General features: G+C 67.7%; 56 protein-coding genes (1 of these 56 only partly in view). 26 read left to right on the forward strand and 30 right to left on the reverse strand.

The features are described from left to right. Window positions 1-136: 136 nt before the first annotated feature. From DK368_RS16880 to DK368_RS16895, 4 genes are read left to right on the forward strand one after another with little or no spacing between them, the layout of a single operon-like run. Entirely contained in the window at window positions 137-391 is a 255-nt protein-coding gene (locus DK368_RS16880; RefSeq protein WP_155524609.1) for a hypothetical protein, read from the forward strand. 44 nt (window positions 392-435) lie between these two features. Continuing rightward, entirely contained in the window at window positions 436-759 is a 324-nt protein-coding gene (locus DK368_RS16885) for a hypothetical protein (RefSeq protein WP_114395150.1), read from the forward strand. Window positions 760-764: 5 nt separating this feature from the next. Further along, on the forward strand, window positions 765-1,004 hold the full coding sequence (locus DK368_RS16890) for a hypothetical protein (RefSeq protein WP_114395151.1): 240 nt from the start codon (window positions 765-767) through the stop codon (window positions 1,002-1,004). Continuing rightward, the gene (locus tag DK368_RS16895; protein ID WP_114395152.1) at window positions 1,001-1,759 is read left to right on the forward strand and encodes a glycerophosphodiester phosphodiesterase family protein; all 759 of its coding nucleotides are present in this window, start codon (window positions 1,001-1,003) and stop codon (window positions 1,757-1,759) included. The genes DK368_RS16890 and DK368_RS16895 overlap by 4 nt, the downstream gene beginning before the upstream one ends. Window positions 1,760-1,786: 27 nt before the next feature. Here the strand turns inward: DK368_RS16895 and DK368_RS16900 are convergent, their stop codons facing one another. Continuing rightward, the gene (locus DK368_RS16900; RefSeq protein WP_114395153.1) at window positions 1,787-2,056 is read right to left on the reverse strand and encodes a hypothetical protein; all 270 of its coding nucleotides are present in this window, start codon (window positions 2,054-2,056) and stop codon (window positions 1,787-1,789) included. Window positions 2,057-2,207: 151 nt separating this feature from the next. Between DK368_RS16900 and DK368_RS16905 the strand changes: the two genes are divergently transcribed. Continuing rightward, complete coding sequence (locus tag DK368_RS16905) at window positions 2,208-3,425, forward strand: argininosuccinate synthase (protein WP_114395154.1); 1,218 nt, start codon at window positions 2,208-2,210, stop codon at window positions 3,423-3,425. A 230-nt stretch (window positions 3,426-3,655) separates the two neighbouring features. Here DK368_RS16905 and DK368_RS16910 read toward each other — a convergent pair whose 3' ends face one another. Then, entirely contained in the window at window positions 3,656-4,357 is a 702-nt protein-coding gene (locus DK368_RS16910; RefSeq protein WP_114395155.1) for an NnrU family protein, read from the reverse strand. 192 nt (window positions 4,358-4,549) lie between these two features. Here DK368_RS16910 and DK368_RS16915 point away from each other — a divergent pair, with 192 nt between their 5' ends. Beyond that, window positions 4,550-5,896, forward strand: coding sequence for an esterase-like activity of phytase family protein (locus tag DK368_RS16915; RefSeq protein WP_114395156.1), 1,347 nt, complete (start codon window positions 4,550-4,552; stop codon window positions 5,894-5,896). Window positions 5,897-5,944: 48 nt separating this feature from the next. On the opposite strand, the gene DK368_RS16920 is transcribed toward DK368_RS16915, so the two are convergent. From DK368_RS16920 to DK368_RS16965, 10 genes are all read right to left on the reverse strand, one after another. Beyond that, window positions 5,945-6,580, reverse strand: coding sequence for a MarC family protein (locus tag DK368_RS16920; protein ID WP_114395157.1), 636 nt, complete (start codon window positions 6,578-6,580; stop codon window positions 5,945-5,947). 1 nt (window position 6,581) lies between these two features. Beyond that, window positions 6,582-8,186, reverse strand: a complete 1,605-nt coding sequence (locus tag DK368_RS16925; protein ID WP_114395158.1) for a lysine--tRNA ligase — start codon at window positions 8,184-8,186, stop codon at window positions 6,582-6,584. Window positions 8,187-8,383: 197 nt separating this feature from the next. Continuing rightward, on the reverse strand, window positions 8,384-8,713 hold the full coding sequence (locus DK368_RS16930; protein ID WP_114395159.1) for a hypothetical protein: 330 nt from the start codon (window positions 8,711-8,713) through the stop codon (window positions 8,384-8,386). A 135-nt stretch (window positions 8,714-8,848) separates the two neighbouring features. Further along, a complete protein-coding gene (locus DK368_RS16935; RefSeq protein ID WP_162306075.1) occupies window positions 8,849-9,481 on the reverse strand; it encodes a Smr/MutS family protein in 633 nt (210 codons plus the stop codon). Continuing rightward, the gene (locus DK368_RS16940) at window positions 9,474-10,196 is read right to left on the reverse strand and encodes a LutC/YkgG family protein (RefSeq protein ID WP_240002544.1); all 723 of its coding nucleotides are present in this window, start codon (window positions 10,194-10,196) and stop codon (window positions 9,474-9,476) included. Before DK368_RS16940 ends, DK368_RS16935 begins: the two co-directional genes overlap by 8 nt. Next, complete coding sequence (locus DK368_RS16945; RefSeq protein ID WP_114395161.1) at window positions 10,183-11,607, reverse strand: LutB/LldF family L-lactate oxidation iron-sulfur protein; 1,425 nt, start codon at window positions 11,605-11,607, stop codon at window positions 10,183-10,185. Before DK368_RS16945 ends, DK368_RS16940 begins: the two co-directional genes overlap by 14 nt. Further along, window positions 11,604-12,374: a (Fe-S)-binding protein gene (locus DK368_RS16950; protein ID WP_114395162.1), complete on the reverse strand. Its 771-nt coding sequence runs from the start codon at window positions 12,372-12,374 to the stop codon at window positions 11,604-11,606. The genes DK368_RS16945 and DK368_RS16950 overlap by 4 nt, the downstream gene beginning before the upstream one ends. A 123-nt stretch (window positions 12,375-12,497) precedes the next feature. Then, window positions 12,498-14,894, reverse strand: a complete 2,397-nt coding sequence (locus DK368_RS16955) for a PAS domain-containing sensor histidine kinase (RefSeq protein WP_114395163.1) — start codon at window positions 14,892-14,894, stop codon at window positions 12,498-12,500. 222 nt (window positions 14,895-15,116) lie between these two features. Further along, complete coding sequence (ahcY, locus tag DK368_RS16960) at window positions 15,117-16,412, reverse strand: adenosylhomocysteinase (protein ID WP_114395257.1); 1,296 nt, start codon at window positions 16,410-16,412, stop codon at window positions 15,117-15,119. Between the two features lie 546 nt (window positions 16,413-16,958). Beyond that, window positions 16,959-17,543, reverse strand: coding sequence for an HD domain-containing protein (locus tag DK368_RS16965; protein WP_114395164.1), 585 nt, complete (start codon window positions 17,541-17,543; stop codon window positions 16,959-16,961). A 355-nt stretch (window positions 17,544-17,898) separates the two neighbouring features. On the opposite strand from DK368_RS16965, the gene DK368_RS16970 reads away from it, so the two are divergent. The 6 genes from DK368_RS16970 to DK368_RS16995 all read left to right on the forward strand — a co-directional run bounded on the left by DK368_RS16970 (window position 17,899) and on the right by DK368_RS16995 (window position 24,810). Continuing rightward, the gene (locus tag DK368_RS16970) at window positions 17,899-20,733 is read left to right on the forward strand and encodes a TonB-dependent receptor (RefSeq protein ID WP_114395165.1); all 2,835 of its coding nucleotides are present in this window, start codon (window positions 17,899-17,901) and stop codon (window positions 20,731-20,733) included. 158 nt (window positions 20,734-20,891) lie between these two features. Beyond that, window positions 20,892-22,241 carry a phytase gene (locus tag DK368_RS16975; RefSeq protein WP_162306076.1) on the forward strand — a complete coding sequence of 450 codons (1,350 nt, stop codon included), beginning with the start codon at window positions 20,892-20,894 and terminating at the stop codon, window positions 22,239-22,241. A 100-nt stretch (window positions 22,242-22,341) separates the two neighbouring features. After that, window positions 22,342-23,598, forward strand: a complete 1,257-nt coding sequence (locus DK368_RS16980) for an Hsp70 family protein (RefSeq protein ID WP_114395167.1) — start codon at window positions 22,342-22,344, stop codon at window positions 23,596-23,598. Between the two features lie 64 nt (window positions 23,599-23,662). Further along, window positions 23,663-24,025, forward strand: a complete 363-nt coding sequence (locus tag DK368_RS16985) for a helix-turn-helix domain-containing protein (RefSeq protein ID WP_114395168.1) — start codon at window positions 23,663-23,665, stop codon at window positions 24,023-24,025. Between the two features lie 108 nt (window positions 24,026-24,133). Next, on the forward strand, window positions 24,134-24,574 hold the full coding sequence (locus tag DK368_RS16990) for a Fur family transcriptional regulator (protein ID WP_114395169.1): 441 nt from the start codon (window positions 24,134-24,136) through the stop codon (window positions 24,572-24,574). An 11-nt stretch (window positions 24,575-24,585) separates the two neighbouring features. Next, window positions 24,586-24,810, forward strand: a complete 225-nt coding sequence (locus tag DK368_RS16995; protein ID WP_114395170.1) for a hypothetical protein — start codon at window positions 24,586-24,588, stop codon at window positions 24,808-24,810. A gap of 277 nt (window positions 24,811-25,087) precedes the next feature. Here DK368_RS16995 and DK368_RS17000 read toward each other — a convergent pair whose 3' ends face one another. Beyond that, the gene (locus tag DK368_RS17000; protein WP_155524610.1) at window positions 25,088-25,345 is read right to left on the reverse strand and encodes a hypothetical protein; all 258 of its coding nucleotides are present in this window, start codon (window positions 25,343-25,345) and stop codon (window positions 25,088-25,090) included. Window positions 25,346-25,833: 488 nt separating this feature from the next. On the opposite strand from DK368_RS17000, the gene dnaK reads away from it, so the two are divergent. The 4 genes from dnaK (at window position 25,834) to DK368_RS17020 (ending at window position 30,455) form a co-directional block, all read left to right on the forward strand. Then, a complete protein-coding gene (gene dnaK / locus DK368_RS17005) occupies window positions 25,834-27,753 on the forward strand; it encodes a molecular chaperone DnaK (RefSeq protein WP_114395172.1) in 1,920 nt (639 codons plus the stop codon). Window positions 27,754-27,950: 197 nt separating this feature from the next. Beyond that, window positions 27,951-29,087 (forward strand): molecular chaperone DnaJ, encoded by a 1,137-nt coding sequence (gene dnaJ / locus DK368_RS17010; RefSeq protein ID WP_114395173.1) that lies wholly within the window; start codon window positions 27,951-27,953, stop codon window positions 29,085-29,087. 175 nt (window positions 29,088-29,262) lie between these two features. Continuing rightward, complete coding sequence (locus DK368_RS17015; RefSeq protein ID WP_114395174.1) at window positions 29,263-30,276, forward strand: NAD(P)/FAD-dependent oxidoreductase; 1,014 nt, start codon at window positions 29,263-29,265, stop codon at window positions 30,274-30,276. After that, window positions 30,273-30,455, forward strand: coding sequence for a DUF1289 domain-containing protein (locus tag DK368_RS17020; RefSeq protein ID WP_114395175.1), 183 nt, complete (start codon window positions 30,273-30,275; stop codon window positions 30,453-30,455). The genes DK368_RS17015 and DK368_RS17020 overlap by 4 nt, the downstream gene beginning before the upstream one ends. A 28-nt stretch (window positions 30,456-30,483) precedes the next feature. On the opposite strand, the gene DK368_RS17025 is transcribed toward DK368_RS17020, so the two are convergent. The 3 genes from DK368_RS17025 to DK368_RS17035 form a co-directional block, all read right to left on the reverse strand. Further along, window positions 30,484-31,125 (reverse strand): NUDIX hydrolase, encoded by a 642-nt coding sequence (locus DK368_RS17025; RefSeq protein ID WP_114395176.1) that lies wholly within the window; start codon window positions 31,123-31,125, stop codon window positions 30,484-30,486. A gap of 28 nt (window positions 31,126-31,153) precedes the next feature. Continuing rightward, a complete protein-coding gene (locus DK368_RS17030) occupies window positions 31,154-31,597 on the reverse strand; it encodes a MarR family winged helix-turn-helix transcriptional regulator (RefSeq protein ID WP_114395177.1) in 444 nt (147 codons plus the stop codon). A 93-nt stretch (window positions 31,598-31,690) separates the two neighbouring features. Continuing rightward, on the reverse strand, window positions 31,691-32,440 hold the full coding sequence (locus tag DK368_RS17035; protein ID WP_114395178.1) for an SDR family NAD(P)-dependent oxidoreductase: 750 nt from the start codon (window positions 32,438-32,440) through the stop codon (window positions 31,691-31,693). Here DK368_RS17035 and maiA point away from each other — a divergent pair. Continuing rightward, window positions 32,439-33,128: a maleylacetoacetate isomerase gene (gene maiA / locus DK368_RS17040; RefSeq protein WP_420818907.1), complete on the forward strand. Its 690-nt coding sequence runs from the start codon at window positions 32,439-32,441 to the stop codon at window positions 33,126-33,128. The genes DK368_RS17035 and maiA overlap by 2 nt on opposite strands. An 8-nt stretch (window positions 33,129-33,136) precedes the next feature. Here the strand turns inward: maiA and DK368_RS17045 are convergent, their stop codons facing one another. From DK368_RS17045 to DK368_RS17080, 8 genes are all read right to left on the reverse strand, one after another. Beyond that, window positions 33,137-33,502 carry a histidine triad nucleotide-binding protein gene (locus DK368_RS17045; protein WP_114395180.1) on the reverse strand — a complete coding sequence of 122 codons (366 nt, stop codon included), beginning with the start codon at window positions 33,500-33,502 and terminating at the stop codon, window positions 33,137-33,139. 60 nt (window positions 33,503-33,562) lie between these two features. Beyond that, window positions 33,563-33,919, reverse strand: a complete 357-nt coding sequence (locus DK368_RS17050; protein ID WP_114395181.1) for a phosphoribosyl-ATP diphosphatase — start codon at window positions 33,917-33,919, stop codon at window positions 33,563-33,565. A 4-nt stretch (window positions 33,920-33,923) separates the two neighbouring features. Continuing rightward, a complete protein-coding gene (gene hisF, locus DK368_RS17055) occupies window positions 33,924-34,697 on the reverse strand; it encodes an imidazole glycerol phosphate synthase subunit HisF (RefSeq protein WP_114395182.1) in 774 nt (257 codons plus the stop codon). Beyond that, window positions 34,697-35,428, reverse strand: coding sequence for a 1-(5-phosphoribosyl)-5-[(5-phosphoribosylamino)methylideneamino]imidazole-4-carboxamide isomerase (gene hisA, locus DK368_RS17060; RefSeq protein ID WP_114395183.1), 732 nt, complete (start codon window positions 35,426-35,428; stop codon window positions 34,697-34,699). Before hisA ends, hisF begins: the two co-directional genes overlap by 1 nt. Then, window positions 35,425-36,012 carry a GNAT family N-acetyltransferase gene (locus tag DK368_RS17065; RefSeq protein ID WP_114395184.1) on the reverse strand — a complete coding sequence of 196 codons (588 nt, stop codon included), beginning with the start codon at window positions 36,010-36,012 and terminating at the stop codon, window positions 35,425-35,427. The genes hisA and DK368_RS17065 overlap by 4 nt, the downstream gene beginning before the upstream one ends. A gap of 33 nt (window positions 36,013-36,045) precedes the next feature. After that, window positions 36,046-36,696 carry an imidazole glycerol phosphate synthase subunit HisH gene (gene hisH / locus DK368_RS17070; RefSeq protein ID WP_114395185.1) on the reverse strand — a complete coding sequence of 217 codons (651 nt, stop codon included), beginning with the start codon at window positions 36,694-36,696 and terminating at the stop codon, window positions 36,046-36,048. 152 nt (window positions 36,697-36,848) lie between these two features. Next, window positions 36,849-37,472, reverse strand: a complete 624-nt coding sequence (hisB, locus tag DK368_RS17075; protein WP_114395258.1) for an imidazoleglycerol-phosphate dehydratase HisB — start codon at window positions 37,470-37,472, stop codon at window positions 36,849-36,851. A 113-nt stretch (window positions 37,473-37,585) separates the two neighbouring features. After that, window positions 37,586-38,101, reverse strand: a complete 516-nt coding sequence (locus DK368_RS17080; protein WP_114395186.1) for a hypothetical protein — start codon at window positions 38,099-38,101, stop codon at window positions 37,586-37,588. 132 nt (window positions 38,102-38,233) lie between these two features. Here DK368_RS17080 and DK368_RS17085 point away from each other — a divergent pair, with 132 nt between their 5' ends. The 4 genes from DK368_RS17085 (at window position 38,234) to hslU (ending at window position 42,886) form a co-directional block, all read left to right on the forward strand. After that, window positions 38,234-39,793 carry a S1C family serine protease gene (locus tag DK368_RS17085; RefSeq protein ID WP_114395187.1) on the forward strand — a complete coding sequence of 520 codons (1,560 nt, stop codon included), beginning with the start codon at window positions 38,234-38,236 and terminating at the stop codon, window positions 39,791-39,793. Window positions 39,794-39,864: 71 nt separating this feature from the next. Next, the gene (locus DK368_RS17090) at window positions 39,865-40,884 is read left to right on the forward strand and encodes a hypothetical protein (protein WP_114395188.1); all 1,020 of its coding nucleotides are present in this window, start codon (window positions 39,865-39,867) and stop codon (window positions 40,882-40,884) included. Between the two features lie 123 nt (window positions 40,885-41,007). Continuing rightward, the gene (gene hslV / locus DK368_RS17095) at window positions 41,008-41,568 is read left to right on the forward strand and encodes an ATP-dependent protease subunit HslV (protein ID WP_114395189.1); all 561 of its coding nucleotides are present in this window, start codon (window positions 41,008-41,010) and stop codon (window positions 41,566-41,568) included. A 4-nt stretch (window positions 41,569-41,572) separates the two neighbouring features. Next, window positions 41,573-42,886, forward strand: a complete 1,314-nt coding sequence (gene hslU, locus DK368_RS17100) for an ATP-dependent protease ATPase subunit HslU (protein ID WP_114395190.1) — start codon at window positions 41,573-41,575, stop codon at window positions 42,884-42,886. 46 nt (window positions 42,887-42,932) lie between these two features. Here hslU and DK368_RS17105 read toward each other — a convergent pair whose 3' ends face one another. Beyond that, the gene (locus DK368_RS17105) at window positions 42,933-43,604 is read right to left on the reverse strand and encodes a sulfite oxidase-like oxidoreductase (RefSeq protein ID WP_114395191.1); all 672 of its coding nucleotides are present in this window, start codon (window positions 43,602-43,604) and stop codon (window positions 42,933-42,935) included. A gap of 207 nt (window positions 43,605-43,811) precedes the next feature. Here DK368_RS17105 and DK368_RS17110 point away from each other — a divergent pair, with 207 nt between their 5' ends. After that, the gene (locus DK368_RS17110; protein WP_114395192.1) at window positions 43,812-46,166 is read left to right on the forward strand and encodes a mechanosensitive ion channel domain-containing protein; all 2,355 of its coding nucleotides are present in this window, start codon (window positions 43,812-43,814) and stop codon (window positions 46,164-46,166) included. Window positions 46,167-46,173: 7 nt separating this feature from the next. Here DK368_RS17110 and DK368_RS17115 read toward each other — a convergent pair whose 3' ends face one another. After that, entirely contained in the window at window positions 46,174-48,228 is a 2,055-nt protein-coding gene (locus DK368_RS17115) for an ATP-binding protein (protein ID WP_162306077.1), read from the reverse strand. A 132-nt stretch (window positions 48,229-48,360) separates the two neighbouring features. Further along, complete coding sequence (locus tag DK368_RS17120) at window positions 48,361-48,978, reverse strand: regulatory protein RecX (protein ID WP_114395194.1); 618 nt, start codon at window positions 48,976-48,978, stop codon at window positions 48,361-48,363. A 100-nt stretch (window positions 48,979-49,078) separates the two neighbouring features. Between DK368_RS17120 and DK368_RS17125 the strand changes: the two genes are divergently transcribed. Together DK368_RS17125 and DK368_RS17130 are read left to right on the forward strand one after the other, a co-directional pair. Beyond that, on the forward strand, window positions 49,079-49,882 hold the full coding sequence (locus DK368_RS17125; RefSeq protein WP_114395195.1) for an ABC transporter permease: 804 nt from the start codon (window positions 49,079-49,081) through the stop codon (window positions 49,880-49,882). A gap of 4 nt (window positions 49,883-49,886) precedes the next feature. Continuing rightward, complete coding sequence (locus DK368_RS17130; RefSeq protein ID WP_114395196.1) at window positions 49,887-50,723, forward strand: ABC transporter permease; 837 nt, start codon at window positions 49,887-49,889, stop codon at window positions 50,721-50,723. 22 nt (window positions 50,724-50,745) lie between these two features. Here the strand turns inward: DK368_RS17130 and DK368_RS17135 are convergent, their stop codons facing one another. Beyond that, a complete protein-coding gene (locus tag DK368_RS17135; protein ID WP_114395197.1) occupies window positions 50,746-51,228 on the reverse strand; it encodes a hypothetical protein in 483 nt (160 codons plus the stop codon). 202 nt (window positions 51,229-51,430) lie between these two features. Between DK368_RS17135 and DK368_RS17140 the strand changes: the two genes are divergently transcribed. Together DK368_RS17140 and DK368_RS21470 are read left to right on the forward strand one after the other, a co-directional pair. Beyond that, entirely contained in the window at window positions 51,431-52,612 is a 1,182-nt protein-coding gene (locus DK368_RS17140) for a hypothetical protein (RefSeq protein ID WP_155524611.1), read from the forward strand. Continuing rightward, the gene (locus DK368_RS21470) at window positions 52,599-52,805 is read left to right on the forward strand and encodes a hypothetical protein (protein WP_155524612.1); all 207 of its coding nucleotides are present in this window, start codon (window positions 52,599-52,601) and stop codon (window positions 52,803-52,805) included. The genes DK368_RS17140 and DK368_RS21470 overlap by 14 nt, the downstream gene beginning before the upstream one ends. A 9-nt stretch (window positions 52,806-52,814) precedes the next feature. On the opposite strand, the gene DK368_RS17145 is transcribed toward DK368_RS21470, so the two are convergent. Together DK368_RS17145 and tgt are read right to left on the reverse strand one after the other, a co-directional pair. Continuing rightward, a complete protein-coding gene (locus DK368_RS17145; RefSeq protein ID WP_114395199.1) occupies window positions 52,815-53,693 on the reverse strand; it encodes a diguanylate cyclase in 879 nt (292 codons plus the stop codon). A gap of 130 nt (window positions 53,694-53,823) precedes the next feature. After that, a protein-coding gene (gene tgt / locus DK368_RS17150; RefSeq protein ID WP_114395200.1) for a tRNA guanosine(34) transglycosylase Tgt crosses the window boundary here: on the reverse strand, window positions 53,824-54,843 show its 3' portion. Its footprint extends 207 nt past the window's final position; the window shows 1,020 of its 1,227 coding nt (coding positions 208-1,227); its start codon lies beyond the right edge, outside the window; it ends in the stop codon at window positions 53,824-53,826.

The following is a 54,843-nucleotide window of genomic DNA, read 5'->3' on the forward strand; positions in this document are numbered from 1 at the left end:
TCTCTCCGGCCTCAACCCGCGCCAACGCAGCCAACTTCTCCTCTAAACTACGTCGCTTGCCCATCAGCCCTCTCCTCTCAAGAGAACTGTAGCTTTTCCAGATGTCCCAGTTTAGGGGGGCAGTCCACACGGGGCAATGAGCGACAAAGCAATGGCTGGCCGCGACCCGGCCAGCACCGCCCTGGCGGCGTTGGTGGATCTGGAGCTGGCGGCGGCGGCCCTGGTCCATACGCTGCGGGAGAACCTGCCGCAGGGCCTGCCACCGGCGGAGCGGGACCAGGCCCTGACCCTGGCCGGCGACCTGCGCGCGCTGCTGGAGCGGCTGTCAGCCGAGGCCGAGCGGCAGGTGAAACAGGTGCAGGCCGACCAGGGTCTCGCCCCGGATGATTGACGCCCGCGCCGGCATCGGCGGTTGACGGCGCCTGCGGACATGCTATGTCCCCGCCCACGCGGTCGGTGGCGCAGGAGGCGGTGGAGATGGAGGGTTTGGCGGGCTGGCAGTTGGCCCTGCTGGAGCATGGTCTGTTGACCCTGCTGGCCCTGTGGCCGGCGCAGCACCTGCTGCGGCGGGCCGGGTTGCCGCGGGGATGGGCGCTCACGCTGATCCTGCCGGTGCTGGGCTGGGCGGTGTTCGCCACCGTTCTGGCGTTCCGGCCCTGGCCGACCCTGCCGCCGAAACCGGAAAAGCTGCACCCGCGCGAGCGCCTGCGCCGTGAACGCGAAGCGGCCGCCCGCGCCGCCGCCAGCCAGGGGGAGTAAGGACCATGCCGCGCTATAGCGATCTGCTGGAGCTGCTGGGCTTCCTGCCGGGCTGGCTGGGCACGCTGGTGGCCGTGCTGGCCATTACCTGGACGGCCTGCATGGCGGGGCTGGTCCTGGGCAAGACCGGGCGCAATCCGCTCTGGGCCCTCCTGGTGTTCCTGTTCTTCCCCCTGCTGACGCTGGGGCTGTGGCTGCTGGCCCTGGGGCGCTGGCCGCGGCAGGATCAGGTTTCCCGGCCGTGAGCGGCCGGCATCCCTATCTGGATGTGGTCGGACCGATCGCCTTGGCCCATCGGGGCGGCGGGCTGGAGGCCCCGGAGAACACGCTGGCCAGCTTCGCGCATGCGGTATCGCTGGGCTACCGCTATATCGAAACCGATCTCCAGGCCACCCGGGACGGGGTGTTGCTGGTTTTCCATGACGACACGCTGCCGCGGCTGACCGGCTGGCCGGGACGGCCCGGCGACTATGACTGGGCCGAGCTGCGGGCCGCCCGCATCCAGGGCGAGCCGATCCCCCGCTTCGAGGCGGTACTGGCAAGTTGGCCGGATCTCCGCTTCAACCTGGACCCCAAGACCGATGCGGCGGCGGAGGCCCTGGCGGACGCGCTGCCGCGTCTGGCGCTGTTCGACCGGATCTGCATCGGCTCTTTTTCCGACGCGCGGTTGCGGCGGCTGCGCCGCCGGTTCGGTGACCGGCTCTGCACCTCGGCCGGCCCGGGCGAGGTTCTGCGCAACCGCCTGACCGGTCTGGGACTGCCGCTGGCCGGCGGCATCGCCGCCCGCTGCTTCCAAGTGCCGCACCGCCACCGCGGCATTCCCGTGGTGGTGCCGTCCTTCCTGCGGGCGGCCCATGACCGCGGCCGCCCGGTCCATGTCTGGACCGTGGATGACGAGGCGGAGATGGCGGAATTGCTGGATCTTGGCGTGGATGGGCTGATCACCGACCGACCCAGCGTGCTGGCCGCGCTGATGCGCCGCCGTGGCCGCTGGCCCTGACACCGCCGGGGATCGCCACTCCGACCCTCAGCGCGAAGGATCGTCGTCCGGCCGGTGATGCAGGAACCCGCGATGCACCGAGGCATCATGCCCGCTGCGGTTGCTGAAGAAGACCAGCGCCATCAGGCCGCCGCCAACGGTCAGGGTGCCCAGGCCACCAAGGGCTAAGGCAATGTAACCATTGACAGAAATGTTCTGCGGCATGTCGCCGGATGTCCAGGAAATGACGGCAAACGTCACGGCCATGGCCAGGAGAGCCAGCAGGATGGCGATGATAAGCAGGGCGCCGCGGCTCATTGCGTCAGTCTCCGAACCATACAGGCTCCAACATTACCGGCCCCCGCGTCGTCACTCAATTCGTCGTTCCGTCGCAGGGGGGTGCTGGACAGCTTCTGTCGCGGGCGCTAACGTCTGCGGCCCGGCTTTTAGAGCTACAGGAACATCCCTCATGAGCAGCGGTGTGAAGAAAGTCGTCCTCGCCTATTCCGGCGGTCTCGACACCTCGGTCATTCTGAAATGGCTGCAGGAAACATACCGATGCGAGGTGGTGACCTTTACCGCCGACCTGGGCCAGGGCGAGGAACTGGAGCCGGCACGGGCCAAGGCACAGATGCTGGGCATCAAGCCGGAGAACATCTTCATCGATGATCTGCGCGAGGAGTTCGTGCGGGACTTCGTCTTCCCGATGTTCCGTGCCAACACCCTCTATGAGGGCACCTATCTGCTGGGCACCTCCATCGCCCGGCCGCTGATCGCCAAGCGCCAGATCGAGATCGCCAATCAGGTGGGGGCCGATGCCGTGGCCCATGGCGCCACCGGCAAGGGCAACGACCAGGTCCGCTTCGAACTGGGCTACTACGCCCTGAAGCCCGATGTGCGCGTGATCGCGCCCTGGCGCGAATGGGACCTGAACAGCCGCACGGCCCTGCTGGACTTCGCCGAGCGCCACCAGATCCCCATCGCCAAGGACAAGCGCGGCGAGGCGCCCTACAGCACCGACGCCAACCTTCTGCACATCTCCTACGAGGGCAAGGCGCTGGAAGATCCGTGGGTCGAACCCGACGAGGACATGTTCACCCGGACCGTCGCCCCGGAGAAGGCGCCGGACACGCCGGAGTATGTGGAGATCGAGTTCGAGAAGGGCGACGCCGTTGCCGTCAACGGCAAGCGCCTGACCCCGGCCGCCCTGCTGACCGAGCTGAACACCATCGCCGGCCGCAACGGCGTCGGCCGTCTGGATCTGGTGGAGAACCGCTTCGTCGGCATGAAGAGCCGCGGTGTCTACGAGACTCCGGGCGGCACCCTGCTCAGCGTCGCTCATCGTGGCATCGAGAGCATCACCCTGGACCGCGAGGCCATGCACCTCAAGGACGAGGTCATGCCCCGCTACGCCAAGCTGGTCTATAACGGCTTCTGGTTCAGCCCCGAGCGCGAGGCGCTGCAGGCCCTGATCGACAAGACCCAGGAGCGGGTCAACGGCATGGTGCGGCTGAAGCTGTTCAAGGGCAGCGTCCGCGTCGTCGGCCGCAAGAGCCCCAACAGCCTGTACCGGCTGGACTATGTCACTTTCGAGGCCGACAGCGTCTACAACCAGAAGGATGCCGAAGGCTTCATCAAGCTGAACGCCCTGCGGCTGCGCCTGGGCACCATTGCCAAGGGCAAGTAATACCCATCTCCCTTGATCGTGACCGATCAAGGGAGATGTCAGGTTCCCTCAGTCGCCGGGCGCTGCCTCCGGCAGCTTGGCTTACGCGCACATGGGTGCGCATGCCGGCGGTCGCCGCCTAAAGGTTAACCGTTAGGCGGGTTGGTATAAGACCTGCGCGGACGGCTGTGCGCCTGAACGGGCGGCGGGAGCGATCCCGCCGCCCGTTTGCTATCGGGGACCGGAGGTCTTCAGGTCGGAATGGCCGGGACGCCGAACAGCCAGGGGTGCAGGTGCAGCAGGGCGCCATACAGCACCACCGTGACTGCCAGCCGCCACAGCCCGAACTCGCCGATGGCCCGGCCCAGGCTCTGTCGCCCGTCGAGGATGGCGGCGAAGGGCAGGAAGCTGGTGGTCTGCTCGAACCGTTCCCAGTCGAGGCCGCCGCTGGCGCGTTTCTTCGCATCCAGCAGGTTTGCCCCCACCAGTCCCAGGGCTGCCAGCGTGGCGAAGAAGATCAGACCGGCCAGATCGCCATTGGGCACCAGATGCGCCAGCCCCCACAGGCCGGCGGCCCAGAGGAAGGGATGGCGGGTGATGCGGACCAGGCCCTGGGCCGGCTCGGCCGCGGTCAGCGCCTTCTCCTGCCCCGCCAGCGTCGGGTTGCGGCCCAACAGCCCGCCCACGGCCAGCAGCAGGGCCAGCGGCATCAGCACCAGCGGCACCCAGTTCTGCCAGGGCGACCAGGACCAGACCGGTACATAGGGGGCCGTCCGGTAGGCCAGGATCAGCCAGGCCAGGGCGGCGAAGGCCACCAGTGAATAGAGGCCGCGATACGGCCCCTCGCCCAGCCGGTCCACCAGCACCGGCCGGATGCGCGGCGCTGCCAGCCCGAAATGGCTTGCCAGCAAAAAGGCGCCGGCCAGGGCCAGCCCCCAGATCGTGCCCACCATGTCCCGTCTCTCTCTCTCGCTTGCCCGATCCCGGATGCATCCTGCCGCAAAGGCGCGACACGGGACAGATCCTCTCGGGACCGGAACGGCCGGTCCGCGCCCTCTCCCGTGATCTTCCACCCGTCAACCTGTCAAGAAAGGGCGCTACTCTGCCGCGCCGACCACGCGCCTGTTCGTCCGGAGACCGTCTGCATGCCCTGGCTGACCCCGCCGCGTCCGGCCCTGCTGGCCGTGTTCCTGCTGTTGCTCCCCCTGCCCGCCGTCGCCGTGGATGCGCCGCTGCCGGCAGTGCTGGAGGGACACGCGGTGCTGCCGGCCATGACGCGGATCGATCCGCCGGCCGATGCGCCGAATCTGGTTCGCAGCAGCGGCAAATTCACCGGCCCCGGCAACAGGCGGGCCGGGGTGGAGGCGGCGCCGGGCAGCCAAGGAGGCACCCTGCCCGTGCCCGGCCAGCCGCTACAGGGCATCTCCAGCCTGCGGCGGGGACCGGACGGCAGCCTGTGGGGACTCTCCGACAATGGCTTCGGCGCCAAGGCCAATTCGGCCGATGCCCTGCTGCCGATCCACCGGCTGCGGCTGAACTGGCAGACCGGTGCCGTCGAACGGCTGCAGACCCTGTGGCTTTCCGATCCCGACCGGCGTTTCCCTTGGCCGGTCACGCTGGAAGGCAGCGAGACGCGCTATCTCACCGGGGCCGATCTCGATCCGGAAAGTCTGGTCGTGACAGCCGATGGCTTCTGGGTCGGCGACGAGTTCGGCCCCTGGCTGTTGCGCTTCGACCGGCAGGGTCGCCTCCAGGCCCTGTACGAGACCGAGGTGGACGGACGTGTCGTCCGCTCCCCGGATCATCCGCAGGTGCGGTTGCCGGCAACGCCGGATCAGCCCGCGATGTTCGAGGTGGGGCGCTCCCGCGGGTTCGAGGGGCTGACGGCCAGCGCCGATGGCACCCGGCTCTATGCCCTGCTGGAAGGGCCGGTGTGGAACGAAGGCCAGCCGGAGCGCTGGGCCGATGGCAAGCTGCGCCTGCGCTGGCTGGAGTTCGATCCCGCCGCCGGGCGCTGGACCGGTCAGGACCGGGTCTATCCGCTGGAGGCCGAGGGCAATGCCATCGGCGAGGCGACACTGCTGCCGGACGGGCGCCTGCTGGTGCTGGAACGCGACGAGGGCGAAGGCGATGCCGCCCGCGCCTGTGTCCATGGCCAGCCGGCCACCGGCTGCTTCCGCCGCCCGGCCCGGTTCAAGCGGCTCTATCTGCTGCGGATGGAGGGGGGTGACGGCAGCACCCTGATCAAGCAGGGTCATGTGGATCTGCTGGCCATTCCGGACCCGGAGCGGCGGGCGCGGCAGGGCGGGGCCGGGGACCGCTTCCGCTTTCCCTTCGCCACCATCGAAAGCGTGGTTTTCCTGGGGGATGGGCGGGTGGTCGTCGCCAACGACAACAACCTGCCCTTTTCCGCCGGACGGGCGCCGGACCGGCCCGATGATACGGAGTTCATCCTGCTGCGCATCCCGGCACTGACGGCACCCGTCGAGTGATCCGCCCGCCCGGCCGGACCCGATGGGGCAAACCCACCGGGACCTGTCTCAGTGCATCCAGCCGGGGAACAGGTTGCGCAGGCCGGTGGCGATGATCTCCACCGCGATGGCAGCCAGCAGCAGACCGAACAGCCGGTTCATGATGTTCAGCCCGGTTTGGCCCAGCTTGCGGCCGATGGGAACGGCCAGCCGCAGCGCCAGATAGATGCCGAAGCAGACCAGGGCCACGCTGCCGACGACGATGGCGGCATGTTCCCAGCCGCTCCCGCGCTGCATCTCGATGATGACGGCGGAGATGGAGCCGGGGCCGGCCAGCAGCGGCATGCCCAGGGGCACCACGCCGATGGCGGTGCGCTGCTCGGCCTCGGCGGCCTCGGCCGGGGTCTGCTTCACCGGCGACACGGTGGCGTTCAGCAGCGACAGGGCGATCAGCAGCAGCACGATGCCGCCGCCGACGCGGAAGCTGTTGAGGCTGGTGCCGACCACGGCCAGCACGGCGTCACCCAGGAAGGCCGAGCCGATCAGCACGCTGGCCACTGTCAGCGCCGCGGAGCGGGCGATGCCCGCCCGCTCCCGGTCCGACCGCCCCTCCGTCAGCCCGAGGAAGATCGGGATGGCGGCAAAAGGCGTCAGGATGGCGAACAGCGAAATCAGGAAGCGGGAATATTCGGGCCAGGGTTCCATCTCAACCCAACCCGCTTTCGCCTGTGCCCCCCGACAGGGCGGTGTCGATCAGGGCGATCGTCTCCCGCACGCCATAGAGCGCGATGAAGCTGCCCATACGCGGGCCGGTGGTCTGACCCAGCAGCGTCTCGTACAGGGCGCCGAACCAGGCCCGCAGCTCGGTGAAGCCGTGGCGCTTGCCGACCTCGTAGACCTCGTTCTGGATGGCCTCGGCGGTGGCGTCGGCCGGCAGGGCGGCCAGCACGGACTTCAGTTCGGTCAGCGCCGCCCGCTCCTGCTCCGTGGGGGCCCGGAACTGCTTGGTCGGCTTCACGAAGTCCTGGTAGTAGGTGACGGCATAGCCCACCAGCCGGTTGAGGAAGGGGGTGCCCTCCGGCGTGGCGCCCGGCGCATAGCGGCGGATGAAGCCCCACATCACCTCGGAATTCTCGGCATTGGCGGCGCCGGCCAGATTGAGCAGCAGGCCGAAGGTCAGCCCGGCCGTGCCCTTGACCTCGGCGGGGACGCTGCCGTTGTGGATATGGAAGACCGGGTTCTCCAGACGCTGGGCCGGCTCCTGCCCCTCGAACTTGTCGACGAAGGTCAGGTAATCGTCCACGGCGCGGGGGATGACGTCGAAATAGAGCTTCTTGGCCGCGCGCGGCTTGTTGAACATGTAGAGGGCCAAGCTCTGCTCCGGGGCATAGCGCAGCCATTCCTCCATGGTCAGGCCGTTGCCCTTGGACTTCGAGATCTTCTGGCCCTTCTCGTCCAGGAACAGCTCGTAATTGAAGCCCTCCGGCGGCTGCCCGCCGAGGATGCGCACGATCTTGCCGGCCAGTTCCACCGACGGGATCAGGTCCTTGCCGGCCATTTCATAGTCCACGCCCAGCGCGAACCAGCGCATGGCCCAGTCGGGCTTCCACTGCAGTTTCACATGTCCGCCGGTGACCGGAGTCTCGACCGTCTTGCCGTCCTCGTCCTCGAAGACGATGGTGCCGGCATCGAGGTTGCGCTCCAGGATCGGCACCTGCAGCACCTTGCCGGTGCTGGGGCTGATGGGCAGGAACGGCGAATAGGTGGCCTGCCGCTCCTCGCCCAGGGTGGGCAGCATCACCGCCATGACCTCGTCATAGTGGCGCAGCACGGCCAGCAGCGCCTGATCGAAGCGGCCGGAGCTGTACCAGTCTGTGGCCGACTGGAACTCGTACTGGAAGCCGAACCGGTCCAGGAAGTCCCGGAGCATGGCGTTGTTGTGGTGGCCGAAGCTCTCGAACTTGCCGAAGGGATCGGGCACCTTGGTCAGCGGCTTGCCCAGATGCTGGGCCAGCATCTCGCGGTTCGGCACATTGTCCGGCACCTTGCGCAGGCCGTCCATGTCGTCGGAGAAGGCGAACAGCCGGGTGGGGATGTCCGGGCACATGCGCTCGAACGCCCGGCGCACCATGGTGGTGCGCGCCACTTCGCCGAAGGTGCCGATATGCGGCAGGCCCGAGGGGCCGTAGCCCGTCTCGAACAGCACATAGCCCTTGGCCGGTTTGTTCTGGGCATAGCGGGCCGCCAGCTTGCGGGCCTCCTCGAACGGCCACGCCTTCCCTTCCAACGCCAGCTCGCGCTCGCCTGCCATCAGATCCACCACCGAATAAAGTAGAAAAGGGCGGCAAGCCTAGGGCCTGCCCGCAGGGCGGTCAACCGGCGGGACATGCAGGGCAGCACGGCCCCGGACGAGCGGTCGCAGACACGCGGAAAGGGTGGTGCCGGGCCGGGGCCGACAGGGCCTTGTTCCGGACGGGGACGGGACGAAGCGCCCGTTCCCCCCGGAGATCAGCGATCCTCCGCCATGCGTGCCAGCGGCAGGGAGGAGGAGGTGTAGCCATGCCGGTCCAGCAGCGCGGCATAGGCCCGCTCATCCACCGACCCGTCCGGCCGGAAACAGGACTGGGCCTCGCCATGGAAGTCCAGGGCGGCATCCAGCCCCTGCCGGGCCTGGGCGAAGCAGGCCATGGTGTCCAGCAGATGGCCTTCGATGCTGCGCATATGCGAACCGAGATCGCCCATGCTGCTGGAGAAGGCGCTCATATCCTGCTGGATCTGACCGGCCAGAGTGTTGATGCGCCGGCTCAGGAACGCGGAATAGGGAATGATGGTCGCCATGGGCGCTCCTGTCGGGCTGGTCTGCGGAACAACGTTCCATTCAGAAAAGCCCAGTCAAAGCACGGCGTCGTCTGACCAAAGGGATGTCTAATCTTCCGTATCGGCTTCCGACACCTCCAGATGAGAAAAGGCGGATCATTCCCGCCGGCGCTTGAGATAGACATAGAAGGCGCCGCCTCCGCCATGCTGGGGCTGAGCCTGGTGAACCGCCAATACCAGGGCACGGAAGGCAGCCTCGTTCAGCCAACGGGGGACGGCGGCGCGCAGCACACCCTCTCCCCGCGGAACGCCACCCTTGCCGGTGATGACCAGCAGCAGCCGGCGGCCCTGGGCGTGGCTGCTGCGGACGAAAGACAGCAGCCGGTCATGGGCCTCGGCCTGGGTCAGCCCGTGCAGGTCGATGCGCCCGTCGATGGGCAACCGGCCGCGGCGCACCTTCTCCTCGGTGCGCTTGTCGATGCCGGCCTTGGCCCCCAGCGGCGATGGGGCCAGATGCAGCCGCACCGCCGCCTTCTCCTTCACCGGCAGCGTGCCCAGAAGCTGGGCCAGCCGCTCGGCCGGGCCGGGCAGCCGTCCGCCGACGGCGGAAACCGGGGGGGCAAGGGCGGTCTTGTCCGCAGTCCTGTCGGCAGCCTTGTCCGGCACCGGCGGGGCGGCCGGCTTGGCCGCGGCGGGGCGGCGGGGGCTGACCAGCGGCTGGGCGTCGCGGGTCACCAGCCGCCACAGCTCAAGCTCGGCGGCCGAGGGGGATCGGCGGCGCTCAACCATGGAGGGGCTCGGCTCCATGGGCCGGAGGGCCGACAAGGATGATGTGCAGCCGGCCGGGGCCATGGGCGTGCAGCAGCGAGGTCTGCTCGATGTCGGCCGTGCGCGACGGCCCGGTCACCAACGTGACCGCCCGCGGCATGCCCAGGCCACGGTCGGCCTGGCGCCGCCGCAGCCGGTCCCAGGCCTCCTCATAGACACCGACGATGTCGGCGGCGGACAGCACCACCAGATGGGTGTGGGGCAGGAAGGCCAGGGGGGCCGCATGGTCGGCGCCGCTGGCCAGCAGCAGGCTGCCGGTTTCCGCCACTCCGGCCAGGGCGGCGGTGACACAGACCGGATCATCGGCCCGGGCCGGGCCGAACCCCACCTCCAGCGTCGGCCGCCGGTCCCAGGGAATGGCCTGCAGGGCGGCATCCGGGGCCACCCGCACCCGCGCCGGCAGATTGTGGGCCGACAGATAGTCGGCCACGGCATGGGGCACCCGGCCCGGCTCGGCCACCGGCTCCACCGTGGCCGCGACCAGCGTGGCCATGCGCTGGAACAGCTCCACCTGCTGCGGTGGCGGCACCTGGCCGCGGGCGGGGATCAGATTGCGCGGCGGCGCCGCCAGCCGTTGCTCCACGGCGGCGCGGGCGGCGGTCTCGTCGCGCACGGTCGCAACGGCCCGGCGGATTGTGCCCAGGATGGTGTCGCGGGGTGTGTCAGGGGCGGGCACGCTGGCTCTCCCGATACAAATCCTGGAAGGTGCGGCCGGTGGGGGCGGGAAAATCCCGCGCACCGGTCCAGCCCCCGGCCAGCGGCAGATAACGGAAACGGCCGCGGCGGCCGCCCATCGTGCCCAGCAGCCCCATGCCCAGCCGGGTTGTCAGCCGGTAAAGGCCGGGCCGGCGGGCGAGGAAGGCCCAGAGCCCCAGCCCCCAGCGCTGCGGCCCGGGGGACAGTCTGGCCGCCGCCTCCTTCTCCCGCCATAGGCGCATCAGCCGGGGCAGGGGGATGCGCACGGGGCAGACGCTCTCGCAGCGGCCACAGAAGGTACTGGCATTGGGCAGATGCCGCGCCTCCTCCAGCCCGATCAGGGCCGGATCGATGACGGCACCGATGGGGCCAGGATAGACCCAGCCATAGGCATGGCCGCCGACGGCGTGATAGACGGGGCAATGGTTCATACAGGCGCCGCAGCGGATGCAGCGCAGCGCCTCCTGCATCTCGGTGCCCAACAGGGCGCTGCGGCCATTGTCCAGCAGCACCACATGGAACTGCTCCGGCCCGTCCAGGTCGTCCGGCCGCCGCGGCCCGGTGCTGAAGGTGGTGTAGGTCGACAGTTCCTGCCCCGTGGCCGAGCGGGCCAGCAGCCGCAGCAGAGTGGAGGCGTCCTCCAGCGTCGGCACCACCTTCTCGATGCTGGTCAGCACCACATGCACGCGCGGCAGGCTCTGGGTCAGGTCGCCATTGCCCTCGTTGGTGACGATGACGGTGCTGCCGGTTTCCGCGATCAGGAAATTGGCGCCGGTGATGCCCACATCGGCGGCCAGGAACTTCTCCCGCAGCAGCACCCGCGCCTCGGTCAGCAGGTCGGAGGGCTCCGACAGCGACCGGGCCGGGTCGAGATGGGTGTGGACGCGGCGGAAATCCTCGGCCACCTGCTCCTTCGACAGGTGCAGGGCCGGGGCGATGATGTGGCTGGGCGCCTCCTTGCGGATCTGGATGATGTATTCACCCAGATCCGTCTCCACCACTTCCAGCCCGGCCTCCTCCAGGGCCGCGTTCAGCCCGACCTCCTCCGACACCATGGATTTGCCCTTGGTGACCATGCGGGCGCCGGCCGCGCGGCAGATGGAGAGGATGGCGGCGCGGGCCTCGGCCGGTGTGCGGGCCCAATGCACCTGGCCGCCGGCGGCCGTGACCTTGGCCTCGAACCGCTCCAGATACAGGTCGAGATGAGCCAGGGCATGGTCCTTGATGCGCTTGCCCTCGTCCCGCAGGGCCTCGAACTCCGGCAGGGCCGCCACGGCCTGGGCCCGCTTCAGCGGGAAGCCGGTCTTGAATTTGGTCAGCGCCCGGGTCAGGTCCGGGTCGGCCATGGCGGCGCGGGCGCGCTCCTTGAAGGCGTGGGAGGCGGGGATCAAGACTTGCCCCCACCGATGGGCGGAGCGGACAGCTCCCCGGCCAGGATCTCGGCCACATGACGCACCGCCACGGGACTGCCCAGCCGGTGCAGCCGCCCGGCCATGTTCATCAGGCAGCCCATATCGCCGGCCAGCAGGGTATCGGCCCCGGTGGCGGCCACGGCCGCTGCCTTGTCCGACACCATCTTGGCCGAGATCTCCGGATATTTGACACAGAAGGTCCCGCCGAAGCCGCAGCAGACCTCCGCCTCCGGCAATTCGGTCAGGCGCAGCCCTTCCACCCCGGCCAGAAGCCGGCGCGGCTGCTCCTTCACCCCCAGTTCGCGCAGGCCGGAACAGCTGTCGTGATAGGTGACATGGCCGTCATAGCGCGCCTCCACCCGCTCCACCCCCAGCACATCGACCAGGAAGCTGGTCAGCTCATGGGTGCGGCGGGCCAGATGATGGGCCTTGGGTCCCCATTCCGGGTCATCCTTGAACAACTCGGGATAGTGCAGCCGGACCATGCCGGCGCAGGAGCCGCTGGGGGCCACCACATAGTCGCAGTCGGCGAAGGCCCGGATCATGGCCTTGGCCAGATCCGCCGCCGCCGCGCGCTCGCCGCTGTTCCAGGCGGGCTGGCCGCAGCAGGTCTGCTCCGGCACGACGACGGTGCAGCCGGCCTGTTCCAGCAGCCGCACGGTGGCGAAGCCCACGGCTGGCCGCATCAGGTCCACCAGACAGGTGACCATAAGCCCCACACGGGGTGATTTGGCATCCACGGGCATGGCGGCTCCGGGCGAAGGGATAGGCATCAGCATGCCGGTGAAACAGTAGGGCGGCCGCCCCGGCTCGGCAATCCGGCGAATATGGGGGGCCGGCGTGCGCCGCCGGGCGGTCTTCCGCCTGGATCAGGCCGGGACAACCGACCCGCCGCCATGCTGCGGCGGGCCATCCTGCGGCAGGCCGGCCGCCGCGGACGGCGGATGCAGGGGCAGACGGCAGAGCACGGTGGTGCCCTGGTCGGGATTGCTCTGGATGTCCAGGGTGCCGCCATGCAGTTCGATGAAGCTCTTCACCAGGGCCAGTCCCAGACCGGCACCGGGGGTCCCCGCCCCGCCCTGCCCTCGCTCGAACCGGTGCAGGACGCGCTCCTGGTCCTGGCGGGGAATGCCGACGCCGGTATCCGAGACCGACAGCAGCACCCCGTCCCCGTCACGGCAGGCCCCGATGGTGATATGGCCACCGGCTGGCGTGAATTTGATGGCATTGCTGACCAGGTTGAACAGGGCCTGTTTCAGGCGCTTCTCATCGCCTTCCATCAGTCCGGGGCCGTCGGTGATGGCGACCCGCAGGTCCAGCGCCTGTTTGCGGGCCCAGTCCCGCGTCAACCCGGCCACCGACTGCACCAGCTGCGCCACATCGACGACATCGCGGTCCAGCACCATATAGCCGGCCTCGATGGTGGCGAGGTCCAGGATGTCGTTGACCAGGACCAGCAGTCGGCGGCTGGCCTCCAGCACCCCGCGCGCATATTCCAGCTGGCGCGGATTCAGCGCACCGAAATACTGATTATGCAGGATTTCGGCGAAGCCCATGATGGCGTTCAGCGGTGTGCGCAGCTGATAGCTGACATTGGCGATGAACTCGGACTTCAGGCGGTCCGCAGCCTCCAGCGCCTCATTGCTGGCGCGCAGCGCCTGCTCCACCCGGACACTGTCGCTGATGTCCAGGCAGGACAGCAGCACGGCCCCGTCCGGCAGCGGCACCTGGGCATAGCGGATAACGCTGCCATCGGTCAGGATCAGGGTCCCCCCGACGGGCACCCGCTCCAGCAGGCGCCCGGCCAGAACCTGCCGCTGCTCCTGCCAGTCGCTGCCGTCGTCCAGCAGTGGACGGAAACGGTCGATCAACTGGCCGGCATGGGGTTCGCCCCAGAGATCGTCCGGCGGCACCCGCCACAGCCGGGCGAAGGCCGGGTTCGACAGTTTCAGGCGGCCATCGCCGCCGAACACGGCCACGCCCTCGGCCAGATTGTCCAGCGTCTCCTGCTGCACGGCCATCAGGGTGTTGTAGGAGGATTCCAGCGCCAGCGTGTGGGTGACATCCTCCAGCACATACATCAGCCCGCCGAAGGGATGCGGCACCGACAGGGTGCGCAGCGTGCGCCCGTCCGGCAGATGCATCAGATCTTCCATCGGCTCCAGCAGCGAGGTGAATTCGGCCAGCCGCCGCCGCTTCCACTGGGCGAAATCGACCTCTTCCGTCAGTTTCCGCCGGGCGCGGAGATCCTCCAGGATCTCGCCGTAGAGCGGCTCGCCGGCCAGCCAGTCCTCATTGAGATCCCAGAGCCGGGCATAGGCCCGGTTGTAGAAGCGCAGGCGCGTATCCGCCCCATAGATGGCGATGGCCGATCCCAGCTGTTCCAGCACCTCGCCATGGGCGGCGACATGGCGGTCCAGCTCGTCGCGCAGCTCGCGCTCGCGGGTCCGGTCGACAGCGAACCCCAGCAGCCCGTCCGGGCCGGGCAGCATGCATTCCGTCAGCTCGAACAGCCGGCGCTCGCCATTGACCACGAGGAAGCGGCTTTCGCTCTGGGCCGTGCCGGATTCGCGCGCCTGCAGCGCCAGGGCCCGCGGCGGATAGCCGAACCCCGCCGCCGGCAGTTCCAGCTGCCTGTCCACCACCTGCTCGGGCGATGAATCCAGAAGGTGGGCGAAAGCCTGGTTGCACCAGAGCAGCCGGGTATCGCGCGCCCGGCGCCAGAGCGGCATGGGCAGGGTGTCCAGCATGCGCAGCAAGGCCTGCTGTTCCGCCTCGATGGCCCGTCGTGCCGCGCTCTGGCTCTGGATCTCGTCTGTTTCCGCGGTGATGTCGCGCAGAACGAGCAGGGGCACCGCCGCATCCTCGCCCGCCGTCCCGCGCCGGCCCATCGCCTGGAGGGTCCGGCTGCCATCGGCGAGGCGGACCGTGATGGTGAAAGGCTGTCCGGTCCTGCGCAGATGGGCGAACGACCCATGCAGGGCGGCGGCATCCGACGGCGCCAGCGCCTGCTCGATCGACTCCAGCCCGCGCAGCCGTTCCCGCCCCAGCAGCGCGGCCAGACCGGCACCGGCGGCATGGCCCGTTCCGTTCTCCGCTTCGGCGAACCAGATGTCCGGCATGCCATTGACCAGCGCCCGCAGGCGGCGCACCTCCGCCCCTGTCGTCTCCAATGCCTGGTGCAGCCGGCGGAAGCGCCGCCACAGGCCCAGCAGGCAGCCGCCAGCCAGAAACGCTGCCCCGGCCAGGACCGGGCCATGCCACATCGGCGTCGCCGCGCCAGAGGGCGGGAGAAGGTGGCTGCCAGCCAGCGCCAGGACCGCAGTGCCCAGGCCAGCGACATATATCCTGACGTCCGGCTTCACGGGGCGGAGTGTAGTGAACGGCTACGGAGAAAAGCAAGGCAGCGGGCCAGTCCCCTGGCCCGCTGCCGCATTTTCAGCGTCTATGACGGATCGCCTCCAGGGAGGTACCGCCGAAGACGAGCATCAGTACCGGTAGTGATCCGGCTTGAACGGACCGGTCTTTTCCACACCGATATACTCGGCCTGCGCCGGCGTCAGCTCGGTCAGCTTGGCGCCGATCTTGGCCAGATGCAGGCGGGCCACCTTCTCGTCCAGGTGCTTCGGCAGCACATAGACCTTGTTCTCGTAGGTCTGATGGTTGTTCCACAGCTCGATCTGGGCCAGCACCTGGTTGGTGAAGCTGGCGGACATCACGAAGCTGGGGTGGCCGGTGGCGCAGCCCAGATTGACCAGGCGACCCTTGGCCAGCACGATCAGGCGCTTGCCGTCGGGGAAGATCACCTCGTCCACCTGCGGCTTCACCTCTTCCCACTTGTAGTTCTGCAGCGAGGCGATCTGGATCTCGCTGTCGAAGTGGCCGATGTTGCAGACGATGGCCCGGTCCTTCATGGCGCGCATGTGGTCCAGGGTGATCACGTCCACATTGCCGGTGGCGGTGACGAAGATGTCGCCCTGCGGCGCGGCCTCATCCATGGTCACGACCTGATAGCCCTGCATGGCGGCCTGCAGCGCGCAGATCGGGTCGATCTCGGTGACCAGCACGCGGGCACCCTGGCTGCGCAGGGATTCGGCCGAGCCCTTGCCCACGTCGCCGAAGCCGGCGACGACGGCGACCTTGCCGGCCATCATCACGTCGGTGGCGCGGCGGATGCCGTCCACCAGGGACTCGCGGCAGCCGTACAGATTGTCGAACTTGGACTTGGTGACGCTGTCATTGACGTTGATGGCCGGAACCTTGAGGGTCCCCTTCTTCATCATCTCGTACAGACGATGCACGCCGGTGGTGGTCTCCTCCGACAGGCCGCGCACGTCGGTCAGCATCTCCGGATACTTGTCGTGCATGATCTGGGTGACGTCGCCGCCATCGTCCAGGATCATGTTCGGGGTCCAACCGTCCGGACCGCGCAGGGTCTGCTCGATGCACCACCAGAACTCCTCCTCGGTCTCGCCCTTCCAGGCGAAGACGGGGATGCCGGCGGCGGCGATGGCGGCGGCGGCCTGGTCCTGGGTGGAGAAGATGTTGCACGAGGACCAGCGCACGGAGGCACCCAGCTTCACCAGCGTCTCGATCAGGACGGCGGTCTGGATGGTCATGTGCAGGCAGCCGACGATGCGGGCGCCCTTCAGCGGCTGGCTGGCGCCATATTCCTCGCGCAGGGCCATCAGGCCCGGCATCTCGGTCTCGGCGATGGCGATCTCCTTGCGGCCCCACTCGGCCAGGGAGATGTCCTTAACCTTGTAGTCGGTGAAGGCGGACATGTCGGCATTCTCCACGGGATTGGCTTCAGGCGGGCAGGGCGCACCACGCCCGTCCCCTGCTGCCGCTGGATGTAGCAGCGCACCGGAATGCGGGCAAGCATAAAGATATCTTTATGTGTGCATCTAACGCCGCGGTGTTAGGTGCACCGATGCACGCCCTGCCTCTCCGCGATCCTTGGACCGCAGCCCGCTGCCGGATCAAGGGGCGTGGGAGGTCTTTCGGATAGGCTGCACCGGACTGGCACCGGCCAATGCCCGTCGCGCATAGAAGTCTGTCCTGTCCGGGTCTGCCGCGCATAGTCCGCCGCTTTTGCGCGACGGCTGGCCGGAGAGCATGATCCGTCCGCGGTCGCAGGGACCCCGATGGGGACCGATCCGCACCGTATATAGTGTCCGGTTATTCTCCGGGACTGGCAGGGATCTGACAGTTCCGGCGGGCGGCCCCGTCAGTACCGGGGGGTGCAGGTCCGGCTAGGCCGGACCGACGGGCCGCCCCATTCTGTTCATCCGATAGCAAGTCGGCCCGGCTGCCCGTCCAAAGGGCCGTTAAAGGGCCGTTCCGAACCAACCATCGCGCTTGGCAGCCTCCAGCCGCGCTTCCAGATGCGCCCACAGGGTCGGACAGCCGGCCTGGATCGGTGGGCCGACGCGGCGGACCACCTGCTCATGGCGGATGCCGTTCTCGCGCCAGCTCTGGCCGGCATTGGCGAGGTTCAGCAGCACCGGCATGGCCCGGTCCGCGGCATGGGCGAAGCGCGCCTCCGCCGTCTCTCCTGCCTCGAATTCCTGCCACAGAGCCAGGAAGGTCTTTCCCTGTTCCGCCGGCAGCAGGCCGAAGATGCGCTCGGCCGCGGCCCGTTCGGCGGCCTTGCGTTCCTCCCAGCCGCCTTCGGCGTAAACGATGGTATCGCCGGTATCGATCTCCCCCACATCATGGACCAGCAGCAGCTGGACCACCCGGCTCATATCCACCGGCTCCGGCGCATGGGGTGCCAGGGACAGGGCCAGCAGGGCGATCTGCCAGCTGTGCTCTGCCGAATTCTCGTAGCGGTCCAGCCCCAGCGGCTTGGTCCGGCGGGTCACCCCCTTCAGCCGGTCCAGTTCAAGGATGAAATCGACGATCTGCTGCATGGGGCACCCTCAACAGCGGGAAAGCCCGGATCTGATGCGCGCCGAACCAGGTTGCTTCTGTGATGTCCATCACAGCCTCGTTCCCTCTGCTGGCCAGGTCGCCTCGAGGGCGGCGAGCAGGTGTCATCACCGTAGCACGATGCTTACCAGCAAAACGATCCGGGCTGATGCGTCTCCGCCACAATGCCTATCGGAGCAGCCTATCAAGGGTTTTGGCTGCTTAACGGGAAGCATTTTCGTCATTGCGCAGAACCGTCATGCGGGCGTCATCCAAGTTTAATTTTGTTTACGCATGCACGTAACACAGCTCCGGCAAAGCCCTCCTACCAATCGAGGAGGGGGGTGTCCTGTGCGTATGCGTCTGCAGAGTGTCCTGTTGTCCGCCACGGCCCTGGCGGCGGGCTTGTCCATCGGTGCGGCCTGGGCGGGCGAGATCACCGGCCGTGTGGCCGCCAATGGAGGGAACATCTCCCTGGCCGGCGCCGCGGTGGAACTGGTCGAACTGGGCCGCAAGACCACGACGCAGACCGACGGCAGCTATCGCTTCCCGGAGGTTGCGGCGGGCACCTATACGCTGCGCACCTCCTATGCCGGCGGGACGTCGGTGGAGCAGAAGGTCCAGGTTCCGGCCACGGGTGCGGTGTCGGCCGATATCGCCCTGGGCGACGGGGGGACGCTGGAGGAGATCGTCATCATCGGCCAGCGCGCCAATCTGGCCAGCACCGTGTCGCGCCAGCGTGCGGCCGATGGTGTCGTCAGTGTCGTCACCCGTGACAGCGCTGGCCAGTTCCCCGATCAGAACGTGGCGGAATCGGTGCGCCGTCTGCCCGGCGTCAATGTGCTGAACGATCAGGGCGAAGGCCGCTTCATCGCTGTCCGCGGCCTTGATCCCAACCTCAACGCCGCCTCCATCAACGGGGTGCGCACGCCGGCGCCGGAGGCGGACATCCGGTCCGTGGCCCTGGACGTGATCCCGACCGAGCTGGTGGAATCCATCGAGGTCAAGAAGACCCTGACCCCGGACATGGACGCCGACACCATCGGCGCCTCCATCGAGATCAACACCACCAGCGCGCTGGAACGGCGCAAGCCCTATATCGGCGCCAAGCTGGAGGGATCGTACAATGACCAGTCCAGCGCCTGGTCGCCCAAGGGCAGCATCGACTTTTCCGGCATGGCCACCGACCGGCTGGGTGTGGCCGGCGGTTTCTCCTACTACAAACGCAAGTTCGAGACCGACAATGTCGAGGCCGAGGGCTGGAATGAGGAGAATGGCGCCACCTACGCCGAGAAGATCGAATATCGCGACTATGACGTGACCCGCGAGCGCATCGGCGGCTCGCTGTCCTTCGATTATCTGGCGGACGACAACACCACCCTCTATCTGCGCGGCATGTACAGCCAGTTCGACGACCAGGAGTATCGGCGCCGGCTGGCTTTCGACATGGAGGATGCCGTTCCCAACAGTGGCTCCGACCACACGGCCAATTTCAACAGTGCCGATGGCGAGCGCTTCACCGTCATCCGCGACCTCAAGGACCGCTTCGAGCGCCAGACCATCGCCACGGTCACGGCAGGCGGCGAGACCAGGCTCGATGCCTGGGTCTTCGATTATTCCGCTGCCTATTCCAAGGCCAGGGAGAAGGAGGATGGCTCCATCGACCCGGCCCGCTTCCGCCAGCGCTTCAGCGGCAGCGGATCCAGCGCCGGCGCCGTCAGCTTTGATTTCAGCGATCTGGGCAAGCCCAGCTATAACGTTACCACGGGCGGCGCCAATTTCCTCAATGCCAGCCGCTACAGCTTCTATCGCCTGGAAGAGACCGATCTCAGCCTGTCCGAGGATGAGGAATGGTCGGCCAAGGCGGATGCCACCCGCACCTTCGCCCTGGGACAGGGCACCGTCGATCTGAAGGTTGGCGCCAAGGCCCGGCTGCGTGAGAAGAGCCACGATCTCAACATCAACTATTACGACGGCTATGACGGCAGTCTGACCCTGGCGGACATGCAGGGCCATTCGACCTACGGCATCGCCGCCATCGACCCGGTGCCCGCCAAGAAGAGCATGGCCGATTTCTTCCATGCCAATCGCGGCAAGTTCAAACTCAGCGATGTGGACACGGCCTATGAGTCCGCCATCGCCGACTATGGCGTCGATGAGGACATCTATGCCGGCTACCTCATGGGCCGCTATGACGGCGGTCCGCTGCGGCTGATCGGCGGTGTCCGCGTCGAGCGGACACGGGACAAGATGCGGGGCAGCGAGGTGGAACTGGTGGCCGAAGGGGCCACGCGCAACGGCGTCACGCTGGACGAGGACACCGTGTTTCTGACGCCGGTCGATTTCTCCAAGACCTACACGGACTGGCTGCCCAGCCTGTCGCTCCGTTATGAGGCGGCCGACGATGTGGTGCTGCGGGCCGGCGTCTTCCGCAGCGTGGTGCGCCCCAACATGGGTCAGATCGCGCCGCGCTTCCTGGTGGAGGAGTCCGAGGATGGCGATCGTGAAGGCGAATTCGGCAATCCCGACCTGAAGCCCTACCGGGCCTGGAACTTCGACGCCTCGGCCGAATGGTATCTGGCGCGCGAAGCCGTGCTGTCCGGTGGTGTCTTCTACAAGTCGATCAAGGATTACATCGTCACCAGCAAGCGCGAGGACGGCAGCTTCAACGGCATTGCCTTCGACGAAGCCCTGATCCCCATCAATGGCGACACCGCCAAGGTCAAGGGCTTCGAGGCCAACTACCAGCAATCGCTGCTGTTCCTGCCGGAACCGCTGGATGGGCTGCTGGTGTCGCTCAACTATACCTACACTGATGCCGATGGCGACGTGCCGCTGGAAGGCGGCGGCACCCGGAAGATCCCGCTGCCGGCGTCCTCCAAAAACACCTATACGGCCGTGCTGGGCTACGAGAAGGGGCCGATCAGCCTGCGCGTGGCCGCCACCTACCGCAGCGGCTATCTGGACGAGTTGGGGGCCAGCGCCGAGGAGGACCGCTACGTCAAGGATCATCTGCAATGGGATGTAACGGGCAAATACACGCTGACCGACAACATCCAGCTCTTCGGCGAACTGATCAATCTCGGCAACGAGCCCTATCTGGCCTATCAGAAGGGGCCGAACGGCGACCGGCTGCTGCAGTATGAGGAGTACAGCTGGACCGGCAAGATGGGCGTCCGCCTGACCTACTGAGTGGAACCCGGCCTGAGTGGAACCGCCAGGGGCCGGCTTGCGCCAGACGGGGACCGGCCCCACCTCCACCGGTCGCAGCATCGACCCTTGCCGTGCCCCTCTGCGGTCGGGGGGCCCGGTGCGATCCCTTTCCCGACGAGATGAAAGATACCAGCCCCATGCGTCGCCTGCTCAGCATTGCCCTTCTGTTGATGGCCCAGCCTGCGCTGTCGGCCCAGGCGGCGCCTGCCGAGATCGTTGCCGTTCCGGTCGCCGCCGAAACCACGCCGGGTCAGCCGGACTCGCCACAGAAGGGAGATGCCGATGATCCCGCCGTGTGGCTGCATCCCTCGGACCCCGGCCGCAGCCTGATCATCACCACGGCCAAGGAGGCGGGCCTGCGTGTCTTCGACCTGCAGGGCCGGCTGGTGCAGCGGATCGATGCCGCCGCCAAGGGCGCCGGCACGCCCGGCGGGCGCTACAACAATGTCGATGTGGTCTATGGCGTGGCCGGGCCGGACGGCAGCCGCATGGATATCGCCGTGGCCAGCGACCGTGGCCGTGACCGCATCATGGTCTGGCGTATCGATGGCGACAGGGCCGAGGCGCCGCTGACCGACATCACCGCCCCCGACCAGCCCCAGATCTTCCCGACGCGGCGCGCGGCCGATGGCAGCGGGGAGATCGCGAATCCGGTCAAGGAGCAGCACACGGCCTATGGCCTGACCACCTGGCATGACCCGGCCAGCGACGCCGTCTATGCCATCGTCGCCCAGCGCAAGGAGGCCCGGCTGGCGCAGCACCGGCTGGTGGTGCGCCCGGACGGACTGGTCACCCATGTCCGGACCCGGCAGTGGGATTTTCCCTACAGCCATGCCGGTCAGGATCTGACGGCCGGCAGCAAGACCGATCCGGATCTCGACTGGTCGCCGCAGTTCGAGGGGCTGGCCGTCGATGCCGAGCGCGGCATCCTGTTCGCCGGTCAGGAGGATGTCGGCCTGTGGCGGGTGGATCTGCGCAGCGGCACGGCCGAGGCGGCGCCCTTCTACGAGGCGGCCGGCGCGCCCAAGTCCCCCTTCCACCGGCCGGACAGCCGTCTGGTCCGCGATGTCGAAGGGCTGACCATCTTCTACGGCCCCGATGGCAGCGGTTATCTTCTGGTCTCCAGCCAGGGGGCCGCTCATGGCGATCATCCCGGCCCGGATGCCCAGGGCCGTGACGACAGCTTCGCCGTGTTCGAGCGGGCCGCCCCCAACCGCTATCTCGGTTCGTTCCGCCTGACGGCGGCCGGCAGCATCGACGCCGTCCAGGAATGCGACGGGGCCGATGTCACCAGCATGCCGCTGCCTGGATATCCGGGCGGGCTGCTGATTACCCAGGACGGCTACAATGACGATCTCAACGGTCTGTCCGGCAAGCCGGCCGCGACGAATTTCAAGTTCACGGCCTGGGACTCCGTGGCCCGCGCCCTGAACCTGACCGTTCCGTCCGCTGGCTTCGATCCGCGCAAGCCGGTCGTTCGCCCCTGACGGTGTCCTGGTCTTTCGGTGGACCGGGGTGGCTTGACTCCCCCGGCTCCCCCCGATAGAACGCCCGGCCCTTCCCGATCCCATGCGAAAGGTGCCGGCGATGACGGCCTGCGGTCTCGATTTCGGCACGTCCAACTCGACCCTTGGCGTGGTCGGCCCGGACGGTTGGGTGCTGGCTCCCCTCGAAGGCGACAGCACCACCCTGCCCAGCGCCATCTTCTTCGATTTTGAAACGCACCAGCCGCGGTTCGGCCGCGATGCCATCGCCACCTATGCCGCCGGTGGCGAGGGACGGCTGATGCGTTCGCTGAAAAGCGTGCTCGGCACCGGGCTGATCGATGAGGATACGGCGCTGGACCGCACCCGGATCGGCTTCCGCGAGGTCATCGGGCTGGTGGTCCGCCATGTCAAGGAAACGGCGGAGCGGGCCACGGGAACGGCGCTGTCGCATGTGGTCCATGGCCGGCCCGTGCATTTCGTCGATGGCGATGCCGCAGCCGACCAGCGGGCCGAGGATGCCCTGGCCGACATTGCCCGCGATGCCGGGTTCGGCGAGGTCTCCTTCCAGTACGAGCCCATCGCCGCGGCGCTGCACTATGAATCCCAGATCGCCGCGGAGGAGATCGCTCTGATCGCCGATATCGGCGGCGGTACATCGGACTTCTCCATCGTCCGCATCGGTCCGCGGCGGGCGAAGCGTCCGGACCGCATGGACGACATCCTGGCCAATGACGGCCTGCGCATCGGCGGCACCGATTTCGACCGGCTGTTGAGCCTGGCCGCCGTGATGCCGCATCTGGGGTACCACGCCCCCTTGCGCACGGCCGGCCTGTCCACCCCCAACGCCTGGTATGTGGATCTGGCCACCTGGGCCAAGATCAATTTCCTCTACACGCCGCAGACGCTGGCCGAGGTGCGGCGGGTGACGGCGCAGGCGGTATCGCCCGCCCTGGTCGGGCGGTTGCTCACGGTGCTGGAGCATCATCTCGGTCATCAGCTGGCCATGCGGGTGGAGGCGGCCAAGATTGCTCTGTCTGGGGATGCTGCCGTCGATGTGGATCTGTCGCTGGTGGAGCCGGGACTGGACGCCCCCACCAGCCGCGGGCGCCTGTCCGACGCCATCCAGGACCCGGTGCGGCGACTGGCGGCCATGACCCGCGACTGTCTGCATCAGGCGGCCCTGCGGCCGGATCAGGTGGATGCGGTGTTCCTGACCGGCGGTTCGACCCTGTTGCCGGCCGTGCGCGCGGCCATCACGGCGGAATTGCCCCAGGCCCGCATCGTCGAGGGCGACAAGTTCGGGGCGGTCGGGCTTGGCCTGACCATCGAGGCGGAGCGGCGTTATGGCCGCGGCTGAGGCCGTTGCCGGAACAGCATCCGCCTGTCTATGGTGATCCCCCGCCTCTTCGCGCCGGACCTCCATGACCCCCTTTGGCGAACGTGTCCGTGAACTCCGTGCCCGCAAGGGCGTCAGCCTCAAGGAGATGGCGACGGAGCTGGAGATCAGTTCGGCCTACCTGTCCGCCCTGGAGCATGGGCATAAGGGGGTTCCCTCCCCCATGCTGCTGCGTCAGATCTGCACCTATTTCGGGCTGATCTGGGACGAGGCGGAGGCGCTGGAGCGCCTCGCCGGACTGTCCGATCCGCGGGTGGTGGTGGACACGGCCGGCCTCACACCCGACCACACGCTGGTGGCCAATCTGCTGGCCCGGCGTATTGCCCGGCTGACGCCCGACGCTCTGGCGCAGCTTCTGGACCTGCTGAAGACCCTACTCAAGGATTGACGGCGCGGCCCTTATACCCGACAAATTTTCCGCGGTTCCCTCTCGCCTCCGGTCCCGGTATGGTCCATCTGAGTGGAACCATTCTAAATTCCTAGTCCGGAGGAACCGATGCCGTCCCGCCTTGAACTTCTCTGCATCGAGAAGGGTCTGAAGATGACGGAGCAGCGGCGCGTGATCAGCCGTGTCCTGTCCGACAGCACCGATCATCCCGACGTGGAGCAGGTCTATCGCCGGGCGGTCGAACTGGACCCCAACATCTCCATTGCCACCGTCTACCGCACCATGCGGCTGTTCGAAGAGGCCAACGTCATCGAGCGTCTGGACTTCGGCGATGGCCGGGCGCGTTATGAGGAGGCGCGGGATGAACATCACCATCATCTGATCGATGTGCAGACGGGTGAGGTGGTCGAGTTCTCCAGCGAGGAGTTGGAGCAGATCAAGGAAAAGATCGCCCACAGCCTGGGCTTCCAACTGATCGGTCACCGTCTTGAGCTGTACGGGGTCCGCACGGACCGCGACGGCGTCAGGACCGGGCTGCTGAAGAAATAAGGGGACTGTTCATGCAGCGTTTCGGGCGGTGCGGCACCCGGGCTGGGGCAGGCAACGGGGATTGCTGCCGGCCCGCTGTGGTCCGGGCCTATCGCGAGATGCATGCCAAGGGGCAGCCCGACCGCTATTGCTTCGAAGCGGCCGTGATCGTCTATCTCTGGCACCATCCGGATACACCGCAGCCCGAGGCCATGGACATCGTCGGGTCCTGGGTCTCTGCCGGAACCCTGCACTGAGGCCCTGTCGCATCGGGGCTGACCCGATCGGTTTGCTCCCGCCTTCCATGCCACGGCTCCGGGCCACGGCTCCGGCGGCCGCATTGCCTGTGTGCGGGCACAGGAAAAGCGGCAATCCGGCCGCTTCGGCGGGCCGGCGGATGTCGATGCGACGGCATCCGATGCGCTGCGATCCGGTCCGTGTGGCCCAATCCGTCCACATGAACGCGTCCGTGCATCGCCTCGGACGCCGAGGCATCAACGCCCCTGCATCCGGCCCCCTGCGAAGGCCGCCGCATCAGCAATGGCCGGCCGGTTTTCCATCCAGCAGCGGATCGAGATCCTGGCTCTTGGCGGCCAGTTGGCGCGCCGAATCCTCGGCCACCATGGCGGCCAGACCGATGAAATGGGCCAGTTCCGTCATGCGGAACTGACGGGCATCGGCGGCCAGATTGTCCAGGCAGTGCTTGATCGCCAGCGCCATGCGCATCGGCGGCTCGTCTGAACCGTCCGCGCAGTCGAGATCCGGCACATCCAGTGTGGCTTGTTGCGACATGATTGATTACGCCCCCCATGCGCGGCGATGCGGGCCGCGACCGCATTCACTCAAGGCCATAGTACCTAATTCCTTACGGGTAGGAAAAGTCTTAAAGTGATAGATCGAATAGATATACAGATCGAGCCGGCTGGCTAGGCGTCAGGTGCCCCGGCGGACGGCGTGGATGGCCTACCCCGCCCCCCGCTGCCGCCTGCCGGCGGTGGCATGCCCGGGCCGACCTGCCGCATTTCCGCATGGGCGCCGGAACATCGATGCACATCCGCCAACGCAGGCGCCCGTTGCAGCCTCGGCGACACCTGCCTATATCTGCCAGCGAGTGGCAGGGTATTCCCAGAGCCCTGCCCCGTGTCCGGCCTTGTCCGGCCTCCCCCGGGGGCGTGGCGCCGGATGCGGCAAACCAATGGGAACACGGGCAAAGGGGATCGCGGGCGGTGCCGCGGGGAACAGTGGGCCGCAGACGATCTGCCGGAAACGAGAGGTCCAGCATGAGCAAGGTCATCGGGATTGATCTGGGCACCACGAATTCGTGCGTGGCCGTTATGGAAGGCGCGCAGGCGAAGGTCATCGAGAACGCGGAAGGTGCCCGCACGACCCCGTCCATGGTCGCTTTCACCCAGGGGGGAGAGCGCCTCGTCGGCCAGCCGGCCAAGCGTCAGGCGGTGACGAACCCCGACAACACCCTCTTCGCCATCAAGCGCCTGATCGGGCGCCGTTTCGACGACCCGATGGTGAAGAAGGATATGGGACTGGTGCCCTACAAGGTCATCGCCGGTTCCAACGGCGACGCCTGGGTCGAGGCCCATGGCGAGAAGTACAGCCCGAGCCAGATCAGCGCCTTCATCCTGCAGAAGATGAAGGAGACCGCCGAGGCCTATCTGGGCGAGAAGGTGACGCAGGCCGTCATCACCGTGCCGGCCTATTTCAATGACAGCCAGCGCCAGGCCACCAAGGATGCCGGCAAGATCGCCGGTCTGGAAGTGCTGCGCATCATCAACGAGCCGACGGCCGCCGCCCTTGCCTATGGCATGGAAAAGAAGGGCACCGGCACCATCGCCGTCTACGATCTGGGCGGCGGCACCTTCGACGTGTCGATCCTGGAAATCGGCGACGGCGTGTTCGAGGTGAAGTCCACCAATGGCGACACCTTCCTCGGCGGTGAGGATTTCGACGGCAAGATCATCGATTATCTGGCCGAGGAGTTCCAGAAGGAGCAGGGCATCGACCTGCGCAAGGACCGTCTGGCCCTGCAGCGCCTGAAGGAAGCGGCGGAAAAGGCCAAGATCGAGCTGTCCAGCTCGATGCAGACCGAGGTCAACCTGCCCTTCATCACCGCCGATGCCTCGGGTCCGAAGCATCTCAATATCAAGCTGAGCCGCGCCAAGCTGGAAGCCCTGGTCGAGGATCTGGTCCGCCGCACCGTCGGCCCGTGCCAGGCCGCGCTGAAGGATGCCGGCCTGAAGGCCAGCGAGGTCGACGAGGTGATCCTGGTCGGTGGCATGACCCGCATGCCCAAGATCATCGAGACCGTGAAGCAGATCTTCGGCAAGGAGCCGAACCGCGGCGTGAACCCGGACGAGGTGGTCGCCGTCGGCGCCGCCATCCAGGGCGGCGTGCTGAAGGGCGAGGTCAAGGACGTCCTGCTGCTGGACGTGACGCCGCTGTCGCTGGGCATCGAGACGCTGGGTGGCGTGTTCACCCGCCTGATCGACCGCAACACCACCATCCCGACCAAGAAGTCCCAGGTCTTCTCCACGGCCGAGGACAACCAGTCGGCGGTGACCATCCGCGTGTTCCAGGGTGAGCGCGAGATGGCGGCAGACAACAAGCTGCTTGGCCAGTTCGACCTGATGGGCATTCCGCCGGCCCCGCGCGGCGTGCCGCAGATCGAGGTGACCTTCGACATCGATGCCAACGGCATCGTCAACGTGTCCGCCAAGGACAAGGCCACCAGCAAGGAGCAGACCATCCGCATCCAGGCCTCGGGCGGTCTGTCGGACGCCGACATCGACAAGATGGTCAAGGATGCCGAGGCACACGCCGCTGAGGACAAGAAGCGCAAGGAGCTGGTCGAGGCCAAGAACCATGCCGACGGCCTGATCCACACCACAGAGCGCACCCTGTCGGAGTCCGGCGACAAGATCCCCGCGGGTGAGAAGTCGGCAGTGGAAGGCGCCATTGCCGAGCTCAAGGCTGTGCTGGGCGGTGACGACGCCGCTGCCATCAAGGCCAAGACCGAGGCCCTGGCCCAGGTCAGCATGAAGATGGGCGAGGCCCTCTACAAGGCGGGCCAGGAGGCTCCGGGTGCCCAGACCGCCGGTGCGGACGAGCCCGCCAGCGAAGGCGGGGCGGAAAAGGTGGTCGATGCCGACTTCGAGGAAGTCGACGACGACCGCAAGAAGTCCTGATCCTGGGCGGGCTCCGTTCCCATGATTGTGCGCGGGCCCGTCCGGACCTCCGGACGGGCCCGTCGCATGCGCCCCCCGGCGCGACGGGCCGCGGTATGACAGACCGTGGATGGGAACACGCCGTTGGATGTGATGAATCGAGGCTGCGTGCACCAGGTCCTGGGCTGGTGCCGCCGGTGGGGGTAGCATAGGCCGCCATGTCAAAGCGCGACTACTACGAGGTGCTGGGCGTCGAGAAGGGCGCCAGCGCCGACGACCTGAAGAAGGCCTACCGCAAGCTGGCCATGCAGTACCACCCTGACCGCAATCAGGGTGACAAAGCTGCCGAACAGAAATTCAAGGAAATCAACGAAGCCTATGATGTCCTGAAGGACGAGCAGAAGCGGGGCGCCTACGACCGCTTCGGCCATGCCGCCTTTGAGAACGGGCGCGGACCCGGCGCCGGTGCTGCCGGCGGCTTCGATTTCGGCTCGGGCTTCGCCGACATCTTCGACGAGATGTTCGGGGAGTTCATGGGCCGGGGCGGCCGCGGCGCCCAGGCCAACAACCGCGGCGCCGACCTGCGCTACAATCTGGAGATCACGCTGGAGGAGGCGTTCCAGGGGACCACCACCCAGGTGCGCGTGCCCACCAGCGTGATGTGCGACAGCTGCGGCGGTTCCGGTGCTGAAAAGGGCAGCCAGCCCATCACCTGCCCGACCTGCAACGGTGCCGGCAAGGTGCGGGCGCAGCAGGGTTTCTTCACCATCGAGCGCACCTGCCCCGGCTGCGGCGGCGCCGGTCGCGTCATCAAGGACCCCTGCCGGGCCTGTGGCGGCCAGGGCCGGGTGCGCAAGGAGAAGACGCTGCAGGTCAACATCCCGGCCGGTGTCGAGGACGGGACCCGCATCCGTCTGGCCGGGGAGGGCGAGGCGGGGTTGCGTGGCGGCAGCCCGGGTGATCTCTACATCTTCCTCGCCATCGCACCGCACCGCTTCTTCCAGCGCGACGGTGCCAATCTGCATTGCCGCGTCCCCATCCCCATGACCACGGCGGCCCTGGGCGGCACCATCGAGGTGCCGACCGTGGAGGGCACCCGGGCCAAGATCACGGTGACGCCCGGCACCCAGTCCGGTCATCAGTTCCGCCTCAAGGGCAAGGGCATGACCGTGCTGCGCAGCCCCGCCCGCGGTGACATGTACATCCAGGTGGTGGTGGAGACGCCGGTCAACCTGACCAAGAAGCAGCAGGAGTTGCTGAAGGAGTTCGAGAAGGCGGGCCAGGAGGGCCACCATCCGGAATCCGAGGGCTTCTTCGCCAAGGTCAAGGAGCTGTGGGCCGACCTCAAGGACTGAGGCCGGGGCGCGGCGTCGGCGATATCCGGGCGGCCCTTTGCTTGGAAGCGGCCGCCCATTCCTTGGGCACTGCCCCAGCGGGGGCGTGCCGCTGCCAGTGCCGGCTGGACGCATGACGCTACCGGACTATCTTCCGTGCTGCTGAAGTTCTTCCGTTCACCACTGTGTGCCGGTGATGTCCGTCCTCTCCGTTCCCATTGCCATCATTGGAGCCGGTCTTGCCGGTCTGGCCTGTGCTGACAGGCTGATGCAGGCCGGGCTGGAGGTCCGGCTGTTCGACAAGGGGCGGGGACCCGGGGGGCGGCTGTCCACCCGGCGCAGTGACCGCTTCCAGTTCGATCATGGCTGCCAGTTCCTGACAGCCCGTGACCCCGACTTTCAGGGCAGGATGGCGCGGTGGCTGGATGATGGCGTTGCGGCCCGCTGGACCGTCCCCGTGGTCCGGCTGCATCCCGGCGGCCTGGTGGAGGACAGTCCGGGCGAGCGCTTCGTCGGCGTTCCCGGCATGAATGCCCCGATCCACGCCCTGGCGGATGGATTGCCGGTCCAGTGGGGTCTGCGCGTCGCTGCGGTGGAGCCTGGGCGTGATGGTTGGCGCCTGACCGCAGAGGACGGGCGCGACCTCGGCTGTTATCAACAGGTCGTCATCGCGGTGCCGGCACCGCAGGCGGTCCCGCTGCTTGCCGGTGCGCCCGATCTCGCCAGCCGCGCCGCCATGGCGCACATGGCCCATTGCTGGGCGGTGATGCTGGCCTTTGAGGACCGGATCGATGTGGCCTGGGATGCCGCCTTCGTCGCCGCGGCGGGCGGCGAGGGACGGCCCCTGTCCTGGCTGGCGCGCAACAGTTCCAAGCCGGGCCGTCCGCCGGCGGAAAGCTGGGTGCTGCATGCCGCGCCCACCTGGTCGGATGTGCATTCGGAACTGGCTTCGGATGCGGTCCTGGCCCGTCTGTTGCCTGCGTTCCAGACCCTGACCGGGGCCAGGGCGGCACCGGTGCATGCAGTGGCCCATCGCTGGCGCTATGCCTTGCCGACGGCACCCCTGGGGGATGGCTGCCTGTGGAAACCGCAGGCTGGTCTGGGGGCCTGCGGCGACTGGTGCCTGGAGGCCCGGGCTGAAGCGGCCTGGGTCAGTGGCCGCCGCTTGGCTCAGGCGATGCTGGCCCCGGCACCGGAGCGCCCGCTATGACCCTTCCCGATCCCGACGATTACGTGCCTAGCCCTTGCGTCCGCATCTGCCGGCTGGACGCCAGGCGCCGTTACTGCGTGGGGTGCCTGCGCACGGTGGAGGAGATTGCCGCCTGGGGTGGCATGGGCTCCGACCAGCGCCGGGCCGTGCTGGCGGATCTGGTGGAGCGCAAGCGCTGAAGCGCCGCCGACCGACAGCATGCGCCGGTCAGTCGAAATCCGTGGGCAGGTCCGGTCCCTCCCGGTGCGCGAACATGCGGTCGATCTGGAAGGGCAGCACCCGGCCCTGCGACAGCTCCTCCATCGGAACCTCATGCCGGGCGAAGAAGGCGGCGGCTCCCGTCTCGACCCTGTCGCCGCGGGCCGTCCGCGGGTCGTCCTCGGGATCGCACAGGAAGAACATCTTGTAGATGTGGAAGGGAAAGGGTGGCTGGTGCGGATGCCGGGCCCGGTCATAGACGGCTGCGAGTTTCCGGGCACGGACGCGCAGTCCGGCTTCCTCCAGCACCTCGCGGACCACGCAGTCGGCCGCCGACTGGTTGACATCGGCCCAGCCCCCCGGCAGCGTCCAGCGCCCCTGGTCGGCCAGTTCCCTGACCAGAAGAATGCGCCCCCGATCATCGAAGACAGCGCCACGCACATCCACCTTCGGCGTGGCATAGCCGGACTGCCGCGCGAACAGCGCCTCGATCACGGCGGGATCCCCGGCCGACCGGGCGGCCATCATTTCCGCGGCCAGGGCGCGAAGCGCCTCGTAGCGCTCGCGGTCATAGACATCGCGGGTGAAGGTCAGACCCGATTGGGCCAGGGCCTGGATCCGTCGCGCCCAGCGCAGCCAGTCCGGTTCCATATCAGTCTTTGTCCCTGTCAATGACGGATCAGTCCTTGCCGCCCATCTCGTCCAGGCGGCGGTCCAGCCGGTCGATGAGGCTGGCCAACAGCTCCTGGTCGACGGAGGTCAGGCAGTCCAGGAACTGCTGTTCCCAATCCAGGGCCAGGGGGGTGATCTGTTCATAGAGCTGCCGGCCCTGGGCCGTGAAGGACAGGCGCAGCAGGCGCTGGTCTTCCGGATGCACGGCGCGGGAGAGGAGGCCGCGCTCCACCAGCCCGTTGACGGCCCGGCTGACCTTGGCCTTGTCCATCTGCGACCGTTCGACGATGTCGTTGCTGGACAGCGGCTGTTCCCGGCCCAGGATGGCGATGACCCGCCATTCCGGGATGGAGATGCCGAATTTGTCCTGATAGCGGCGCGACAGCTCGCGGCTGATGCGCTTCGACAGGACATTGATGCGGTAGGGCAGGAAGCTGTCGAGATGGAGCATGGCAGCACTCAGCGTTACCCGGCCCGACCGGACTTGCAAGGGGCAGATTGGCCACCCCCGGGCCGGCGGAAGGGGCGTCTGGGATAAAGCCGCTCAAAGCCCTCGTAATCCTCCATCGGCGCGGATGATTTCCCCCGTGATCCAGCCGGCCTCGTCGCGGCATAGCCATGCCACCAGGGCGGCGATCTCCTCCGGTGTGCCGATGCGGCCCAGGGCGGTCCGGGCCAGGATCTCCGGCACGCGGGACGCGTCCCCACGCTTGAAACGGTCGGTGGCGGTCACACCCGGTGCGACGGCGTTGACGCTGATGCCGCGGGGACCCAGCTCCTGCGCCAGCACGCTGGTGAAGGCGTGGAGGGCGCCCTTGCTGGCGGCATAGGTGGCACGCCCCGCCACCGGCCGGTCGGTGATGACCGAGCCCAGATTGATGATGCGTCCGCCGGCGGGCATGGCGCCGGCCGCGGCGCGGCAGATCAGAATCGGTGCCGTGACATTCACGGCCAAGACTGTCTGTATCTCCGCCACCGGCAGCTCGGCCAGGGCGGCGAAGCGGCCGATGCCAGCATTGTTGACCAGGATCGCGGGCGCGCCACCCGACAGGGCGGCGGCTTGGCCGTACAGGCTTTCCGACTGCGCCGCATCGGCCAGATCGGCCTGCAGAAGGCTGGCTCGGCGGCCCAGGGCGCACACATCGGCGGCAACTCCCTCGGCGGCGGCCGTGTCGTGGCCGTAATGCAGAACCAGATCGGCCCCGTCGGCGGCCAGACGGCGGGCGATGGCGGCGCCGATGCCGCGGGAGGCACCGGTGACCAGGGCGGTCTTGCCCAACAGGGGCGGTTGCATGCAGTCTCCCGTTTCAGAAGAAACGATATCCGACAGCACCGAAGGTGCCACCATGAAGCTCTACACCTACTACCGGTCCAGCGCCGCCTATCGTGTGCGCATCGCTCTGGCGTTGAAGGGGCTGGGCTATGAACCGGTCCCGGTGCATCTGCTGCGCGATGGCGGCCAGCACAACAGCCCCGCTTACCGGGCCGTCAATCCCCAGGGGCTGGTGCCGGCCCTGGAGGATGGGCCGGCCCTGCTGACGCAATCGCTGGCCATTGTCGAGTATCTGGAGGAGACGCATCCGGTTCCGGCCCTGCTGCCGCCGGATCCGCTGGCGCGTGCGCGTGTCCGCGCCTTCGCCCATGCCATCGCCTGCGATATCCATCCCATCAACAATCTGCGGGTGCTGACCTATCTGCGCGGTCCGCTGGCCCAGCCGGAACCAGCCGTGGCCGCCTGGATCCGCACCTGGGTGGAGACGGGTCTGGCGGCGCTGGAGCGGATGGTGGTATCCGGCGCGCCCTACTGTTTCGGCGAAACGCCGGGCATGGCCGACCTCTGCCTGGTGCCTCAGCTGTTCAACGCCCGCCGTTTTGGCTGTGACCTGGCGGGCTGCCCGTCGCTGCTGGCGATCGACGCACGCTGCCGGGACCTGCCCGCCTTCCGGCAGGCGGCCCCGGATGCCCAGCCGGATGCGGGCTGACGGGGGCCTCAGCCCTGACGGAGCAGCAGCGGCCCCAGCGGCCGCCCGGCCAGGATATGCAGGTGGAAGTGGGGCACGTCCTGATGGCTGTCGCGTCCGTGGTTGCTGATCAGGCGGTAGCCGGTGGCGTCCACGCCGGCCTGCCTGGCGATCAGGCCGGCGGCCCGGAAGAAGCCGGTGATCTCGTCCGGCGTGGCCCGCTCGGAGAAATCGGCGAAGCTGACATAGGCGCCCTTGGGGATGACCAGGATATGGGTCGGTGCCTGGGGATGGATGTCGTGGAAGGCCAGCACATGCTGGTCCTCATAGACCTTGTTGCACGGGATCTCGCCACGCAGGATGCGGGCGAAGATGTTGTTGCTGTCATAGGCCATTGGCTTCCCCCTTGGTCGTTCGGCGGCACCGGCGGAGCGGCGGCGCGCCTGTCATGCCGCTCACGATGACGGGCGGCTGCGCTTCTCGGCAATACCGCTGATGCCGCGGCGTCCGTCCAGAATGGCATAGACGTCGGCCGGCGCCACGCCGGCATCGGCCCACAGCACCAACAGGTGGTACAGCAGATCGGCGGATTCCTGGGCCAGTTTGGCGGGATCGTCGCGCATGGCCTCGATCACCGTCTCCACCGCCTCCTCGCCCACCTTCTGGGCGATCTTGGCCCGGCCGCGGGCGAACAGGCGGGCCGTGTGCGAGGTTTCCGGATCACCGCCCCGGCGCGACTGGATGACGGTATAGAGCGCGTCCAGCACGTCGGGGCCGGCCCCGGTCTGCGGATCGGTTTCGGTCTTGCTCATGGGATCACCCCCGCACCGGAATGCCGGCGGCAGCCAGATGTGCCTTGGCCTGGCGCACGGTGAAGGTGCCGAAATGGAAGATGCTGGCCGCCAGCACGGCCGAGGCATGACCGTCGCGGATGCCGTCGACCAGATGGTCCAGGCTGCCGACACCGCCCGACGCGATCACCGGCACCGGCACCGCATCCGAGACGGCGCGGGTCAGGGCCAGATCGAAGCCGGCCTTGGTCCCGTCACGGTCCATGCTGGTCAGCAGGATTTCGCCGGCACCGTACTCCGCCATCTGCCGGGTCCAGGATACGGCTTCCAGCCCGGTGGGGTTGCGGCCGCCGTGGGTGAACACCTCCCAGCGCGGGCTGCCGTCCGCATCGGGCGCCACCTGCTTGGCATCCACCGCCACGACGATGCACTGGGCGCCGAACTTCTGCGCCGCCTCGCGCACGAACTCCGGCCGGTGGACGGCGGCGGTGTTGATCGACACCTTGTCGGCGCCGGCCAGCAGCAGCTTGCGGATATCCTCCACCGTGCGGACGCCGCCCCCCACGGTCAGCGGCATGAACACCTGCTCGGCCGTGCGGCGCACCACGTCATAGATGGTGTCGCGGTTCTCATGGCTGGCGGTGATGTCCAGGAAGGTCAGTTCGTCGGCACCGGCGGCGTCATAGACCCGGGCCTGTTCCACCGGATCGCCGGCATCCACCAGATCGACGAAGTTGACGCCCTTGACCACCCGGCCGTCCTTCACGTCCAGGCAGGGGATGACCCGGCATTTCAGCATCAGGCCTTTCCTTCCAGAAGGGCCAGCGCCTGGGCGGGATCAATGCGCCCGTCATAGAGGGCGCGTCCACAGATGACGCCGTCGATGCCGGTATTCTCCTCGCGCTTCAGCGCCTCCAGATCGGCCAGCGAGGAGACACCGCCCGAGGCGATAACCGGCGTGGTCAGATGGCAGGCCAGATCGGCCGTAGCCTCCACATTGACGCCGCCCATGGCGCCATCGCGGTTGATGTCGGTGTAGATGATGGCGGCGACGCCGCAATCCTCGAACTTCAGGGCCAGATCCAGAACCCGGACCTCGCTGGTCTCGGCCCAGCCTTCGACCGCCACATAGCCTTCGCGCGCGTCGATGCCGACGCAGACGCGGCCGGGGAAGGCGCGGCAGGCCTGCTTGACCAGATCCGGGTCCTTCAGGGCCACTGTGCCCAGGATCACCCGGCGCACGCCGCGGTTCAGCCAGAATTCGACGGTGGCCATGTCGCGGATGCCGCCGCCCAGCTGCACCGGGAGGCGTGTGTTCGACAGGATGCGCTCCACCGCTTCGCCATTGACCGGCCGGCCGGCGAAGGCACCGTTGAGATCGACCAGATGCAGCCATTTGAAGCCCTGGGCCTCGAAATTGACCGCCTGTTTGGCCGGGTCGGAATTGAAGACGGTGGCCTGGGCCATGTCGCCCCGGACCAGGCGCACGGCATTGCCATCCTTCAGATCAATGGCGGGATACAGGTTCATCGGCTCTCCGTCTCCTTCCCGGCCATGTCCGGCCGCCCCTGAACGGGCCTTTCATCCAGGCCCTTATAGTAAAAATAGCCGCTGAACACACGCCCGTGGGCCGTTGCATAGCGGGGATGCAGACCCCAGCGGCGATAGCCCAGGCGTTCATACAGGGCGATGGCCGCCGTCTGGCTGTCGCGGACATCGAGGTTCAGCACCTTGTACCCTTCACGTACCGCGATCTCTTCCACCGCCAGGGTCAGCCTGCGCGCCAGACCATGGCCTCGGGCCCAGGGCGCGACGAAGGACGTGGTCAGGGAGCAGGCGAAGCTCTGCGCCTCATTGTTGCGTGTCGGCCGCACCAGCTGGGCTGATCCGGCGATGACCCCGTCCAGCCGTCCGACCACCAGGGTCCGTTCCGGCACGGCCAGGACGCCACGCCAATAGCGCTCCATCACGTCTCGGGGCGGCGGGTCCACCCAGCCGAATCCGCCGCCATCGATGATGGCGGCATCGGTGGCATCGCAGAGATCATGCAGGTCGCCGCGGCGGAACTCCTGCACCACCTCGACCAGGGTCACGGCCGTCAACGCACCTGTCATGGCAAGTCCACCGGGTCGGGGGGAAGGGAGCAGTCACGGAGTCCAGCGCAGGAAGTTGGCCAGCAGCCGCAGACCGGCCTCCTGGCTTTTTTCCGGGTGGAACTGGGTGCCCACAAGATTATCGCGGCCGACCACGGCGGCGAAGGGTCCGCCATAGTCGCATTCGGCCAGGATCAGGGCCGGATCGGCCGGCCTCATGCAGTAGGAGTGCACGAAATAGGCATGCTGGCCGTTGTCCAGCCCGGCCAGGACGGGATGGGACGGCTGGCGCAGCCGCAACTCGTTCCAGCCCATATGCGGGATCTTCAGGGCCGGATCGGCCGGGGTCAGCGGCCCGACCTCGGCATCCAGCCAGCCCAGCCCGGCATGGGTTCCATGCTCATGGCCGATCCTGGCCATCAGCTGCATGCCGACACAGATGCCCAGGAAGGGGCGTGCGTCGACGATGATGGTGTCATGCAGGGCGGCGGCCAGACCGGGCACGGCCTGGAGGCCGGCCATGCAGTCGGCGAAGGCGCCGACACCCGGCAGCACCACCCGATCGGCCCGGCGGACGGCATCCGGCTCCGCCGTGACCAGGACCTCGATGTCCAGACCGGACTCCAGCGCCGCCCGTTCCACTGCCTTGGCGGCGGAGCGGAGATTGCCGGAGCCGTAATCGATCAGTGCGACGGTTGCAGTCATTTCACGTTCCATATCCGACCCGTCGGCGTACTGCTTGGGTCCAAACATCGTCCCCACTGTGCCAATCCCACTGTGCCAATGACGTCTGATCCGCCCGTTCCCGTGGCGGGGTCTGCCACGAGCGCCGGATGGATGCTCGCACGGGCCGGCCCTTATAAGGACCCGCCAAGCACCCCCTTGGTGGAGGGGACGGCATCCGCCTTGCGCGGATCGATTTCGATGGCGGAACGAAGCGCCCGGGCCAAGGCCTTGTAGCAGCTTTCGACGATGTGGTGATTGTTCTCGCCGTACAGGTTTTCCAGATGCAGCGTGGCCCCGGCGGCCTGGGCGAAGGCCTGGAACCATTCTTTGAACAGCTCCGTATCCATGTCCCCCAGCTTGTCGCGGGTGAATGCCACCTTCCAGATCAGATAGGGCCGGTTGGACAGGTCGATGGCGCAGCGTGTCAGCGCCTCATCCATGGGGACATAGGCATGGCCGTAGCGCTGGATGCCCTTGCGCTCCCCCAGCGCCTTGGCCACAGCCTCGCCGATGGCGATGCCGCTGTCCTCGGTGGTGTGGTGGAAATCGATATGGAGGTCGCCCTCCGCCTTCACCGTCAGGTCAATCAGCGAATGCCGGCTCAGCTGCTCCAGCATGTGATCGAGGAAGCCGATGCCGGTGGAGACGTCATAACGGCCGGTGCCGTCCAGATCGACACTGACCTGGATGCGGGTTTCCTTCGTCGTGCGGGCGACGGCGGCGCGGCGGGGCGCGGATGTGTCGGTGCGGTCCATGTCCACTAGGTACAGGTCCCGGTCGCCCCTGTCCAGACGGGCCGGGGGCCGCCCCGGCGGCATGCCCTTTCCCCCATGGGCGCGGACCCCCATGGGCGCGGACATCGCGCGACCTAAGGGGGGCAGGCCGCCGGCGGTGCTTCCCGAACCTGCCAGCGCGGCGCCGTGCTGGCGATGTCCGTATCCAGGCTGTCCAGGGTCTCCCGGCCATCCTGTGCCGGGCCGATGACGCCATGGTTGGGTATGGACGGGGTGGGGGCGGGGCGGTAGGTCAGCTTGGCCGGCAGTTCGGCCGTGTCCAGAACCCAGACCCGGACATGGGGGCCGCCGGTTCCGTTCCAGCCCTTGTCCGCCGGCCGAGAAAAGGCGGGCAGGGTGCAGGGATCGCCAGCGACGACGGAGGTGCCCTGGGGGCTATCGGTTCCGGGTTCGGTGGTGGGAATGGTCCCGTCCGGCCCCGGGATCACATCGGATGGGCGGACGCCCAGGCCCAGATTGCTGCGGGCCACTTGCGGGCCATTGCCCTGCGGATCGACCTTCATGCCCCGGTACAGGGGTTCGGCCCCGGCGTCGGCCGTCAGTCCCCAAAGCAGGGCAAGGCCCAGCCCCACACGGATGATCCGGTCCATCGATTGCCTGTTCCTATCCTTGCCGTCAGGTGGCCGCCGGTCCCCCGCGATGAACCGGTCCACGATCTTGTCTCGTCGCCAATGGCGCGTTAATTTGGGGATATACACGCAAAACAAGAATGGGCCAACGCCATGTGGGCTGCGCGGGGGCTGGGTCTGGGGGCTGTGCTGCTGCTGGCCGGCTGTGGCAGCGACCTCGTGTTCCCGGCGGAAGACCCGGCCGGACCGATCCAGTGGCAGACGGCTGCCGATGCGGGGGCCGTCCTGCCCGCCGGCGGGCAGATGGTCCCCTTGTCCTTCGACAAGCTGGTCTTCGACATCCCGCGCGGCACCGATGTGGGTGGTTACCCCTTCAGCCTGCTGTGTGCGCCGCCGTTCCAGCGCATCACCTGGGTGACCCCGCCCCGGGGCCGGGACGCCGTGCTGGAGTCGGTGCATGGCCTGCTGACGGCATTGGGCTATGACGTGGTGGGCGACCCCGCCCGCCTGTTCGAGGTGGAGGAGGACCGCATGCGGGCCGAGGTTCTGCTGGCGGCCCGCGTTTCCATGGTCCGTTACAGCCTGTGTAATGCCGTCGATCTCTGGACCGGCTGGCCACAGGGTGTCCAGGGCGAGGCCAGTGTGCGGGTGGACTGGTCGCTCTATTCCCGCCTGGACCGGCGCATGCTGCTGACCCTCAGCACCCAGGGCCGGGGCCGGGTGGACCAGCCGGGCGCCGATGGCCAGTTCCTGGTCTTGCAGGCTGCCATCGGTGACGCGGCTATGGCTCTGGGCCGCGACGCCCGCTTCCGCGCTGCCCTCAGCCGCGACCGGTCGGATCCGGACGGCGGCACGGCTCCCATCGGCCGCACGCTGCGGACCCTGCGGGCCGGGACAGGTCAGGATGCGGCGCCCACGCCTCCGGCCGCCGCCCTGGCCGCTGTGGCGCCCCCTGCGGCGATGGCCGAGGACTCTGCCGGGGTGGTGACGGCCGAAATGGTTCCGGCCGGGTGGATGTCGGACGACAGCGCCGCGGCCGATCCGCCACCTGTCGATCCGCCATCTGTCGATGCGGCGCGTGGGGAGGGCGGCCTGCCCTGGATCGATCTGCCGGATCTGCCGCCGTTCAGCGGACCACTGGCCCCGCGGGCGGAACAGGTGGTCCGGGCCGTTGTGCTGGTGGCGGCCGGGGCCGGTCATGGTTCCGGCGTTTTTGTCGATGGGGACGGGCTGATCCTCACCAATGCCCATGTGGTCGGCCATGCCGAGCGGGTGCGGGTGGTGCTGTCCGATGGTGTCGCCCTGGTCGGCACGGTGGAGCGGTTACAGACCCGCCGCGATGTGGCCCTGGTCCGGGTTCCGCACGGGCGTTACACCGCCCTGCCGCTGCGCCTGGACCCGCCCGCCGTCAGCGCGGACATCTATGCCCTGGGCGCGCCGCTGTCGGAGCGCAACCAGGGCACCCTGACCCGCGGCATCGTCAGTGCCCATCGCCGGGACCAGCGCAGCGGCTATCCGCTGATCCAGGGGGATGTGACGGTGCAGCCGGGCAGCAGCGGCGGACCCTTGCTGGATGCGTCAGGCAATCTCATCGGTGTGACGGTGGCCGGCGTCGGCGACCTCAGCACCGGTCTGAACTATTTCATCCCCATCGCCGATGCGCTGGAGCGGCTGGCGATTCGACCGGCCGGAGCACACGCAAAAACAGAATAATCCTTTCGATGTTTCCACTTATGATGAATGATCGATGCCTCTCACAATCTCCGGAGCAGAGGAGAGGGCGGATGGATGGTTCGGACGTGGCTGCGGGAGCCGCCCAGGCGGGTCTCCAGGCGGACCCCCAGGCGGGCATGGATGCGGGCGCCTCCGTTTTGCCTCCGGCCATCGGTGACAGGGCCACGGTGCTGTCTCCGCTTCCGCAGCAAGATCCGGCCGCCAGCAATGAGAACGCCCCGGCCCGTCCGGATACCGCAGCGGGGACGGTCGGCGGCGCCGGGACCGGTGGTGCGGTCGAGTCCGGCAGTGCTGATCCCACCAGCACCCAGGGGGACGGCACCTATCGCGCGGCTGATCTCCTGGCCTTCCAGGCCCGCTATGAACAGTTGCTGCAGATGGCGATCGCCCGGGAGCCGGCGGCTGATGAAAGCAAGGGGGAGTGGGAACGCGCCCTGGCCCTCTACACGACCCTGCAATTCAGCCTGTCGCGGCGGGACAATCTGGCCTTCTATCCCATGGCCTGTTCCGGCCTGTCGGGTCTGATGGCTGGAAAGACAGAACTGGCCGCGACCATCGCCCGGGAACTGGCCCATCGCACCTCGACCACCAGCGCCCTGTCGGAGGTGATGCGCGGACTGTTGATCTCGCTTCTGGGGATGACCGGTGGTCTTTACGCCCTGACGCTGGTGGCGGCGCTGGCCGGGGTCGGGCTGATGGACCGGCTCGCCGCCTTGGCGCTGGAGCATACGGATGTCACACTGGCCGCTCTTGCCGGCTTCGCCGGTGGTGTGGCCAGCCTGCTGCTGCGTCTGGCGGAATTCGAGGCGCTGAAGGGGCGCTCCCGCCATTTCCTGATGTTCACCGGCTTGCTGCAGCCGATCCTGGGCATGCTGTTCGCCTGCGTCATCGCGGCCATCTTCCTGTCCGGAATCGTCAACCTGGCGCCTGAGACCCGATCCTCCACCAGCTATTTCTTCATTGTCATCGGTTTCCTCTCCGGATTCAGCGAGCGCTTCGCCAAAGGCATCATCGGCCGGACAGAGGACAACATCCTCGATCTGCGGCCGCCGGCTGCGACCAAGCCCTGATACCCCGGCAGGGGAAGCCGCCTGCCGGGCCGCGGCATCCGGCCCTGTCCCGCGCGTGCGGCTTGACCGGCGGGCGGGTCTGCCCACATAGCAGGGCAGTGTTTCCCGACCGCAAGGGCCGCGATGAGCCAGTCCGCTTCCCCCCACGATCCCATTCAATGGCACGGCACCACCATCCTCAGCGTCCGCAAGGGCGGCCGGGTGGTGATCGCCGGTGACGGCCAGGTCTCCGTGGGCCAGACCGTGATGAAATCCAATGCGCGCAAGGTGCGCTGGCTGGCCAACGGCACGGTCATGGCCGGTTTCGCCGGGGCCACGGCGGACGCCTTCGCCCTGTTCGAGCGGCTGGAAGCCAAGCTGGAGCAGCATCCGGGGCAATTGACCCGGGCGGCGGTGGAAATGGCCAAGGACTGGCGCACCGACCGCTATCTGCGCCGGCTGGAGGCGATGATGGCGGTGGCCGACCGCGACGTGTCGCTGGTCATCACCGGCAATGGCGACGTGCTGGAGCCGGAGGACGGTCTGATCGGCATCGGTTCAGGGGGCAGCTACGCCCTAGCCGCGGCCAGGGCCCTGATCGACCTGCCGGATCTGGATGCGGAAAGCATCGCCCGCAAGGCCATGCGCATTGCCGGCGACATCTGTGTCTATACCAACCACAACGTCACGCTGGAAAAGCTCTAAAGCCATGACGGCCTTCTCCCCCCGCGAGATCGTTTCCGAACTCGACCGCTTCATCGTCGGCCAGGCCGAAGCCAAGCGCGCTGTCGCCATCGCGCTGCGCAACCGCTGGCGCCGCCAGCAGCTGCACAGCCCGCTGAAGGAAGAGGTGCTGCCGAAGAACATCCTGATGATCGGGCCCACCGGCGTCGGCAAGACCGAGATCGCCCGCCGTCTGGCCAAGCTGGCCGGGGCGCCCTTCCTCAAGGTGGAGGCGACGAAGTTCACCGAGGTCGGTTATGTCGGCCGCGATGTGGAGCAGATCGTCCGCGATCTGATGGAAATCGCCATCGGCCTGACCAAGGAGAAGCTGCGCAAGGAGGTGGCGTCCAAGGCCGAGTTGCGGGCCGAGGACCGGGTCCTGGATGCGCTGGTCGGTACCTCCGCCTCACCGGAGACACGGCAGAAATTCCGCAAGATGCTGCGCGAGGGGGACCTGAACGACAAGGAGATCGAGATCCAGGTGGCCGACAATGCCGTGCCCGGCCTGCCCACCTTCGATATCCCCGGCATGCCCGGCAGCCAGATGGGCATGGTCAATCTGGGCGACCTGTTCGGCAAGGCCTTCGGCGGCCGCACCAAGACCCGGCGCATGAGCGTGTCGGAGAGCTATGCGGTGCTGATGGCGGAGGAATCCGACAAGCTGCTGGACCAGGAGAAGGTCACGGCCGAGGCCATTCATGCCACCGAGCAGACCGGCATCGTCTTCATCGACGAGATCGACAAGATCACCGCCCGGTCCGAGACCCGCGGCGGTGCCGATGTCTCCCGCGAGGGGGTGCAGCGCGACCTGCTGCCCCTGATCGAGGGGACCACGGTCAATACCAAGCACGGGCCGGTGAAGACCGACCATATCCTGTTCATTGCCTCCGGCGCCTTCCACATCGCCAAGCCCAGCGATCTGTTGCCGGAGCTGCAGGGACGCCTGCCGATCCGCGTCAATTTGCAGCCGCTGAGCCGTGACGATTTCCGCCGCATCCTGACCGAGCCGGAAGCCAGCCTGATCAAGCAGTATGTGGCGCTGCTGAAGACGGAGGAGGTGGAGCTGGTCTTCACCGACGACGCCATTGATGCGCTGGCCAATCTGGCGGCGGAGATCAACCGCACGGTGGAGAATATCGGCGCCCGCCGGCTGCACACGGTCCTGGAGCGGCTGCTGGAGGAGATCAGCTTCACGGCGACGGAGAAGGGCGGCCAGACCATCACCATCGATGCCGCCTATGTGCAGGGGCAGTTGCAGGGGCTGGCCCAGAACACCGACCTCAGCAAATTCATCCTGTGAAACCGAAGGCCCCGGGGCGGCGGTCCGCCCCCGGGGCCGGTCCGGCTCAGCCGGAATAGCGCTCCTCGTTCCAGGGGTCGCCGTCATTGTGGTAGCCGCGCAGCTCCCAGAAGCCGGGCTGGTCGGCGGACAGGAACTCGATCCGCTTCACCCATTTGGCGGACTTCCAGAAATAGAATTTCGGGATGATGACCCGCACCGGGCCGCCATGCTCCACGGTCAGGGGCTTGCCTTCCCAGCTGTGGGCCAGCAGCACGTCGTCATCGGCGAAAACCGACAGTTTGACGTTGGTGGTGTAGGTGTCGAAGGAGTGGAAGACGATGTGGGTCGCTTCCGGTTTCGGCTTCACCACCGACAGCAGATGGCGGGCCGACACGCCTTCCCAGTGGTTGTCGTAGCGCGACCAGGCGGTGACGCAGTGGATGTCGGACACCTGCTGTTCCTGGGGCTGGGCCTTGAACTCCTCCCAGCCCCAGGTCACGGGATTCTCCACCAGCCCGTCGATCCGCAGCTTCCACATGTCCAGCGGGATTTCCGGCTGCACGCCCAGATCCAGCACCGGCCAATTCTTCACCTCGCGCTGGCCGGGTGGCAGGCGCTGTTCGGGGGGGCGGGCGGCACCGGTCAGCAGGCGCCCCTCTTCGGCCCATTTCTGCTTGCTCTCTACCAGCTTGGCATTGGGCAGGTCGGCATCGGAACGGCGGTCATCCCCGGCCATGGCGTGCGTCCATCCTGAAAAATCAAAAGCAAGGCGACAACATAGCGGCCCACCCCGCGTTCGGCGAGGGGTGACCGCATGTGAAATGCCGACCACTCCCCCCGCTTTGGAGGTAGTTTTCGGTGCGATCGGGCACGCGGGTTGGCAGCATCCCGTGCTCCGGCTAGTCTGCCTTCCTCCGTCCGCACCACAAGATTGCTGTTCCGCATGGTCCGCACCGTCCGCTTGTTTTCCCCCCTGCTTTGGCTGTTCCTGCTGGTCGCCGGCCTGCCGGCCCACGGACAGGGCATTCCGGGCCTGTCCAAGCCGGCGGCATCGGCGCAGGACGAGGCCAGGGTCGATCCGGCGGAAGCCGAGAAGCTGATCCGCACGCTGGAGGACCCTGCCGCCCGCGAGGCGCTGGTCAAGCAGTTGCGGACACTGTCGCAGGTGGAGAAGCAGCAGCAGGCAGAGACGCCGCCGGAGACCTTCGGGACCCGGGTGCTGAACAGCCTGTCCGACCGCGTGGAGGAAATCAGTCTGCAGATCGCCGCGGCCGGCCGGGCCCTGGTGGATACGCCGCGGGCCTTGCGCTGGCTGCAGCAGCAGGTCGGCACTCCGGACCTGCGGGCGACCTGGGCCAGGCTGGCCTTCGAACTGGTGGTGGTGGTGGCCGCCGGCTATGTGGCGCGCTGGCTGATGCTGTGGCTGCTGAAGCGGCCCCGTGGTGCGCTGGGCGACCGTCCGGCGGCGGGGGCACTGGCCAAGGTGCCGCTGCTGCTGGCGCGGACGCTGCTGGACCTGCTCCCGGTGGCCGCCTTCGCCTTCGCCGGCTATGGCGTGCTGTCGGTGACCGATCCGCCGCGGGCCGTGCGTCTGGCCGCCCTGGCCTTCTTGAATTCCAGCCTGTTCGTCCAGGTGGTGATCCTGCTGTCACGCGCGCTGCTGTCGCCGGCGACGCCGAATCTGCGGCTGATCCCGGTGGAAAGCGAGACCGCCCATTATCTGGTGATCTGGATCCGGCGCATCGTGGTGGTCGCCGTCTATGGCTTCTTCATCGCCCATGCGGCCCTGTTGCTGGGGCTGCCGGTCCGCCCCTACGCCGCCATCCTGAAGCTGGTGGGGCTGGTGGTGGCGGCCATGCTGGTGGTGCTGGTGATGCAGAACCGGGCCGTAGTCCGGGCCTGGCTGCGCGGAGAGCGGTCCCTGCGTGCCGACGGGCGCGACGCCGGCGATGCCGCCCTGCAGGCCCTGGCCGCCGGGGAGATCGGCGAGGCGCAGGCGGAGGCCCAGCTCGCCGAGGCTCGCCCCCCGCGCGAGGCGGCCCGGGCCTGGGCGGCGGCCCGGCGGCGTGTGGCCGACATCTGGCATGTCCTGACCATCGTCTATGTCGTCGTGATCTTCGGCATCTGGGCGCTGGAGATCCAGGGCGGTTTCGAGTTCGTCCTGCGGGGCACACTGGTCACGCTGGTCACCCTGGTGGTGGCCCGTCTGCTGGGCCGCGGGGTGGACGCGCTGATCCGCCGGGGCTTCACCATCGCCCCCGATGTGCGGCAGGAGCATCCGGGGCTGGAAGCGCGGGCCAATCGCTATCTGCCGATCCTGCACCGGATCCTCAAGGCGGCGGTCTGGGTCCTGGCGGCCCTGGTGGTGCTGCAGGCCTGGGGCGCGGACAGCCTGGGCTGGCTCGCCTCCGCCGCCGGTCAGCGTGTCAGCGCGTCCATCGTTTCCATCCTGTTGATCCTGACCCTGGCCGTCGTCGCCTGGGAGGTGGTCAGCGCCGGGATCGAGCGCTATCTCACGGCAACCGACACCAGCGGCCAGGTGGTGCAGCGCAGCGCCCGCATCCGCACGTTGCTGCCCTTGCTGCGCAATGCCTTCCTGGTGTTGCTGGTCACCATCGTCAGCCTCACCGTTCTGTCGGAACTGGGGCTCAACATCGCCCCGCTGCTGGCCGGTGCCGGTGTCGTCGGTCTGGCCATCGGTTTCGGCGCCCAGACGCTGGTCAAGGACGTCATCACCGGGCTGTTCATCCTGTTCGAGGACACCATCGCCGTGGGCGATGTCGTCAATGTCGGCGGGATGGGCGGATCGGTGGAGGGCATCACCATCCGCACCATCCGGCTGCGCGGCTATGACGGCACGGTCTACACCGTGCCTTTCAGCTCGGTGACAACGGTCAGCAACCTGACCAAGGATTTCAGCTTCGCCGTGTTCGATGTGGGCGTGGATTACCGCGAGGATACGGACCGTGTCTGCACGGTGCTGACCGAACTGGGCGAGGAGATGCAGCAGGATCCGAAATATGCCCCTCTGATCCTGGCGCCCCTGGAAATCGCCGGTGTCGATGCGCTTGAGGATTCCGCCGTGGTCATCAAGGCCCGGTTCAAGACCCGCCCCATCCAGCAATGGACCGTGGCGCGCGAGTTCCGCCGCCGTATGAAGAAGCGGTTCGACGAGGCGGGAATCAACATTCCCTTCCCGCAAAGGGTGGTGCATGTGGCGGCTGATGGGCCGTTCTCCGAGCCGAAACCGCCGTCACCGCCCGCGGCTGCGGCTGCGGCTGCGGCGGGTGGGGGCTGACCCGCTCTCAGGTCCGGGGCCGGCAGGCGTCCAGCACCGCCAGGAGATCACCTGGCTTCACCGGTTTGCGCAGGAAGTGGACGCCCAGGGCGCGGGCTTTCTGCTCCACATCCTCGGTCACGTCGCCGGTGATGAGCGTGGCCGGCAGGCTTCGCCCCAGGGCGGCGCGGATCTGTTCGATCGCCGTCAGGCCGTCGGTCCCCCCCGGCAGCCGGTAATCCGCCAGGATCAGGTCGGGACTGTCGGCTCCGGGCAGGCTGGACAGGGCTGCCGCCGCTGTCTGGGCCACAAGAACGCGGTAGCCCTGATCCTCCAGCAGCATGCGGGTGGCGATCTGGATCAGCGGATCGTCTTCCAGCAACAGAACGGTGGCGCCGCGTTGCGGGATGGCACCGGTCGGGGCCTGCGGCGGTCCGCTTCCGGCCGCAGCCGGCGCGGATGACAGGGGCAGTTCCACCGAGAAGCGCGAGCCATGCCCCAGGCGGGATCGGACCTCGATACGGTGTCCCAGCGACTGTGCCGCCCGGCGGACGATGGCCAGGCCCAGGCCATGGCCGCCGCTGCGTTCCCGTGCCTCATTCTGCAGCTGCTGGAACTCCAGGAAGATCTCTTCCAGGCGCTCATCGGGGATGCCCTGGCCGCTGTCGATGACGTCAAGACGCAGGCCGCCTCCCCGGTGCCGGGCCGCGATCAGGATACCGCCCCTGTCGGTGTAGCGGACGGCGTTGGCGACCAGATTGCGGACAATCCGTTCCAGCAGGGTGGCATCGGTCAGGCAGAAAGCGCCGCTGGAGCGGATCCGCAGCCGCAGCCCTTTGGCCCTGGCCTGGGGCGAGAAGTCCTGCGCGATCCGCGACAGCATGGTCGACAGGCAGACGGGGCGGATATCCAATTCCACCACCCCGGACTCCAGCTTGGACAGGTCGAGCAGTGTTTCGAACAGTTCGATCATGCCGTCCAGTGAGCCCTCGATCTGGCGGATGATGTCGTGCGCTTCGGGTTCCGCTGTGCGGCCCCGCAGTGTGCCCAACAGCAGGCTGATGGCATTCAGCGGCTGGCGCAGATCATGGCTGGCCGCTGCCAGGAAGCGGGATTTCGACCGGTTTGCACGTTCCGCCGTGTCCCGCGCCGCGCCCAGCGCCAGTTGCACCTGCTTTTCCGCGTCGATGTCGGTGGCGGTCCCGAACCATTTCACGATCCGGCCATGACGGTCGTACATCGGCCAGCCCCGGGACAGCATCCAACGCCAGCCCCCGTCGCTGCGGCGGATCCGGTGCTCGATCTCATAGGCGCAGCCGGTGTTCACCGCCTGTGCCCAGGCCGCGGCCGTGCGGTCGGAATCATCGGGATGCAGACAGTCGGGCCATTCCCCCCGCACCGCGTCGGTCACCCGCAGTCCGGTATAGTCGGTCCAACGGCGATTATAGTAATCGACCTGTCCATTGGGATCGGCGGTCCAGACGATGTGGGGGATCAGTTCCGTCATCTGGCGGTAGCGTTGCTCACTGTCACGTAATTCACCGAGCAGGGCGTCACGCTCCGCCTCCACCTCCAGCCGGTGGATGGCGGCGCCGGTCAGGGTCGACAGCGAGTCCAGCAGATCGAGATCGGTCGCGTCGAACTGATGCGGATGAGGTCCGGCGACCAGCAGCACGCCCACGGCATCGCCATCGCTGCGGATCGGCGTGGCCGCGATGCAGCGCAGCCCGTGTGCCGCGAACAACGCCCGGTCGGGATGATGCGGTTCCAGTGTCAGATCGGCGAACAGAACCGGCTGGCCGGAAAGGCTGGCCCGGCCTGCCGGACCGTCGGGGTGGGCCGTGAGAACGGTGCGGTCCAGTATGCCCGGCGCCCAGCCCCGCCCTGCCACAGCAAGGAAATCCACCTGTCCGGCACGATAGCGTCCAATCATGCTGTGCGTTGCCGCCAGGGCCTGGGCTGCCTGGTGGGCGGCCACCTCCAGAAGCGTCTGGCGATCATCGCAGGTCAGGGCGAAGGCTCCGAGGTCCGCCAGAGCACGCTGGCGTGACAGTTCGCGGTCGGGCCTGGAAAGGATCGTCATGGACATTGCGGACGGGTCCCCCTGGACCGGACAGCCCAATCAGCCTAGCCGATCGTCGGATCAGCCCGAAGAGAACCTAAAGCCCACTCTCGTTCGCGCGCTACCGCCAAGGTGAAGACTTATCCTTCATTGTCACGACCGGACGTGGCCGGGATCGTCGATCAGCGCATCCGCATCGTCGGCATCAATGACCCGGCGGGCCGTGTCCAGATCGAAGCCGGCCCGGGCCAGGGCCGCCACGTCCTTGTCCCGACGGGCCGTCCGCTCTTCGCCGGTGCCGTCCCGGTCCGCGCGGAACGGACCGAGACGCCGCCGCCGGGCATAGGCCAGGGCCGCCCTCAGATCCGCGGTTCCGGCGTCCATTCCCTCCAACGCTCCCAGGGCCACCTCCACATGCGCCTCATCCACACCCTTGGCCATCAGGGTCTGGCGGATGCGCCGGGTCGAGCCACCACGCCGCTGCAATCCCGTCGCCTTGGCTTCTGCATAGAGCGCATCGTTCAGCAGCCCGCTGCGCTGATAGCGCTCGATCAGCGCATCCACCCAGCGGGTTCCTTCTGCCGGGTCGGTTCCATGCTGTTGCGCCGAGCGCTGGACCTTGCCCAGCAGTACCCGCCGCAGATTGGCCGACGAGCTGGCGAAGCGTTCCAGATAGTGCAGCGCCGCCCGCTCGAGGTAGTCGGGCGTCACCAGCCGGGCTGACTTTGGCCCGCCCTTGTTCCGCCCGCCGGTACGGTTCTCCCCGTCCATCCGTCCGTCCCCGTTGTTCCCGTGCTGTGCGCCGCGTTACTGTGCCGGCGCCGTAACCAGTCTAGACCGGCAGCCATCATTTCGCACAGGACCGGGTGACATGAGTCAAACCTCCTCCCCCATGCCGCGGCAGGTGGGCGCCGTGAACTGGATCGGCCTCGCCACCATGATCCGGCGCGAGATCCACCGGTTCCTGAAGGTCTGGGTGCAGACCATTGCCGCCCCGGTGGTGACCACTCTGCTGTTCTACGCCGTCTTCGCCCTGGCCCTGGGCGGGGTCGTGCGCATGGTCGGTGACATCCCCTTCCTGCAGTTCCTGGCGCCGGGCCTGGTGATGATGGCCATCACCCAGAACGCCTTCGCCAACACCAGCTCCTCCGTCCTGGTCAGCAAGGTCCAGGGCAACATCGTCGATGTGCTGATGCCGCCCATCGCGGCGTGGGAACTGACCCTGGCCTATGTGGTCGGCGGTATCGTCCGTGGCCTGCTGGTGGGGCTGGTGACGGCGCTGGCCATTGCCGTGGTGGTGCCGCTGCCGCTGGCGCATCCCGGCTACATCCTGTTCCATGCCGTGATGGCGGCGGGGCTGCTGTCGCTGCTGGGACTGATCGGCGGTATCTGGGCCGACAAGTTCGACCATATGGCCGCCGTCACCAACTTCGTGGTGACGCCGCTGTCGTTCCTGTCCGGCACCTTCTATTCCATCAACAGCGTGCCGCCCCTGTTCCATTTCCTGGCGCACCTCAATCCGTTCTTCTATTTCATCGACGGGTTCCGCTACGGCTTCATTGGCCAGACCGATGGCACGCTGGGCACCGGCATCGCCGTGATGCTGGGCACCAACGCCGTGCTGGCGCTGACGGCCTGGCGCATGCTGTCCACCGGCTACAAGATCAAGGCCTGATCGCATGACGGCCCCGCAGCAGTCCCCGTTCCCGCCGGCCGGCGCCTTCCGGCCCGAATTGGACCGCCGCATCGGCGTATTCCACCGGCTGGGGTTTCAGACCCTGCTGCAGCGTGAGATGCGGCGGCTGTGGCGCATGGCGGCCATGGTGGTGGTGGCGCCGGCGGTCATGGCCATGATCTATTTCGCCTGCTTCCTGTTCGGGCTGGGACCCCAGCGCGGCACGCCGGAGGGGGACGCGGTGCTGACCTTCCTGGTGCCGGGTCTGATCATGCTGTCGGTGGTGCTGCGCTCGGCGGAGAACACCGGCTTCTCGCTGCTGTTCGCCAAGATCGAGGGCATGCTGGTGGACCAGCTGATGGCCCCGGTCGGTGCGCGCGAGGTGGTCCTGGCCTATGCCCTGGGCGGCGTGGTGGCCGGCGTGGTCAGCGGCTTGGCCGTCTGGCTGGGCTCATTGGTGCTGTGGCCGCTGCCGGTGGCCCATCCCCTGGCGGCGCTGGGCTTCGCCACCGCCGGTGCGCTGATGATGGCGCTGGCCGGCCTGCTGACGGGGATCGCCAGCACCAAATGGGACCATATGAGCGCCTGGTTCACCTTCCTGTTCGTGCCGGTCAGCTTCCTATCCGGCCTGTTCGCCCCCATCAGCGGTATGCCGCCGGCCTGGCAGGCCGTGGTGCAGGCCAATCCCATCTTCCATGCCATCGACGGATTCCGTTGGGCCATGCTGGGCAGCAGCCACCAGGACCCCGGCCGGTCCGCCCTGATCGTGCTGGGCGTCTGCGCCCTGCTCTATGCGCTGGCGGCCCGGCTCTATTCCATCGGCTGGAAGATGAAGGCCTGAGGCCGTCCATCGGCGGTGCCGATCAACGGTCGCCGGTGTCATCAGCGGGCGGGGGCATCTGCTCCGCCACGCGCATGAGGCGTTGGTGGGCGGCCAGTCCCACCAGCATCAGCACGGTCACGGCCAGCAGCAGGGCCGGATAGACCAGGGTGGTGACATCGTCCTTGCCGAAATCGAAGATGAAGACCAGCGCTTCCAGGCTGATGGCGATGATCAGGATGCTGAGGAACTTGGTCAGGGTACGTCGGGCTTCGGTGGCGGAGCGCAGTTCCCTGTCGCGGACCAGCTCTTCCTCCCACAGGAATTTTGCCACGTCGAAAACGGCCAGGGCCACCACCAGCAGGCCGATGGAGCGCAGCAGCACCTGGGTCACCTCGCCCCCGTCCAGGGCCGTGCGGCCGACATTGATCCAGGCGGACAGGACGAAGGCGAGCGAGGACAGCATCAGCGTTCCCGTGACCAGCCCGTAGATCAGAAGGGACAAGCGCTCGAACAGCCGCATCATCGGGGATGCCTTTCTTTCACACCGGGGACGGCGGGATAACAGCCGATGGGCGGACCCGGCTCCGGGGAGCGGCCGTTGCGTCATCAGCCGGGGCGGGCGATGATGGTCCCGCGTAACGGGCCGGTGAAAAGTGTAACGCTCGTGCAACGGCGAAGGACAGCCGGTGTCCTTCGTTCCATAGTCCAAGTCGATGAGATCGCCCATGCGCAGGACCCGAACCATGGATGCCTCCCTGTCCAACCGCCCCCGCCTCCAGCCTGGCATCCCGGCCGGGGGGATTGCGGCCATCGTCGTCACGCTGGCTGCCATGAGCTGGGGGCTGTTTTCCGACCGCCCGACGGACACCCATGGTCCCCGGTTCACCTTTGCCGTAGGGGATGGGATGGTTCCGCCCGCGCCTCCGGCCCCGCCGGCGGCGCCACGCGCGCCGCAGGTGCAGGTCGATGCAGAGGGTATCCGCAGTGCCGTGCGTGAGGCCATGCGCAGCCTGGATGTCGAGGCCATCCGCCGGGCGGCGGAGCAGGGGCGGGCTGCTGCCGAACGGGTACGGGAGGCATCCCGGGCGGGCGGATCGATGGACTCAGCGGCGCTGGCCGATGTCGGGGGAACGTTCAGCGCCAGTTTCGATGCCCCCCGTGGGGTGAGTCTGGTCGATCTGACCGCCGATATCACGGTGGATATGTCCCGCCGGGCCGACAAGGTCCGGCTGGAGGTGGAGGGCGGCGGCGCCCGGCTGCGCACCAGCGTCCAGGACGGGGCGCTGACGCTGATCGGCACCAATGCCGACGCGCCCGTCACCATCCGCCTGACCCTGCCGACCCAGGCGGATCTGGTCCTGGCCAATGTGGCCGGTGATCTCACCATCTCCGGCCGGTCGGAAGGGGCGCTGAAGGCGGATCTCCGTCGCGGCGACATCACGGCGGAGCGGGTCGGGTCCGCCGCGATCGTCGTGCGGGAAGCCGGCAGCATCAGCATCGGCCGTGTCGAAGGCCGGCTTGACTTCGCCAGCCATGGGGCAGCGGACCTGTCGGTCGAGCGGACCGGTGTGGCCAGCCTGACCGTCAACGGCCATTCCGACGTGCAGATCGGCCGGGTCGAGGATGGCCTGACCCTGGCAATTCCCGGCCACGCCGACGTCAGCATCGACCGGGTCGACGGTCCGGTGAAGACCGATTTCGCCGGCGCCGGCAGCGTGTCGATCAGCGAGGGGGAGGCCTCGTCGCTGCAGGTGGCGGTCACCGGCGCCGGTGAGTTCCGCTTCGATGGTCTGGCCCATGACCCCGTCGTGCTGGCCTCGGGGGTGGGGTCCGTGCATATCGCGCGGCATGAGGGCCGCTCGCGGGTCCAGAACACCGGACAGGGGACCGCCTATGTCGGGGACTGATGGCAAGGGCGGGTCGCGTCATGCGGCGTCGCCCAAGCCGTCGTCACCCCGAGCCCTGGCCGGGCGCGCGATGAACGAGCGCGTCCTGGCGGAGAGGGTGCAGAAGCTGGCCCAGGATCGGGCCGGTGCGCAGGGCGGTGATCCCTATGCCCTGCTGGCGGATGCTATCCGGCAGATCATGCGTCGGGATTGATCTGCCGGGTCAGGCCGGGCTGGGAACGTGGCTGACGACGCGGTTGCGCCCCTGTCGTTTGGCGTCGTAAAGCGCTTGGTCGCACCGGTCCAGCAACTGCGTCAAGGACAGGTCAAGCCGGGCTTCGGCCAAGCCGAAGCTGCCGGTGACATGCAGGGTCCTGCCGTCGGCCAGATGAATCGGCAGGGCGGCGATGTCGGTGCGCAGGCGCTCCAGCACCTGGCGGCCTTCCGTCAGATTGGCATCCTTCAACAGGATCAGGATTTCCTCGCCGCCCATGCGGAAGGCTTCGTCGAAATTGCGGATGCCCTGGCTGATGACACCCGACACGGCCACCAGCACGCGGTCGCCGCTGTCATGGCCATAGGTATCGTTGACGGCTTTGAAGCGATCCAGGTCACAGATGGCCACGCAGAAGGGCTTGCCCATGCGCCTGAAGCGGTTCAGTTCCCGCTCCAGTTCCTCATGCAGGCCGGTGCGGTTGCGCAGGCCGGTCAGCGGATCGATGCCGCTGCCGGCCATGCTGAACGCCTTTTCGAAGCGGCGGCACTGCTGGATGAATTCCTCGAACTTTTCCACGACCGATTCATAGGCGGCATAGCTGCACGGCGCGCCCTCGGCCACCCGCATCAGCACCAGACGGGCCATGCGGTGCAACTGCTCATGCAGTGAAACCAGCCTGTCGACGGCCGGCTGGTCGGTGAGATCGCTGTCCTTGACCTGCCGGACCCAGAAGGCAAAGGCCAGTGGCATGGGGGCGCTGTCCGGCCCCTCCAGCCCGCTTTCCGTCGGAAAGAACACTGCCCGGTGCCAGCGTGACAACCAGCGCAGATGTTCGTCGACCACCACTGTCAGGCCGGACGACGGGGAAATCGCGCTGTTGGACATCAATCAGGGTAGTCCTTCGCCAAGCGGGCGATACTTACCCCAAAGATATAACGCTTTTTAACGAAATCCACACCTATCCGGATGCGCACCCCCCGGCCGCGTTCCGCACAAGGCCGAGCGGGTGCTGCGGTCAGGCGTCCGGCGCCGGGGCAGGCTCCTGCTGTTCATGGACCCAGCGAGCCCGTGTCTCGGCCAGGGTATCGGTCCGGATGGCGGCCCGGATGTCGCGCATCAACCGGTTCATGGTGTGGATGTTGTGCAGCGACAGCAATTGCAGCGCCAGCATCTCCTCCGCCTTCAGCAGGTGGTGGATATAGGCGCGGCTGAAGTGGCGGCAGGCATAGCAGCCGCAGGCGGAATCGATGGGCTCGGGGTCCTGGCGGAAGCGGCCGTTGCGCATGTTCAGCCGCTCGCCCTTGACCCCCGGCACCAGGGCCCAGCCATGACGGGCGATGCGGGTGGGGCTGACGCAGTCGAAGGTGTCGATGCCCAGGGCGACGCCGTTGAAGATATCGACGATGCCGCCGATGCCCAGCAGATGCACCGGCCGGTCGGGATGCACATGGGCCATGGCCATGGCCACCACCTCATGCATCTGCTCGCGGGTGGAGCCCAGGCAGCCGCCGACGGCGGTGGCGAAGAAGGGGCGGTCCTTGGTGTAGTCGGCGCTTTCCTTGCGCAGATCCGGGTACACGCCGCCCTGGACGATGCCGTACATGGCCTGGGGCAGGCCGTTGGCGGACAGGCCGCCGCCACGCTCGAACTCGGCCAGCGAGCGGTCACCCCAGCGGTGACTCATGCGCATGGAGCGTGCGGTGTAGGTGCGGTCCACATGGAAGGGCGTGCATTCGTCCAACTGCACGATCAGGTCGGCCCCCAGCTTGCGCTGGATGTCCACCGACATTTCCGGCGTCAGCAGGATCATGCGGCCATCGGTGTAGCTGCGGAACTTGGCGCCCTGCTCATTGATCTTCAGCAGGGTCTTCTCGCGGGTGTTGCTGCGCCGTCCCTTGACCTCGTCCGCCACGCTGCCATGGCCCATGGCGAAGATCTGGTAGCCGCCGCTGTCCGTCAGCATCGGCCCGTCCCAGCGCATGAACTTGTGCAGGCCCCCCATGGCCGCCACCGTGTCGGCGCCGGGTTGGATCAT

Source organism: Oleisolibacter albus (assembly GCF_003336875.1).
Taxonomy (GTDB): Bacteria; Pseudomonadota; Alphaproteobacteria; order Azospirillales; family Azospirillaceae; genus Niveispirillum; species Niveispirillum album.

Bases quoted from the DNA above. Each gene is read 5' to 3' on its own strand.
- DK368_RS16880 (WP_155524609.1), top strand. From the start codon at position 137: ATGAGCGACAAAGCAATGGCTGGCCGCGACCCGGCCAGCACCGCCCTG.
- DK368_RS16885 (WP_114395150.1), top strand. From the start codon at position 436: ATGTCCCCGCCCACGCGGTCGGTGGCGCAGGAGGCGGTGGAGATGGAG.
- DK368_RS16890 (WP_114395151.1), top strand. From the start codon at position 765: ATGCCGCGCTATAGCGATCTGCTGGAGCTGCTGGGCTTCCTGCCGGGC.
- DK368_RS16900 (WP_114395153.1), bottom strand. From the start codon at position 2,056: ATGAGCCGCGGCGCCCTGCTTATCATCGCCATCCTGCTGGCTCTCCTG.
- DK368_RS16905 (WP_114395154.1), top strand. From the start codon at position 2,208: ATGAGCAGCGGTGTGAAGAAAGTCGTCCTCGCCTATTCCGGCGGTCTC.
- DK368_RS16910 (WP_114395155.1), bottom strand. From the start codon at position 4,357: ATGGTGGGCACGATCTGGGGGCTGGCCCTGGCCGGCGCCTTTTTGCTG.
- DK368_RS16915 (WP_114395156.1), top strand. From the start codon at position 4,550: ATGCCCTGGCTGACCCCGCCGCGTCCGGCCCTGCTGGCCGTGTTCCTG.
- DK368_RS16920 (WP_114395157.1), bottom strand. From the start codon at position 6,580: ATGGAACCCTGGCCCGAATATTCCCGCTTCCTGATTTCGCTGTTCGCC.
- DK368_RS16925 (WP_114395158.1), bottom strand. From the start codon at position 8,186: ATGGCAGGCGAGCGCGAGCTGGCGTTGGAAGGGAAGGCGTGGCCGTTC.
- DK368_RS16930 (WP_114395159.1), bottom strand. From the start codon at position 8,713: ATGGCGACCATCATTCCCTATTCCGCGTTCCTGAGCCGGCGCATCAAC.
- DK368_RS16935 (WP_162306075.1), bottom strand. From the start codon at position 9,481: ATGGTTGAGCGCCGCCGATCCCCCTCGGCCGCCGAGCTTGAGCTGTGG.
- DK368_RS16950 (WP_114395162.1), bottom strand. From the start codon at position 12,374: ATGCCCGTGGATGCCAAATCACCCCGTGTGGGGCTTATGGTCACCTGT.
- DK368_RS16955 (WP_114395163.1), bottom strand. From the start codon at position 14,894: ATGTGGCATGGCCCGGTCCTGGCCGGGGCAGCGTTTCTGGCTGGCGGC.
- ahcY (WP_114395257.1), bottom strand. From the start codon at position 16,412: ATGTCCGCCTTCACCGACTACAAGGTTAAGGACATCTCCCTGGCCGAG.
- DK368_RS16965 (WP_114395164.1), bottom strand. From the start codon at position 17,543: ATGCAGCAGATCGTCGATTTCATCCTTGAACTGGACCGGCTGAAGGGG.
- DK368_RS16970 (WP_114395165.1), top strand. From the start codon at position 17,899: ATGCGTCTGCAGAGTGTCCTGTTGTCCGCCACGGCCCTGGCGGCGGGC.
- DK368_RS16975 (WP_162306076.1), top strand. From the start codon at position 20,892: ATGCGTCGCCTGCTCAGCATTGCCCTTCTGTTGATGGCCCAGCCTGCG.
- DK368_RS16980 (WP_114395167.1), top strand. From the start codon at position 22,342: ATGACGGCCTGCGGTCTCGATTTCGGCACGTCCAACTCGACCCTTGGC.
- DK368_RS16985 (WP_114395168.1), top strand. From the start codon at position 23,663: ATGACCCCCTTTGGCGAACGTGTCCGTGAACTCCGTGCCCGCAAGGGC.
- DK368_RS16990 (WP_114395169.1), top strand. From the start codon at position 24,134: ATGCCGTCCCGCCTTGAACTTCTCTGCATCGAGAAGGGTCTGAAGATG.
- DK368_RS16995 (WP_114395170.1), top strand. From the start codon at position 24,586: ATGCAGCGTTTCGGGCGGTGCGGCACCCGGGCTGGGGCAGGCAACGGG.
- DK368_RS17000 (WP_155524610.1), bottom strand. From the start codon at position 25,345: ATGTCGCAACAAGCCACACTGGATGTGCCGGATCTCGACTGCGCGGAC.
- dnaK (WP_114395172.1), top strand. From the start codon at position 25,834: ATGAGCAAGGTCATCGGGATTGATCTGGGCACCACGAATTCGTGCGTG.
- dnaJ (WP_114395173.1), top strand. From the start codon at position 27,951: ATGTCAAAGCGCGACTACTACGAGGTGCTGGGCGTCGAGAAGGGCGCC.
- DK368_RS17015 (WP_114395174.1), top strand. From the start codon at position 29,263: ATGTCCGTCCTCTCCGTTCCCATTGCCATCATTGGAGCCGGTCTTGCC.
- DK368_RS17020 (WP_114395175.1), top strand. From the start codon at position 30,273: ATGACCCTTCCCGATCCCGACGATTACGTGCCTAGCCCTTGCGTCCGC.
- DK368_RS17025 (WP_114395176.1), bottom strand. From the start codon at position 31,125: ATGGAACCGGACTGGCTGCGCTGGGCGCGACGGATCCAGGCCCTGGCC.
- DK368_RS17030 (WP_114395177.1), bottom strand. From the start codon at position 31,597: ATGCTCCATCTCGACAGCTTCCTGCCCTACCGCATCAATGTCCTGTCG.
- maiA (WP_420818907.1), top strand. From the start codon at position 32,439: ATGCAGTCTCCCGTTTCAGAAGAAACGATATCCGACAGCACCGAAGGT.
- DK368_RS17035 (WP_114395178.1), bottom strand. From the start codon at position 32,440: ATGCAACCGCCCCTGTTGGGCAAGACCGCCCTGGTCACCGGTGCCTCC.
- DK368_RS17045 (WP_114395180.1), bottom strand. From the start codon at position 33,502: ATGGCCTATGACAGCAACAACATCTTCGCCCGCATCCTGCGTGGCGAG.
- DK368_RS17050 (WP_114395181.1), bottom strand. From the start codon at position 33,919: ATGAGCAAGACCGAAACCGATCCGCAGACCGGGGCCGGCCCCGACGTG.
- hisF (WP_114395182.1), bottom strand. From the start codon at position 34,697: ATGCTGAAATGCCGGGTCATCCCCTGCCTGGACGTGAAGGACGGCCGG.
- hisA (WP_114395183.1), bottom strand. From the start codon at position 35,428: ATGAACCTGTATCCCGCCATTGATCTGAAGGATGGCAATGCCGTGCGC.
- DK368_RS17065 (WP_114395184.1), bottom strand. From the start codon at position 36,012: ATGACAGGTGCGTTGACGGCCGTGACCCTGGTCGAGGTGGTGCAGGAG.
- hisH (WP_114395185.1), bottom strand. From the start codon at position 36,696: ATGACTGCAACCGTCGCACTGATCGATTACGGCTCCGGCAATCTCCGC.
- hisB (WP_114395258.1), bottom strand. From the start codon at position 37,472: ATGGACCGCACCGACACATCCGCGCCCCGCCGCGCCGCCGTCGCCCGC.
- DK368_RS17080 (WP_114395186.1), bottom strand. From the start codon at position 38,101: ATGGACCGGATCATCCGTGTGGGGCTGGGCCTTGCCCTGCTTTGGGGA.
- DK368_RS17085 (WP_114395187.1), top strand. From the start codon at position 38,234: ATGTGGGCTGCGCGGGGGCTGGGTCTGGGGGCTGTGCTGCTGCTGGCC.
- DK368_RS17090 (WP_114395188.1), top strand. From the start codon at position 39,865: ATGGATGGTTCGGACGTGGCTGCGGGAGCCGCCCAGGCGGGTCTCCAG.
- hslV (WP_114395189.1), top strand. From the start codon at position 41,008: ATGAGCCAGTCCGCTTCCCCCCACGATCCCATTCAATGGCACGGCACC.
- hslU (WP_114395190.1), top strand. From the start codon at position 41,573: ATGACGGCCTTCTCCCCCCGCGAGATCGTTTCCGAACTCGACCGCTTC.
- DK368_RS17105 (WP_114395191.1), bottom strand. From the start codon at position 43,604: ATGGCCGGGGATGACCGCCGTTCCGATGCCGACCTGCCCAATGCCAAG.
- DK368_RS17110 (WP_114395192.1), top strand. From the start codon at position 43,812: ATGGTCCGCACCGTCCGCTTGTTTTCCCCCCTGCTTTGGCTGTTCCTG.
- DK368_RS17115 (WP_162306077.1), bottom strand. From the start codon at position 48,228: ATGACGATCCTTTCCAGGCCCGACCGCGAACTGTCACGCCAGCGTGCT.
- DK368_RS17120 (WP_114395194.1), bottom strand. From the start codon at position 48,978: ATGGACGGGGAGAACCGTACCGGCGGGCGGAACAAGGGCGGGCCAAAG.
- DK368_RS17125 (WP_114395195.1), top strand. From the start codon at position 49,079: ATGAGTCAAACCTCCTCCCCCATGCCGCGGCAGGTGGGCGCCGTGAAC.
- DK368_RS17130 (WP_114395196.1), top strand. From the start codon at position 49,887: ATGACGGCCCCGCAGCAGTCCCCGTTCCCGCCGGCCGGCGCCTTCCGG.
- DK368_RS17135 (WP_114395197.1), bottom strand. From the start codon at position 51,228: ATGATGCGGCTGTTCGAGCGCTTGTCCCTTCTGATCTACGGGCTGGTC.
- DK368_RS17140 (WP_155524611.1), top strand. From the start codon at position 51,431: ATGCGCAGGACCCGAACCATGGATGCCTCCCTGTCCAACCGCCCCCGC.
- DK368_RS21470 (WP_155524612.1), top strand. From the start codon at position 52,599: ATGTCGGGGACTGATGGCAAGGGCGGGTCGCGTCATGCGGCGTCGCCC.
- DK368_RS17145 (WP_114395199.1), bottom strand. From the start codon at position 53,693: ATGTCCAACAGCGCGATTTCCCCGTCGTCCGGCCTGACAGTGGTGGTC.